The sequence below is a fragment of the Rheinheimera sp. 4Y26 genome, from assembly GCF_025245835.1.
Lineage (GTDB): Bacteria > Pseudomonadota > Gammaproteobacteria > Enterobacterales > Alteromonadaceae > Pararheinheimera.
On record NZ_JAOBWS010000001.1, the window covers coordinates 861,500 to 919,170 of the forward strand.

General features: G+C 48.8%; 48 protein-coding genes (2 of these 48 running past the window's edge). 26 read left to right on the plus strand and 22 right to left on the minus strand.

The annotated features are described in order from the left end of the window. Positions 1-453, minus strand: partial view of a magnesium/cobalt transporter CorA gene (gene corA, locus N3Z11_RS03620; protein ID WP_260655775.1) — the start only. Its footprint begins 492 nt before the window's first position; 453 of the gene's 945 nt are visible here — the first part of the coding sequence; it begins with the start codon at positions 451-453; the stop codon falls past the left edge of the window. A gap of 973 nt (positions 454-1,426) precedes the next feature. On the opposite strand from corA, the gene N3Z11_RS03625 reads away from it, so the two are divergent. Together N3Z11_RS03625 and N3Z11_RS03630 are read left to right on the plus strand one after the other, a co-directional pair. Continuing rightward, a complete protein-coding gene (locus tag N3Z11_RS03625; RefSeq protein ID WP_260655776.1) occupies positions 1,427-2,083 on the plus strand; it encodes a hypothetical protein in 657 nt (218 codons plus the stop codon). Between the two features lie 99 nt (positions 2,084-2,182). Continuing rightward, positions 2,183-3,061 (plus strand): hypothetical protein, encoded by an 879-nt coding sequence (locus N3Z11_RS03630; RefSeq protein ID WP_260655777.1) that lies wholly within the window; start codon positions 2,183-2,185, stop codon positions 3,059-3,061. Positions 3,062-3,666: 605 nt separating this feature from the next. On the opposite strand, the gene N3Z11_RS03635 is transcribed toward N3Z11_RS03630, so the two are convergent. Both N3Z11_RS03635 and N3Z11_RS03640 read right to left on the minus strand, forming a co-directional pair. After that, entirely contained in the window at positions 3,667-6,354 is a 2,688-nt protein-coding gene (locus N3Z11_RS03635; RefSeq protein ID WP_260655778.1) for a TonB-dependent receptor domain-containing protein, read from the minus strand. Positions 6,355-6,529: 175 nt separating this feature from the next. After that, a complete protein-coding gene (locus N3Z11_RS03640) occupies positions 6,530-9,226 on the minus strand; it encodes a hypothetical protein (protein ID WP_260655779.1) in 2,697 nt (898 codons plus the stop codon). A gap of 432 nt (positions 9,227-9,658) precedes the next feature. Here N3Z11_RS03640 and phoB point away from each other — a divergent pair, with 432 nt between their 5' ends. Both phoB and phoR read left to right on the plus strand, forming a co-directional pair. Beyond that, positions 9,659-10,345, plus strand: coding sequence for a phosphate regulon transcriptional regulator PhoB (gene phoB, locus N3Z11_RS03645; protein ID WP_260655780.1), 687 nt, complete (start codon positions 9,659-9,661; stop codon positions 10,343-10,345). Positions 10,346-10,467: 122 nt separating this feature from the next. After that, positions 10,468-11,805 carry a phosphate regulon sensor histidine kinase PhoR gene (gene phoR / locus N3Z11_RS03650; protein WP_260655781.1) on the plus strand — a complete coding sequence of 446 codons (1,338 nt, stop codon included), beginning with the start codon at positions 10,468-10,470 and terminating at the stop codon, positions 11,803-11,805. Positions 11,806-11,852: 47 nt separating this feature from the next. Here the strand turns inward: phoR and N3Z11_RS03655 are convergent, their stop codons facing one another. The 5 genes from N3Z11_RS03655 to N3Z11_RS03675 form a co-directional block, all read right to left on the minus strand. Continuing rightward, positions 11,853-12,623 (minus strand): substrate-binding periplasmic protein, encoded by a 771-nt coding sequence (locus N3Z11_RS03655; protein WP_260655782.1) that lies wholly within the window; start codon positions 12,621-12,623, stop codon positions 11,853-11,855. 345 nt (positions 12,624-12,968) lie between these two features. After that, positions 12,969-14,261 (minus strand): amidohydrolase, encoded by a 1,293-nt coding sequence (locus N3Z11_RS03660; RefSeq protein ID WP_260655783.1) that lies wholly within the window; start codon positions 14,259-14,261, stop codon positions 12,969-12,971. 134 nt (positions 14,262-14,395) lie between these two features. Then, complete coding sequence (gene ppx / locus N3Z11_RS03665) at positions 14,396-15,931, minus strand: exopolyphosphatase (RefSeq protein WP_260655784.1); 1,536 nt, start codon at positions 15,929-15,931, stop codon at positions 14,396-14,398. Beyond that, positions 15,928-18,045 carry a polyphosphate kinase 1 gene (gene ppk1 / locus N3Z11_RS03670; RefSeq protein WP_260655785.1) on the minus strand — a complete coding sequence of 706 codons (2,118 nt, stop codon included), beginning with the start codon at positions 18,043-18,045 and terminating at the stop codon, positions 15,928-15,930. The genes ppx and ppk1 overlap by 4 nt, the downstream gene beginning before the upstream one ends. Before the next feature lie 104 nt (positions 18,046-18,149). Then, positions 18,150-18,656, minus strand: coding sequence for a glycine cleavage system protein R (locus N3Z11_RS03675; RefSeq protein WP_260655786.1), 507 nt, complete (start codon positions 18,654-18,656; stop codon positions 18,150-18,152). Between the two features lie 313 nt (positions 18,657-18,969). Between N3Z11_RS03675 and N3Z11_RS03680 the strand changes: the two genes are divergently transcribed. The 8 genes from N3Z11_RS03680 to N3Z11_RS03715 all read left to right on the plus strand — a co-directional run bounded on the left by N3Z11_RS03680 (position 18,970) and on the right by N3Z11_RS03715 (position 29,065). Continuing rightward, positions 18,970-19,932 carry a PstS family phosphate ABC transporter substrate-binding protein gene (locus N3Z11_RS03680; protein WP_260655838.1) on the plus strand — a complete coding sequence of 321 codons (963 nt, stop codon included), beginning with the start codon at positions 18,970-18,972 and terminating at the stop codon, positions 19,930-19,932. A 238-nt stretch (positions 19,933-20,170) separates the two neighbouring features. After that, positions 20,171-22,459: an ABC transporter permease subunit gene (locus N3Z11_RS03685; RefSeq protein WP_409566848.1), complete on the plus strand. Its 2,289-nt coding sequence runs from the start codon at positions 20,171-20,173 to the stop codon at positions 22,457-22,459. A gap of 15 nt (positions 22,460-22,474) precedes the next feature. Then, positions 22,475-24,136, plus strand: a complete 1,662-nt coding sequence (gene pstA, locus N3Z11_RS03690) for a phosphate ABC transporter permease PstA (RefSeq protein ID WP_260655787.1) — start codon at positions 22,475-22,477, stop codon at positions 24,134-24,136. Positions 24,137-24,231: 95 nt separating this feature from the next. Further along, complete coding sequence (pstB, locus tag N3Z11_RS03695; protein ID WP_409566849.1) at positions 24,232-25,038, plus strand: phosphate ABC transporter ATP-binding protein PstB; 807 nt, start codon at positions 24,232-24,234, stop codon at positions 25,036-25,038. Between the two features lie 30 nt (positions 25,039-25,068). Further along, positions 25,069-25,779, plus strand: coding sequence for a phosphate signaling complex protein PhoU (gene phoU / locus N3Z11_RS03700; protein WP_260655788.1), 711 nt, complete (start codon positions 25,069-25,071; stop codon positions 25,777-25,779). Positions 25,780-25,989: 210 nt separating this feature from the next. Then, a complete protein-coding gene (locus N3Z11_RS03705) occupies positions 25,990-26,664 on the plus strand; it encodes a TIGR00153 family protein (RefSeq protein ID WP_260655789.1) in 675 nt (224 codons plus the stop codon). 19 nt (positions 26,665-26,683) lie between these two features. Further along, positions 26,684-27,955 (plus strand): inorganic phosphate transporter, encoded by a 1,272-nt coding sequence (locus N3Z11_RS03710; protein ID WP_260655790.1) that lies wholly within the window; start codon positions 26,684-26,686, stop codon positions 27,953-27,955. Positions 27,956-28,150: 195 nt separating this feature from the next. Further along, positions 28,151-29,065, plus strand: coding sequence for a hydrogen peroxide-inducible genes activator (locus N3Z11_RS03715; protein ID WP_260655791.1), 915 nt, complete (start codon positions 28,151-28,153; stop codon positions 29,063-29,065). A gap of 77 nt (positions 29,066-29,142) precedes the next feature. Here N3Z11_RS03715 and N3Z11_RS03720 read toward each other — a convergent pair whose 3' ends face one another. Then, positions 29,143-29,367 carry a hypothetical protein gene (locus N3Z11_RS03720; protein WP_260655792.1) on the minus strand — a complete coding sequence of 75 codons (225 nt, stop codon included), beginning with the start codon at positions 29,365-29,367 and terminating at the stop codon, positions 29,143-29,145. 229 nt (positions 29,368-29,596) lie between these two features. Between N3Z11_RS03720 and queA the strand changes: the two genes are divergently transcribed. The 9 genes from queA (at position 29,597) to N3Z11_RS03765 (ending at position 38,081) form a co-directional block, all read left to right on the plus strand. Beyond that, the gene (gene queA, locus N3Z11_RS03725; protein WP_260655793.1) at positions 29,597-30,631 is read left to right on the plus strand and encodes a tRNA preQ1(34) S-adenosylmethionine ribosyltransferase-isomerase QueA; all 1,035 of its coding nucleotides are present in this window, start codon (positions 29,597-29,599) and stop codon (positions 30,629-30,631) included. Positions 30,632-30,764: 133 nt separating this feature from the next. Continuing rightward, positions 30,765-31,913 (plus strand): tRNA guanosine(34) transglycosylase Tgt, encoded by a 1,149-nt coding sequence (gene tgt / locus N3Z11_RS03730; RefSeq protein ID WP_260655794.1) that lies wholly within the window; start codon positions 30,765-30,767, stop codon positions 31,911-31,913. A gap of 32 nt (positions 31,914-31,945) precedes the next feature. After that, entirely contained in the window at positions 31,946-32,284 is a 339-nt protein-coding gene (gene yajC, locus N3Z11_RS03735; RefSeq protein ID WP_260655795.1) for a preprotein translocase subunit YajC, read from the plus strand. Between the two features lie 30 nt (positions 32,285-32,314). Next, entirely contained in the window at positions 32,315-34,165 is a 1,851-nt protein-coding gene (secD, locus tag N3Z11_RS03740; protein WP_260655796.1) for a protein translocase subunit SecD, read from the plus strand. Positions 34,166-34,175: 10 nt separating this feature from the next. Further along, on the plus strand, positions 34,176-35,117 hold the full coding sequence (secF, locus tag N3Z11_RS03745) for a protein translocase subunit SecF (RefSeq protein WP_260655797.1): 942 nt from the start codon (positions 34,176-34,178) through the stop codon (positions 35,115-35,117). Positions 35,118-35,169: 52 nt separating this feature from the next. Beyond that, positions 35,170-35,544: a rhodanese-like domain-containing protein gene (locus N3Z11_RS03750; protein WP_260655798.1), complete on the plus strand. Its 375-nt coding sequence runs from the start codon at positions 35,170-35,172 to the stop codon at positions 35,542-35,544. A gap of 234 nt (positions 35,545-35,778) precedes the next feature. Further along, positions 35,779-36,192: a phosphate ABC transporter substrate-binding protein gene (locus N3Z11_RS03755; protein WP_260655799.1), complete on the plus strand. Its 414-nt coding sequence runs from the start codon at positions 35,779-35,781 to the stop codon at positions 36,190-36,192. 27 nt (positions 36,193-36,219) lie between these two features. Continuing rightward, positions 36,220-37,464 (plus strand): hypothetical protein, encoded by a 1,245-nt coding sequence (locus tag N3Z11_RS03760; RefSeq protein ID WP_260655800.1) that lies wholly within the window; start codon positions 36,220-36,222, stop codon positions 37,462-37,464. Between the two features lie 194 nt (positions 37,465-37,658). Beyond that, a complete protein-coding gene (locus N3Z11_RS03765; protein ID WP_260655801.1) occupies positions 37,659-38,081 on the plus strand; it encodes an Hsp20/alpha crystallin family protein in 423 nt (140 codons plus the stop codon). A 71-nt stretch (positions 38,082-38,152) separates the two neighbouring features. Here N3Z11_RS03765 and suhB read toward each other — a convergent pair whose 3' ends face one another. Next, on the minus strand, positions 38,153-38,956 hold the full coding sequence (gene suhB, locus N3Z11_RS03770) for an inositol-1-monophosphatase (RefSeq protein ID WP_260655802.1): 804 nt from the start codon (positions 38,954-38,956) through the stop codon (positions 38,153-38,155). A gap of 465 nt (positions 38,957-39,421) precedes the next feature. On the opposite strand from suhB, the gene N3Z11_RS03775 reads away from it, so the two are divergent. Further along, entirely contained in the window at positions 39,422-41,167 is a 1,746-nt protein-coding gene (locus N3Z11_RS03775) for a potassium/proton antiporter (RefSeq protein ID WP_260655803.1), read from the plus strand. 17 nt (positions 41,168-41,184) lie between these two features. Here the strand turns inward: N3Z11_RS03775 and N3Z11_RS03780 are convergent, their stop codons facing one another. The 7 genes from N3Z11_RS03780 to prmA all read right to left on the minus strand — a co-directional run bounded on the left by N3Z11_RS03780 (position 41,185) and on the right by prmA (position 48,186). Then, positions 41,185-41,610, minus strand: a complete 426-nt coding sequence (locus N3Z11_RS03780; RefSeq protein ID WP_260655804.1) for a hypothetical protein — start codon at positions 41,608-41,610, stop codon at positions 41,185-41,187. Positions 41,611-41,673: 63 nt separating this feature from the next. Further along, positions 41,674-42,009, minus strand: coding sequence for a DUF4144 domain-containing protein (locus tag N3Z11_RS03785; protein WP_260655805.1), 336 nt, complete (start codon positions 42,007-42,009; stop codon positions 41,674-41,676). A 133-nt stretch (positions 42,010-42,142) separates the two neighbouring features. Further along, positions 42,143-43,729, minus strand: coding sequence for a bifunctional phosphoribosylaminoimidazolecarboxamide formyltransferase/IMP cyclohydrolase (purH, locus tag N3Z11_RS03790; RefSeq protein ID WP_260655806.1), 1,587 nt, complete (start codon positions 43,727-43,729; stop codon positions 42,143-42,145). Positions 43,730-43,958: 229 nt separating this feature from the next. Then, positions 43,959-44,249 (minus strand): DNA-binding transcriptional regulator Fis, encoded by a 291-nt coding sequence (gene fis, locus N3Z11_RS03795; RefSeq protein ID WP_008897208.1) that lies wholly within the window; start codon positions 44,247-44,249, stop codon positions 43,959-43,961. After that, positions 44,242-45,237 (minus strand): tRNA dihydrouridine synthase DusB, encoded by a 996-nt coding sequence (dusB, locus tag N3Z11_RS03800; protein ID WP_260655807.1) that lies wholly within the window; start codon positions 45,235-45,237, stop codon positions 44,242-44,244. Before dusB ends, fis begins: the two co-directional genes overlap by 8 nt. Before the next feature lie 369 nt (positions 45,238-45,606). Beyond that, the gene (locus N3Z11_RS03805) at positions 45,607-46,875 is read right to left on the minus strand and encodes a hypothetical protein (protein WP_260655808.1); all 1,269 of its coding nucleotides are present in this window, start codon (positions 46,873-46,875) and stop codon (positions 45,607-45,609) included. A 426-nt stretch (positions 46,876-47,301) separates the two neighbouring features. After that, entirely contained in the window at positions 47,302-48,186 is an 885-nt protein-coding gene (gene prmA, locus N3Z11_RS03810) for a 50S ribosomal protein L11 methyltransferase (RefSeq protein ID WP_260655809.1), read from the minus strand. A gap of 295 nt (positions 48,187-48,481) precedes the next feature. Here prmA and N3Z11_RS03815 point away from each other — a divergent pair, with 295 nt between their 5' ends. Further along, complete coding sequence (locus N3Z11_RS03815) at positions 48,482-49,513, plus strand: glycosyltransferase (RefSeq protein WP_260655810.1); 1,032 nt, start codon at positions 48,482-48,484, stop codon at positions 49,511-49,513. 143 nt (positions 49,514-49,656) lie between these two features. On the opposite strand, the gene accC is transcribed toward N3Z11_RS03815, so the two are convergent. The 4 genes from accC to N3Z11_RS03835 form a co-directional block, all read right to left on the minus strand. Continuing rightward, on the minus strand, positions 49,657-51,000 hold the full coding sequence (gene accC / locus N3Z11_RS03820) for an acetyl-CoA carboxylase biotin carboxylase subunit (RefSeq protein ID WP_260655811.1): 1,344 nt from the start codon (positions 50,998-51,000) through the stop codon (positions 49,657-49,659). A gap of 16 nt (positions 51,001-51,016) precedes the next feature. Beyond that, positions 51,017-51,469 carry an acetyl-CoA carboxylase biotin carboxyl carrier protein gene (accB, locus tag N3Z11_RS03825; protein WP_260655812.1) on the minus strand — a complete coding sequence of 151 codons (453 nt, stop codon included), beginning with the start codon at positions 51,467-51,469 and terminating at the stop codon, positions 51,017-51,019. Between the two features lie 28 nt (positions 51,470-51,497). Continuing rightward, positions 51,498-51,959: a type II 3-dehydroquinate dehydratase gene (gene aroQ, locus N3Z11_RS03830; protein ID WP_260655813.1), complete on the minus strand. Its 462-nt coding sequence runs from the start codon at positions 51,957-51,959 to the stop codon at positions 51,498-51,500. Positions 51,960-52,223: 264 nt separating this feature from the next. Continuing rightward, positions 52,224-54,047, minus strand: a complete 1,824-nt coding sequence (locus N3Z11_RS03835) for a protein-disulfide reductase DsbD (RefSeq protein ID WP_260655814.1) — start codon at positions 54,045-54,047, stop codon at positions 52,224-52,226. 353 nt (positions 54,048-54,400) lie between these two features. Between N3Z11_RS03835 and N3Z11_RS03840 the strand changes: the two genes are divergently transcribed. The 3 genes from N3Z11_RS03840 (at position 54,401) to N3Z11_RS03850 (ending at position 57,398) form a co-directional block, all read left to right on the plus strand. After that, positions 54,401-54,691 carry a co-chaperone GroES gene (locus N3Z11_RS03840; protein ID WP_260655815.1) on the plus strand — a complete coding sequence of 97 codons (291 nt, stop codon included), beginning with the start codon at positions 54,401-54,403 and terminating at the stop codon, positions 54,689-54,691. A gap of 54 nt (positions 54,692-54,745) precedes the next feature. Beyond that, positions 54,746-56,383 carry a chaperonin GroEL gene (gene groL, locus N3Z11_RS03845; RefSeq protein WP_260655816.1) on the plus strand — a complete coding sequence of 546 codons (1,638 nt, stop codon included), beginning with the start codon at positions 54,746-54,748 and terminating at the stop codon, positions 56,381-56,383. Positions 56,384-56,852: 469 nt separating this feature from the next. Beyond that, entirely contained in the window at positions 56,853-57,398 is a 546-nt protein-coding gene (locus N3Z11_RS03850; protein WP_260655817.1) for a DUF3016 domain-containing protein, read from the plus strand. Between the two features lie 5 nt (positions 57,399-57,403). On the opposite strand, the gene N3Z11_RS03855 is transcribed toward N3Z11_RS03850, so the two are convergent. Continuing rightward, a protein-coding gene (locus tag N3Z11_RS03855; RefSeq protein ID WP_260655818.1) for a hypothetical protein crosses the window boundary here: on the minus strand, positions 57,404-57,671 show its 3' portion. Its footprint extends 50 nt past the window's final position; 268 of the gene's 318 nt are visible here — the last part of the coding sequence; its start codon lies beyond the right edge, outside the window; its stop codon occupies positions 57,404-57,406.

Here is a 57,671-nt window from a genome sequence, read left to right on the forward strand (position 1 = left end):
CAGCGAGATTTCTTCAATAGTATCTGCCAGTTGCTCAATTTTAATTTCAAATAGATCCAGCAGCAGCTCATAAGCATTGCCCACCGACAATAAATGGTTACGCGCGCGCATGCGGTACAGCCGGAACACCGGCAACTCACGTTCACGTAAGGTAAAAAGCCGTCCGTCGCGGATGGTAAAAGCCACAGTAGTAGTGCCTGCTAAAGCTTCCTGATAAAAAAACAAGGAGTGAATATGCAGGCCGTCTTCGTCTTCAAAAAAACGCGCCGACGCTTCAATGTCATCCAGCTCCAGCTTTTCCGCCAGTTGCTGTCCAAACTGGTCGTTGACAAACTGCCGCTCCTGCAAGTCCGGCTCCTGTAAATCCAGCCAGATAGCCTGTGACACGTCGGCATGTTGTTGTAATTCAAGCCGTTGTAAACGCTGTTGTTGCAGGTTAAAAATTCTGAGCATGGCCTTCTCCTGCCAAAGCAGACTCAGCTGGACAAACCCGGTAGTGATTTTGATGTGAGAAGAAAAAAGCTCACGCGCCCCGGTCAGGCCGCGTGATGGCTCGGACAGGAGTCAGTTAAAACCAAAAAATTCGACTGGGTATGTCCAAGGCATGGGTCTCTGAATAAAAAGTTGCGGCGATCATAAGAAGGCGGCTGGTTGCCGTCAAGCTGGAAATACCAGCTGATGGCTGCTTGTAGCAGTTGGCACAGGCTAAGCCTTGATGCATATGGCGGGGGATTTGCCTTCACAGGCCAAAGGTTAGTGCCTGGATAGAGGTGGCACTTTAGTTCAACCACAGAGGTGACACTGCTGTTTAGCGGCACAGGCTGCATACCAGTCGGTTTTGCTGATGCCTGCGGCATGGCACTTATGCCGGGTTTCGCCCCGGCGGGCGAGTCTCTTTCTTTGCTGACAAAGAAAGAGACGCAAAGAAATCACCCCGGTGTGCCTTCGAAAGCCCGCTAAAAATCAAAAGTTTGAGGCGCCGCCTGCTTTTTAAAACCACGGGGCAGCAAGCGCTACCGTCGCTTGCCTCAAACAGTTGGCGTCTTAAAACCTCAAACTTTCAATTTTTATCGGCTCGGCAAAACGGGGAGGAAAAGCACTGAAATTGAGATTGGCTTTATCTGACATATCAAAAGCTAAAAAACGCTACTCCACTGTGCTTCACTCGCCCCAGACTAAAACATCACATAACGACTGAACAAATAGCCAGTTGTTTGTCATGAGTTTTTTCCGCACAACTTGCATACCAAGTGTATGCATTTTGTGAAGTCAGTATTTATCAGATTTAGAAAAATAAGTTGAAAAATAGTAACTTAGGCTTTAGCTTGATATGAGTAAAAATCAGAAAAGAAGGCAGGAAAATGTCCGACTTGCGAGCGCTCCACCTTCTATTAAATTGTTATGCCTCACATTTAAAGAGATCATCATGACTCAAGAACAACTCACAACTATTAGCATAGCTATAGCCTCACTCAGCTTAGCTATATCTTTTGCGACGCTATACTTCTCACAGTTAGCCGGGCCAAATGTTGTCGCAAATATAGGTCCGTATATCAAGGTTTTTAACGGTGATTACGCAAAAGGAATATCAACAGGAATCTATGTCCCTGTTTCATTTTTCAACAAAACAGTCAGATCTTCAGTCGTAAAGAAAACAGCTGTTGAGATATTCCTGAAAAAAAACGATCAGAAGCGATATGTCATTTTTGGAAAACAGTACTCCGAGTTCGACTCATCGTCGAATTCATGGAAAATGCGAGACATTGCATACGCACTTCCGATACTAGGTAAAAGTTCAATCCAGAAAACAATTAGGTACAATTGGGATATGGAAAACCAAGAGAAATTATTGTTCGAAGAGGGGGTTTACACCTTTAACTTCATGTACTGGATTGAAGGAAAAGAAAATCCAGAATCACAGTCACATGAATTGGTGTTCGACTCGGCTGCCATTAAAAAATTAGATGAATTCATTAAAAACAAAAAATCGACGACTGTTGATGTGATGCTTAACAGGCAAATGCCACTAAATAAATTAATGACAAAGCACGAATCAGAAAGAATGATTGGCAATCAGGCATAACAAGGCCTTAAACAAAGCGGCCTTCAGCCGCTGGACTCGCAACAAGTTGCTTGCCGTTTAGGCGGGTCATTATGTGTGTTTTGGAACAATGGTAGCTACATGAATCTAAGTTCGAAGTCCTTGGAAAAATTGCGCGAACTTATCAATGAGGAGACCGAATACCGTTCAGGCCCAAAACTCGTGCAGTTTTTCAATAATTTGGGCTTCCAAGATTCGTATGGCCAAGGATTCCCTTCACGTTGGATGTACACAGACCAGCGCTTAGAAGAAATAAATGGATCGCTCGAACTCGATAAGTGCATTAGGGCTGTTTTTAATCCAGCGAATTTTATCGGGAAATTGGCTAATTTAGACGCGCATATTACCTCTTTCAATCAATTCCTCACCTTTGACAAATGGAAAGTTGTCCGTAATGGTGCGGATATCAATTTCCAAAGACTCGAGAAAGTCGAAATTGACGAACCAACACCAGATGTCAAGGCTGAAACAGAAGACGAATTCCTAAGGCGTGAATTTACCCGCGTATCTGTATCCAAGCTCGGACTAGAAGGCACCGTGAGCGGGGTTCTCGACCAACGGATTAGAGAAATTGAGAAGTGTTTCTTCGGAAAAGCATATTTGGCCGTAATCCTAATGGCCGGAAGCACACTGGAAGGCGCGTTATTGGGCGTGGCTAACAATCACCCAAGATCGTTCAACTTGGCAAAAGCAGCCCCGAAGGACGGGGCGGGCAAGGTCAAGCAATTCCACGAGTGGACGCTCAGCGCTTTCATAGATGTCGCGCATGAACTCCGTATTGTTCAGCACGACACACAAAGATTTAGCCATACGCTCCGAGATTTTCGGAACTATATACACCCATTTCAGCAAATGAGTTCTGGGTTTAGCCCAACTGAACATACGGCGAAACTATGCCTTCAGGTTTTGAAGGCTGCGATTTACGAACTAGGCGAAAATCTTGGAAAAGTACGCACATAACAAGCGGCCGTTGAGGCCACTGAAAAGTGTGGCGGGACGCGCAAAAAGCACGCGCCCCAAGGTCGGGCGTTAATTCCGCAATTCATTTAAACCAGAAAAACTTCAATCACCTCCCACTCTTAACCCCGTCAAGCGAGCCGTTGTTTTGGCCGGTTTTGAGGTTTTAAGCCGACAACTGTTTGAGCGGGGTGACGCTAGCACCCCGCGAGTTTTGGCGGCGCCTCAAAATTGGTCAAAACAGCGGGCTTTCGAGCGATCTCGGGGTGATTTCTTTGCGTCTCTTTCTTTGTCAGCAAAGAAAGAGACTCGCCCGCCGGGGCGAGACCCGGCATTAGCGCCATGCCGCAGGCATCAAATACCCCCATGCCGCAGGCATAAAACAAATCAATAATACCCAGAGGTTAGGTGTAGCTGACACTGCTAGTGCAAGACCCGGCATACGCGCCATGCCGCAGGTATCAAATAAAACAGCCATACCGCAGGCATCATAAAAAACTCAGTCGCTTAGGCAGCATTCAGCGCCCTTTGCGACGACAGCAATAAAAAAGCCCCGGCTTTCGCCAGGGCTTGTTATTCAGTTACTGCCGCTTAATGCTGCAAAAGCATCAAAACCTTTGGCTATAACTTAACCCCACACTGCGCCCTTGCTCGCGGCGTTGTAAAATTTCGCCTTGTTGCAGAATTTCCACGTCTTTATTCAGCAGGTTTTTTGCAGACACTTTAATGGTGCCTTCTGGCAACACATTGTAAGAGTACACAAAATCCAGTGAGTGGAATGGCTGCTCGTAGGCGTCGTCTTTGCCGTCGATGCCGGCAAAAGCAATGCGCTTGCCAAACACGTTGTAGGTTAAAGTGGCAGTATGGGCTTCGTTGTCGGAGTCAAAACCCAGCTGCATATTCACTACATATTTGCTGTGGCCGGTCAGCGGGCGCTTCAGGTTGGTCAGGTTAGTTTCACCGAGCGATTCAATTTCAATTTCGGATTCGCTGTAGGTGAAGTTACTGACCACAAAGAAGTTATCCATCAGCTCGCCAAAACTGCCTTCAAACATATCGAGTTTTTGCAAAGCTTCAGCTTCCACACCGTACACTTCACCGCCCAGTGCATTTCTGAAGGACATCAACAGGTTACCGTCTGAGCCTTTCAGTTCCACCGCTTCAATCGGGTTGGTTAAGTCTTTATAAAATACCCCCAGGCTGTAGTTGCTGCCGCTGTCGAGGTATTGCTCCCAGCGTAAGTCGTAAGCGCTGATGCTGGTGCTTTTTAAGCCGGAAAAACCAATCACTTTAAAGTCGGTAATAGGGTCGATAAAAAGTACAGGCGTCACTTCACGTAAATCCGGCCGCACTACGGTTTCAGAAAAACCAAAACGGTATTGGTTTTCTTCCGACTGCATCCAGGTTACGGCCAGCGAAGGGTAGAGGTCGTCTTCCTGGCGCGGGAAGTCAGTCAGATTGCCTTCAATGGCGCCTGTGGCCGGGTTCAGCGGAATAGACACCTGACGGAAATCCTCGTAGCGCACGCCGGCGTTCACGCGCCAGGTCATGTCGTAAGTGGCTTCCATGCCCACGTAAGCGGCGTCTGTTTGCTGGGCCGCTACATAATCGTCGGCCTGTGCTGTTACATCAGATAATAAAAACTTCTTCGCCGGGTCGTTAATATTGGCGTCGGAGAAAATCTCGTGATAACTCTGGCTCAGCGCTTCGTTGCTAAAACCGCGGGTATCCATTTTAAATCTGTTGGTGCTGGCGTTACGCTGGCGCTCAAAATAGGCATAACCAGTGCTCAGGGTCAGCTCAGTGTCTCCCAAAGTCATGGGATATTTGGCATTCCAGCTGGCGTTTTCGGTGTTATCTTCCAGGCTGCCAAACTGATAAATAGCGGCGTTGTCGCTGCGGCGCATGGTACGGTTTTGCAGCGTGCCGTCGTTGGCCAGCTGGCGTACGTAACGGTATTCCACTTCATTGGGCGCGTCACGTTCGGCTTTGGCGTCTGTGTATTGCCAGTCGAAGGCTAAATCATTGAGGAAAGTCAGGGTATGGCGGCCACGTACTTGATTGGTCAGCATGGTGCGCTCTTCGTATAACACTGAATAATCTTCGTTTTCGCGGTTTTGTTCGTTGATGGTTTCAATCGAATCACCGATTTTTACTTTCAGCTCATCTTTGGTGTCGGCCAGATAAATGCTGGAAGTTTCAAATCTGTGGTTTTCATCCCATTCCAGACCAAAGTTCAGCATGCCCGACATTTTTACCTGATGTTCGGTGCCGCGGATATCGTCGTAGCGGTTCAGTGGCGTTAAATTGCTGCCCGAGCTGATGGAATAATAACGTTCCTGCTCTTTAAAGTTTTCTGCAGATTTGTCGTAGCTGATGCCCGCCATCAGGCCAAATACACTCTGGCCTATGTCAAATCTGTTGCCATAAGACAGGCTGCCGTCATATTCAGGGCCAATGCTTTTTTGTCTGAAGGTCATGTCGCGGTTCAGTTCAAGGCCCAGGCTGCGGTTAATGGCTTCGGCTTTGGCAAGGTTCTGCGGTGTTACACCGCCCAGGCCCTGGGCAATTTTTACCACATCCAGCGAGCCGTATTGGTCCAGTGCCTGTTTCAGGCCTGCTGATAAACTGCGGGTGCCGTCGTCTTTGCCGCGCCAGTCGTCTGAGCCACCGGCGTAATCCAGGCCGTCGTCTGAGCTTAAGCTGTTGTAGCCGGTGCCAATAGAAAAGCTAAAAATTTCTTCGCGCGGAATGCTGACAGTGCGGATATTGACATTACCGCCACCAAAGGCGGCCGGCAGTTCCGGTGAATAGGCTTTTTGTACCACCATACTTTCAATAATACCGGCCGGGAACATATCCAGCGGCACCACGTTGCGGGTTGGATCCGGGCTTGGCACCTGAGCGCCGTTGAGTAAGGTGGACGAATAACGCTCGCCTAAACCACGCACATAAATAAATTTGTCTTTCACCAGAGTAAGGCCTGTGACGCGGCGCAGCGCACTGGCGGCGTTGCTGTCACCGGCACGGGAAATTTGTTCCATACCTAAAAGTTCGGCCACATAAGGTTGCTGGCGGCGCTCTTCAGCGGTAGCGGCGGCTGAACTTAATAAGCGGCCTGACACATTAATACGTTCAACCTGCTCGGCCAGCGGTTGCAGTGCAACCGGCGCGGCTTCGGCCTGGGTTGTTTCGGTAGCAGAGGCGGGCATCAAAACTACGGCAGCGCTGGTGGCTAAAGCCAAAAGCACACCCAGGTTCACGCGACTGTATTGAAAACTATGCTTGCTGCTCATCTTTATTTATTCCTGTGGCATCTTTTGGTGGCCGGGTATCTTGTGCCCGGCCAGCGTTAAATTTGTGCTATTGCTGTCGTATGACTGTCTTATCACTGTCTTGCGTTTGTCTTGCCGCTGTCACAACAGGGCGATAAAAACAAAGCCGCCGGCCATAAAGCCGGCGGCTTGTTCGTTATTGGCCTAAACCAACAGTCCAGCCTTTAGTCCAGTCGCTGCTGGCATCTACAGCACCCACAGTGGCGGATTTGCTGAAGAAGCTGTTTACAGCCGACATATCTTTTGGTGTTGTGGTGTCGATGGTGTAAATACCATTGAGCACTGCTGCCTGATCAGCCGCTGTTTTATTGCCGGTCTGGCCTTCAAACCATTGTTTCACCGTTTGGTTGGCAGATACTGTGCCTTTAAACGGCTCAGGGCAGCCAATCACAGAGTGGGTCATCACCAGGGCACCAGAGGCTGCGAGTGCCTGAGACTGAGCAGTTTCAATTTCCAGACACTCGCCCATACCAGTTGGGCCTGCAATGACAAAGTTATGCAGCTGGGCGTTGGTGCCAGCACGCAGCAGCACACCTTCAGAGTCTTTTTCGGCCGATTTGTAGGTGTTGCCGATAATGGTCATATTGGCGATGGTTGGGTTAGACACCGGCGTGGCATCAAACTTAGACGACTGGTTGTCGGCTTCAATACCGCGGTTGGCTTCAGCATTGTTGGCATCGTGTTTCACCAGGAAGTACTGGCCTTTGCCTGTCCAGCCATCTGCCCAGTCCAGTGAGTCATCACCATTGCTGGTTAAAACCACGTACTTGACGTTGACAGTACCGCCGAAAAACTCCACACCGTCATCCAGGTTCTGGTGCACCTGAATATGGCTGACGGTTGTGCCGGCACCCACGCCTGCGAAGGTAATGCCGTTTAATTCGTTGTCCTGCAGTACTTCATAACCGGCGTGTTTTACCCGCACATATTTCAGTACGCCTGAGTTGTCGTTGACATCAGCACCACCGTAAGGGCCGGCGTTGCCTTCAGCTTCAATTTTACAGGCGGCCAGATTGGCCTGGTCGCACTTGTTGCTTGGTGCTTTACCCAATAACACCATGCCGCCCCATTGACCGGCTGCCGTTGGTGCACCAATCACATCTTGCAGTGAAGTGAAGGTGATAGGGTTTTGCTGGGTGCCTTCGGCATTAATTTTTGAACCGCGGGTGACCACCAGGAAGTCTGCACCTGAGCGGCCATACACTGTGACACCAGGTTGTACTGTTAAAGTGGCAGCTGTGGTGTTGTCCACACCAATGCGTACCCGGCCGTTTAACACATAATCAGCACCGGCTACTAAAGTGACGTTACTGGTGATATCACCTTTAAGTTCACAGTTTAATTTACCTGTTAAAGAAGCCACTTCAGTGGTGCCGGCAGGGCAGGCTGCAATAGCAGTGGAAGCGTGCAGGCCAAAAGTCCAGCCTTTGGTCCAGTCAGATACACCGTCAAAAGCACCGATGTAATCGACATCGTCAAACCAGGCATCAACAAAGTTCGACACGTTGTAACCGTTTTTCAGCGCAGGTGAGGTTGAAGCTGGCATATAACCACCCAGCAGCGCGTCTGTGGTCATATTGCCGCTTTGTGCCATAAACCAGGCTTTCACATCCAGCAGGGTATTGCCTTGGGCATCTTTTGGATTTTTAAAGGGTTCTTTACAGTCGATAATAGAGTTGCGCATTAACAAACCGCCGTTTTGCGCCTGCTGCACTGACTGCTCGGTTTCAATTTCCAGACACTCGCCCATACCGGCCGGGCCTTTGATAATAGTGTTGTAAATTTCACCGGCCGTACCGGCGCGCAGCAAAATACCTTCAGAGTCGGCGTCGGCAGATTTGTAGTTGTTGCCAAGGATGGTCATGTTGGCAATTTTTGGTTTACTGACCGGGCTGGCAGAAAAGTTACCTGACTGGTTGTCGGCTTCAATACCACGGTTGGCTTTAGCGTCGGTTTTGCTGTGCTGAATCAGCACATGTTGCATTTTCCCTGTCCAGCCGTCCGCCCAGTCTAATGAGTCGTCACGGTTGCCGGTTAACACCACATGCTTGGCATTGACAGTACCGCCAAAAAACTCTACACCGTCGTCCAGGTTGTTATGCACCTGAATGTAATCCACTGTGGTGCCTGAACCTACACCGGCAAAGGTAATGCCGTTTAATTCGTTGTCGGTTAATACTTCAAAACCGGCATATTTCACCTGGACAAATTTTAAGATGCCGCTGTTATCTTCCGGCTTGTCACCGCCGTAAGGGCCGGCGTTGCCTTCAGCTTCGATTTTGCAGCCGGCAAGGGCGGCAGCGTCACACTTGTTGCTTGGCGCCCGGCCTAATAACACTAAACCACCCCATTGCGCGGTAGAGTCTTCAGTCACTGAGCCAATCATGTCGTTCACCGAAGTAAAAACGATTGGGCTGGCACTGGTGCCGACAGCGCGGATTTGTGAGCCACGGGCAATCACCAGATAATCGGCACCGGATTTACCAAATACTGTGGTGCCAGGTTCAATGGTTAATACTGCGCTGTTAGCATTGTCGTTACCGACCGCTACTTTGCCGCTTAAGGCCCAGGCAATATTGGCCGTTAACGTAGCGTCTGCGGTTAAAGTGCCGCTGATTTCACAGATAGGTTTAGTCACATCACCCAAAGCCGCGCCTTGTTTGGCAAAGGCCGGACAGACAGAAGCTGGAGGTGGGGTTGGTGTTGTTGGATTGGTTGGGGTGGTCGGGCTGGTGCTGCTGCCGGTATTGACCACAATATCACCACCGCCACAGCCGGCCAGCGCCAGCGCTGAAGCCATAGCGCTTAATTTCAGAATTTTTGCAAAAGCCATCTTCTTCTCCATAGAGCCAGAAACCAAAGTCAGGGATTAAAAAACTGAGCTGAAGGTAAAAGAAGGCTGTGACTGTTTTGTGACAGAAAATCGACACTGTGATGACAGTATGACAAGGTGCAGTAACCACAAGGGCTGGCGCTCTGTTGGCAGAAAAAACTTCATAAAACTGTCATAGTTTGCAGTGGTTGTGCTGGTGAGGTTTTCGGGAAGATACAGTCAACATCAGTGCTGGCAGCCATGCAGAGATGGTGAACAGACTGTGCTGAGGCAGAGCCATCTACAAGCTGACTACTGCGGTTTTGGCTACTTGCCGTGACATTTATTTCACAAAAAACGCGCTTTTGGAAAAAGCCGCGCTTTCTTTCATAAAATTGTCATAATGGCAGCAGATACTAAGTCCAATACAACAGGACAGATGGGTGACAGGTTATGTCGAGAAGAATTTTGATAGTGGAAGATGAAGCACCAATCCGCGATATGCTGTGTTTTGTGCTGGAGCAAAATGGTTATCAGGCCAGCACGGCCGGTGACTTTGATGCTGCAATCAACCAGCTGGTCGAGCCTTATCCGGATTTAGTACTGCTGGACTGGATGTTGCCTGGTGGCAGCGGTATTCAGATCGCTAAAAAGATGAAACAACACGAGTTAACCCGGGCTATTCCGATCATTATGATCACGGCCCGGGGTGAAGAAGAAGACAAGGTGCGGGGTCTGGAAGTAGGCGCCGACGATTATGTCACCAAGCCATTTTCACCCAAAGAGCTGATGGCGCGCATTAAAGCAGTGATCCGCCGGGTGGCGCCTACCAGCCTGGATGAAGTGATTGAAGTGCAGGGGCTGAAGCTGGATCCGGTGTCACACCGCGTGATGGCAGCGGAAAATCCGCTGGAAATGGGCCCAACTGAGTTCCGTTTATTGCACTTTTTTATGACCCATCCGGAGCGGGTCTACAGCCGCGAGCAGCTGCTGGACCATGTCTGGGGCACCAATGTCTATGTGGAAGACAGAACAGTGGACGTGCATATCCGCAGATTACGTAAAGCCATTTCGGTGGCAGGGCATGACAGATTAGTGCAAACAGTTCGTGGCTCTGGCTACCGTTTTTCGGTAAAGTAAGCTCGTTTTGCACTCTGTTTGACTGCTGATGCCGGTTGTCTGATGCTGGCCGGCAACAGCAGATTGAGATACACAGTGCCGGTAAGCCAGCCACAGCTGGCTTTTATCCCAAAGCAGGTGTTATGCGGTTATTACTCTCCAAACGCACAATAGCGCTGCGGCTTGTTGGCCTGGCAGCGCTGGCTTTATTCTTCGGCTGGTTGTTTGAACTTGCCACAGAATTTTTATTATTGCTTTGTATCGGCATTATTGGCTGGCATTACAAGCATTTGTTTTTACTGGACAAGTGGCTTTGGCGTGACAGAAAGCTTTCGCCGCCGGCCGGTGATGGCAGCTGGCAGCAGGTGTTTGACGGCATTTATTATCGTCAGCGAAAATCCCGTAAGAAAAACAAAGAATTACGTGCTTTAGTGCGCAGGTTTCGCGACGGCGCTGAAGCTTTGCCCGACGCTATTGTGGTGCTCAGCAACGACTGGACCATTGTCTGGTGTAACAAACTGGCGCAGCAACTGGCCGGTTTACGCTGGCCGATGGACGAACGCCAGCGCATTGATAACCTGATTCGTAATCCGGAATTTCAGCAGTTTTTAAAGTTGCAGCAGTTTGATAGCGCGCTTGAGCTGGTGTCGCCTTTAACTGAGGATGTGACGCTGGAATACCGCATGCTGCAATATGGCGAAAAACAGCATTTATTGATCATCCGCGACATTACCCAGCTCAAACAGCTGGAGCAAATCCGCAAAGACTTTGTTGCCAATGTGTCGCACGAGCTGCGTACACCGCTGACGGTGCTGCAGGGTTATCTGGAAATGATGGACGCGAGTAGCATGCCGCCTGGCCCGGTCTGGCAAAAAGCCCATGGGGTGATGCTGGATCAGACCAAACGTATGGATGCTTTGGTGCAGCAGCTGCTGACGCTGTCGCGTATTGAAGCGGCCGCCAAAGTGCATTTTGATGAAGTGGTGGATGTGCCTGCTATGCTGGCACTGCTGGAGCAGGAAGCTCATAGCTTAAACCGCGATAAACAACATCAGCTGGTATTTCGGATAGATCCTGACTTAAAAGTGACAGGCATCACCGAAGAGCTGCGTAGTGCTTTTTCCAATTTAATTACCAATGCCATTAAATACACGCCCGATGGCGGCAGCATTGAAGTGGTGTGGCAGCGTGAACACCAAAAAGCACTGTTTCGCGTCACCGACAATGGCGAGGGCATTGCCGCCCATCATGTCAAACGGCTAACAGAAAGGTTTTACCGGGTGGATGAGGCCCGCACCCGTTCCACCGGCGGCACTGGTCTTGGCCTTGCAATTGTGAAGCATGTATTGTCGCGCCATCACTCCAGACTAATGATTTTCAGCGAGCCGAAACACGGCAGCAGTTTTTCTTTTGCCTTGCCGCCTGAGCTGGTGTTGCCGGTGGCAACAGCAACAAAAAGCAACCGTAAATCTTCGGCCTGATGTTTGATTAGTGAGTTTTGGCTGCTGCCGCTGTTTGGGCTTTTCACTCAGCGCTGCCGCCGCAGCAGTTTTTCTACCTGCTCCGGCGCTTTAAGCGCTTGTTGTTCGATATCGCTGATAGCGCCTTGTTGCAGATATTTTTGCAGCAGCGGCTCTACCTCTTGTTGCAGTTTCGGCGCTGAAAATGCCAGCCGGTATTCAACTTGTGGCAATACATCAAAACTGCGTACCAGCGAGGTGGGTTGTTGCAGTTCAGCCAAACGCCGGTAAAAGGTTTTTTTATTCAGCACCAATAGCTCAGTGCGGCCTTTAAGCAGCAGTTGCACCGCCTGAATATGGTCAAACACTTCCCGGTACGACGGCGCTTCGCGGCTGACTTTGGCAAATTCCTGCCCCAGCACATGACTGGCATTTTGAAAACCAACCAGCGGATAGGCTTTTAAATCCTGGATAGTTTTGATAGTGCCGGAAAAGTTCTGCCGGGCGAACACCAGATTATGCACCTGCAAATACACCGGACTGTAATATAAGTTGCTCTGCAACTGACCCGATTGCCGGGTGGCGACATCAATCTGGCGTTGTTGTAACAGGCGGGTCAGTTTGGCATAAGGCGCCACAATAAACTTCACCTGATAACCCAGTTCTGTAAACAAGCGGTAGCACAGCAGCACATCCAGATGATAATTGCTGCCTTTGCGGCTCATATTCACCTGATCGCTAAAACCAATACCTACCACCAGCACAGGTTTGGCCGCCTGGGCAGATGAAAAGCCAAGCGCAGCAAAAAAATACAGACACAAAAGCAGCAGACGCAACATAACAAAAGTCCTTGTTGTAGTGGTACTCACAAGGGGGACTGCGGTGGATAGATCCGCAAATACACCCTGGTGTACAACTCAGCTGGCAAGCCCTGAATTCCAGAGGGCTTTGTCGCTATTGCCGGAACTTTTACAGCATAGCAGAAGCAGTTGAAGCTCAGCTTAACGCTGTGATGTTGTGTAAGTTTGGCTGATAAGGCCGCACCAAAGTGCTGCCGCGACCCGCACTTTTTGTGGGGCAAACCGGCGACAGGCGGCACAAAGTGTATAAAAAAACGCGGCACAGGCCGCGTTGATGCTTGATGAGATACGACTTACCCTGGCGCTGTCACTGAAGCGGCCTTGTTATTTTTTATCAAGAAAATCCACTGCCAAAGCCGTCAGCGCGCGCACGCCGTTTTCCATGGCCGGTTCATGAATTTTAAAAAACGGCGAGTGGTTCGGGGCGGTTTTTTCCACACTGACCCCTGGCTCGTTAATACCTAAAAAGAAAAACACCCCTGGCACCTGCTGCTGATAAAAAGAAAAATCTTCAGATGCAGTAATAGGTTTAATAGGGGCGACACCTGCGTCGCGACCCGCCCACTTTAGGCTTGGCATGGCCCATTGCGTGAGTTTGACATCATTCCAGGTGACAGCAGCAAAACCGCGCTGGCTAAATTCGGCGCTGGCGCCACTGGCCGCAGCGATATGCTCGGCGGTATGTTTCATTTTGCTTAACAGCTGTTCGCGCATGTCCGGGTCGAAGGTGCGGACTGTGCCACCCAGCGTCACCTGATCCGGAATAATATTCCAGCGCACACCACCATTGACCTGACCTATGGAGAGTACCGCCGGTGCTTTGGTGACATCAAGCTGACGCGCCGGTATTTGATGCAGCGCTGTGATCAGCTGACCTGTGACGGCCACAGGGTCAACCCCACGCCAGGGGCTGGAACCATGCACCTGCACGCCTTTGACTTTAATTTCAAAGCTGTCGGCAGCCGCCATAATGCCTTCGTCTTTCACCTGCAGCTGACCGCTTGGCCCCGGCCATACATGCACACCAAAAATGGCATCGGGTTTGAATTTTTTAAATAAACCCTGTTTCAGCATTAAGGCGGCACCACCTTCTTCACCGGCCGGTGGGCCTTCTTCAGCCGGTTGAAATATAAACATGACAGTACCGGCAAGCTCTTTTTGCTGTGATTTCAGCACCGTAGCAGCGCCTAATAACATAGCGACATGGGCGTCGTGACCACAGGCATGCATCACACCCACCTGCTGACCGTTAAATTCAGCTTTGGCTTTGGAAGCAAAAGGAACCTCTACCTGTTCTGTCACCGGCAGGGCGTCCATATCGGCCCGCAGCGCCACCACAGGGCCGGGTTTACCGCCTTTGAGAATACCCACCACGCCGGTATGGGCAATGCCGGTTTGTACTTCCAGCCCGAGTTTTTTCAGCTCTTTGGCCACCAGTTCACTGGTACGGAACTCGCGGTTGGACAACTCAGGATGCTGGTGTAAGTCACGGCGCCAGTTGATGATTTGTGGCATCAGCTGGCTGATCTGTGGCTCCAGCGCAGTTTTTAAATCGGCTGTGGCAGCCTGGGCATAACAAGCGCTTAAGCAAAACAGTGCGGAAAGGCAAATACGCATGATGATTCTCCGGTGCGCCGGGCCCTGGCAGGGGAGGCAGCTGATAACTGAATGACAGAACAAGGTATCGGTTTTTTGCCGGCAAAACAAATGTTGTGCGTTAAGTGCCGGTGTATGGCAATCACAGCCAGCCGTTATTCTTCCAGCAAAGTTTGCCGCAGGCCAGGACACTGCAGTTCAATGCCAAGCACAGCTAAATGTTCTTTTTCTGCTAGTAAATCGGCGGCCAGCACACTTTGTTGTTGATACCACTCAGCGGGGATTTGTAATTCCAGCTGATTGCCTTTGGCCTGTAGTTCAAGGGCCGGCACGACATCGTCGCGGCGTTTTTGATTCAGCAAAATGGCCAGGCGGAATAAAGCTAAAGCCTGACTCACCTGCTGAAACTGGAATAAATAAAAAGGCGGGAATTTATCTGGTTTAATTTTGCGGCGGTGAAAACGCACCAGGCAAGACAACAGCTGTTGTTGCTCCTGGTTAAAACCGGGCAGGCTGGTATTCGACAGAATATAAGCGCTGTGGCGCTGCACGCTGGACGAATTAATTTGCAGGCCAGTTTCATATAAAGTGGCGGCCCAGCCCAGCAGCTGCGGCCATTCATCGCCAAGTGGCCAGTCGGGTTGTACCTTTTCGTGTAACATCAGCGCGGTTTTTTTCACCCGCTCTGCTTGCTCTGTGTCTATGGCATAACGTTTTACCAGGCTTGCCACCGTATGGCTGCGGATATCCTGATGTTGCAGCCGGTCGCTCATTTCGTATAACACCCCTTCACGAAGTGCTGCATCCACGTACAACATCTGGTCAATATCCAGCATGTTAAAAGCGGCAATCAGAATAGCCAAACCAGGGCAGAGCAGTTGTTTTCTGTCTTCAGTCAGGCCGGGTAAATCCAGCTCGTCACAGTTTTCGTGGGCCAGGGCCAGCTGTTTGATTTTTTCCAGATGGGCAAGCTCAATACAATGCGGATGCCAGCCCAGACCGCTGATAATATCTTTGATGGTTTTAATGGTGCCTGAGGTGCCCACCACCTGTTGCCAGCCGGTGGTTTTGTAGTTGTTAACAATATTCTCAAGCTCTTGTTCGGCCTGAATAATAGCGCGCTCAAAACGTTTTTCGCTGATTTTGCCTTTGGCAAAAAACTGTCTGGCGTAACTGACACAACCCATATTGCGGCTGGCCAGGCGCAGCGGCTGAAAATCTAAACCAATGGCAAATTCAGTGCTGCCACCGCCAATGTCCATTACCAGGCGCTGGCCGGCATAATGTTCAAAATGCGCCACACCCTGATAAATAAAACGGGCTTCTTCCTGGCCGGAAATCACTTCAATAGGGTAAGGGAACACCGCCCTGGCTTTGTGCAAAAAGCTGTTGGCATTTTTGGCGCGGCGCAGTGTATAAGTGGCAATCACCCGCACCGAGCCGGACGGCACGCCCTGCAGTGTGTCGGCAAATTGTTTTAACACCACCAGGCCACGGTGCATGGCGTCGTCGCTGAGCATCAGTTGTTCATCCAGGCCATCGGCCAGCTGAACCTTTTGTTTTTCCCGGTGCAAAAGCTGCAAAGCGCCATCCATGATGCGAGCTATCACCAGATGGAAACTGTTGGAGCCTAAGTCAACTGCAGCAATAAGTTCGGCTGCAGCAATTGCACTGGGAGTTAACTGGGTCATGGTTCTGCCTGAATCGTCGGACCAAACTGCTGACTGGCCAGATAGTCATAAATGGCCTGTTGCGAGCGGATATTCTTTTTATTGCCCCGTTTGACGTAGGCATTCTGTTGTAACTGGTCAATGATACGGGCTTTCACGTTGTCGTGCCATTGCAAATCAAGGATCGTCATAATTTGCTGTTTAATGCGCGCATCATAAATAGGTACGCCCACTTCCACCCGCTGGTCGATATTACGGGTCATCCAGTCGGCAGACGACAGGTATAAGTCGATGTCACCGCCGTTATGGAACTGATAGACCCGCGCATGTTCCAGATATTTATCCAGTACGCTAATGACCTTAATATTGTGGCTTTTGCCGGGGATGCCAGGCACTAAAGAGCACATACCACGAATGATCATGCGGATCTTTACCCCGGCCTGACTGGCTTTATAAAGTAAATCCACAATGTCATTGTCGACCAGATTATTAATTTTCAGCAGAATTTCGGCTTTGCGGCCACTGACGGCAAAGTCAATTTCCCGCTGAATAAGGCCGGTTAGTTTAGTGCGGCTCCAGGTGGGGGATACTATTAAGTGATTAAATTTAAATGGTTTATAGCTGTATTCTATAAACTCAAACACCTGATCCACTTCATCACAAATTTCACCATGACAGGTAAATAGGCTCATATCGGTATAAACCCGGGCGGTTTTTTCATTAAAGTTGCCGGTGCCGATATGGGCGTATTTCACAATTTTGCCTTTTTCCTGGCGGCTGATTAAACAAAGTTTGGAGTGAATTTTTAACGTAGTGAGGCCAAACACCACCTGGATGCCAGCCTGCGTCATGCGCCTGGCCCAGTGAATATTGTTTTCTTCATCAAAACGGGCTTTGAGTTCCACCACCACTGTGACTTTTTTGCCGTTACGCACCGCATCCAGCAGTGAATGAATGACCCGCGAGTTTTTCGCCACCCGGTACATGGTCATCTTGATCGAGGTGACTTTCGGGTCAAAGGACGCCTGGCGTACCCATTCGGTAAAATAGGTAAAGTTGTGATAGGGGTAATGCAACAGCACGTCATTGCTGCGAATGGCATCAAAAGTGGTGGTGTGCTGCTCAAAATCCGGGCTTGGCAAAGGCGGCAGCGGCGGATATTCCAAACTGGCGTGGCCAATATTCGGGAAGCTGATAAAGTCTTTAAAGTTGCGGTAGCGCGAGCCCGGAATAAGCGAGTCAAAAGAGCTGGCACCAAGCTGTTTTTTCAGAATTTTCAGCATGTGCTCCGGCATAGTGGCGTCGTATACCAGCCGCACCGGCTCAGATTCCAGTCGCTGGCGAATACCTCTGGACATTTTATCCAGCAGGCTTTGGTCCAGCGTATCACTTAAATTGTATTCGGCGTCTTTGGTCAGTTTGAGCGAAAAAGCCTGAATGTCACAGAATTCAAAAAAACCACGGAATAAGTCGTGCAGGCAATGAATGATCAAATCATCCAGCATCATAAACTGGTGACGGTAACGGCCGCGTTTTTTGGTTTTGTTTAAATAAATCGGCAGTTCAATAAAACGTGACACTTCTTCGGTCGGCACCTGCACTATGGCGTATTCGGCTTTATTGGCGCCTGTCATTTCCACCATCAGATAAGTGGCGTTGTCTTCTAACCGTTTTGACAGTTTTAAATCTTCATTCGACAGCAGAATAGGGGAAATATGCCGCAGCACCCGTTCACGGAAATAAGTGCGTACCCAGGCCGACTGGGATTCATTGAGTTTATGCTGGTCGATAAATTCAATATTGTGTTTACGCAGCTCCAGCAACAGAGTTTGGTAAATGCCATTAAATTTGTCGCCCAACCGCAATACCTGGCGCTGGATATCCAGCATCAGCTGTTCGGCATCTTCTTCATCTGCCTGATATTTTTTCAGTAAAATACGTCTTTTAACGTCTGCAACCCGCACCCGGTAAAACTCATCCATATTATTGGAATAAATACCTAAAAAGCGCAGCCGTTCAATCAGCGGGTTGCGTTCATCTGCTGCTTCCTGCAGCACACGTTCATTAAAGGCTAACCAGCTCAGTTCTTTGGGGAAATAATGCAATTCAGTTACTGTCTGTTGTTGTGCATTCATAAGGTGACCATCATCCGCGGGGGTTGCGGCACTCTATGGCAATTTGATGAAAGATTTATGAACAAGATAGCCGCAGCGGGCTATCTTGTCTGTTTCTTTGTGTATTAATGCAGATTTTCAACATCGACCACCACATCAGAAGCAATAGCTTCCAGCGCGCGGACCACTTCTTCTTTATTTAAGCCTTGTGGTAATTCCACTGTGGCGATAGCGTTAAACAGCGGCACCCCCCAGTTTGGTGCACTTTGTTTTGAGCTTTCAAAGTGAATAATGTTGGTGCCTTTGTGTTTAATCACCGAAGACAGCTCCCGCACTATGCCAGGCCTGTCGTTGCCGGTGATGACAAACTTCAGTTGTTGCTGTGGATTGACTTTAGACTCCATGCCCTGATGGATTTTAACGTCCAGTTCCTGCATGGTTTCCAGCGCTGCAGTTAACGCAGCTGCGTTTTCTTCTGCCACTTCAACCTGTAATATACCGGCAAAATAACCGCCCAGATGGCTTAAGTTACTGGCTGTCCAGTTGCCATGATGGGCATTAATCACAGTTGCCAGCTGTTCAACCAAACCTGCTTTATCTTTACCAATCAGTGTCAGAACCAACTGCTTCATAGCGCAATTCCTTGTTTTTAAGTTGTACATCATTCACAAACTTGTTGTTGTAGTTTTAACTGCTCGGCGCTGGTATGTCCAGCGCGGGCGGCGGCGTTAGTCGCAAACAGCCGCTGAAATTTAGCAAGCCGAAACTATAGACCCTCATCCTGAAAACACCAGAGTGTAAAGTGGTAAAATTTATTGGTAGTCATAATAGTGTCATATTAGCTTCTTAAGATTGTCATATTCGACTCATAACATAACTGTGATTCGAACCACAGGCCAACGCCTGATTTTGCCAACAGAGGACAGCATAGTGAAAGCTTTGAACATGTTAACTACCGCAACTTTGGTTGCCGCTACTTTATCTTTTAGTGTTGCCGCCAGTACCAAAGTGGATCCGGCGCTGCCAGATTATCAAAAGGCTAGCGGTGTGTCGGGCAATATTTCCAGCATTGGTTCAGACACTTTAAACAACCTGATGACGTTATGGGCTGAAGACTACCGTAAGGTATACCCGAACGTGAATATCCAAATTCAGGGCGCAGGTTCTTCTACTGCACCAACGGCCTTAACTGAAGGCACCGCCAACTTTGGCCCTATGAGCCGCGCGATGAAACCTTCTGAAGTGCAGGCTTTTGAAGCCAAATATGGTTACAAACCAACAGCAGTGCCTGTTGCCATTGACTTACTGGCTGTTTATGTCAATAAAGACAACCCAATCAAAGGTTTAACTATTGCTGAGGTTGACGCTATTTTCTCAGCAACCCGCCGTTGTGCTTATAAAGAAGATGTCACACGCTGGGGTCAGCTGGGTTTAACAGGTGCATGGGCCAACCGTGACTTCACCGTTTACAGCCGTAACGCTGTGTCTGGTACCTACGGTTATTTTAAAGAGCACGCTTTATGTAACGGCGACTTTAAAGCCAGCATCAACGAACAACCTGGTTCTGCTTCTGTAGTGCAGGGTGTCAGCGAGTCCATTAACGGTATCGGTTATTCAGGTATCGGTTATATCACTTCGGGTGTTCGTGCTTTACCTCTGGCAAAAAAAGCCGGTGAGCCTTTTGTAGAGCCAACAGCAGACCACGCCTTAGATGGTAAATACCCACTGTCGCGTTTCCTCTACGTTTATGTAAACAAGCATCCAAACAAAGAATTAGCGCCAATGGAGCGTGAATTTGTCAAGATGGTGTTGTCAAAACGCGGTCAGGAAATTGTGGTGCGTGATGGTTATGTACCAGTGCCAAATAAAGTTGCCGCCAAAGTGCTGGCTGAGTTGGGCATTAAATAACCAGGCTATAGCACAACAACTTGCATGCAGAATAACAACGGCGCCATTGGGCGCCGTTGTTTTTTTCGCTGGGTCAGCGCATGGTGATGCAGCTTGCCGCCGGCTCAGAACGCTGATTTTCTCGTGCATTCTGACATTTTTGTGTCAGCTGTGTGACAAAAACGCACAATGTAATATTTCTGACATATTCCTGCTCTATAGTTTGCAGCATCCTAAAGTCAGAAGTGGATGTGCAACAATGCAACCTAACCAAGCCAGTTCAGCCGGTGTGCAGAGCGATATTCAATCGCTGCTACCCAGTGGTGAACGCCGCGCCCGGTTACGCCGTTGGCGTAGTCTGAAAGATCAAATGTCCCGTTATGGCATCGCCTTTGCCGGTATCAGTGTGGTACTGGCCTTTACCACTATTTTTGTTTACCTGTTCTCCGAAGTGGGGCCGATTTTTTCTTCGGCATCTGTTGAGCAGCAGCAGAGTTATCAAAGCCCGGAACAGCAGCCTGTTTTTGCCAATCTGGAACGTTATGGTGAAGTTGGGTTGTTAGCGAATAAAGCGGGTGAGTTACAGTTTTTTAATGCCCAGACCGGTGAGCTGCGGCAAAAACTGCAGCTGGCCTTGCCAGAAGGCGCCAGTATTACCAGTTTTTCCCGTGGTGAGCCACGCTCAGGCATTATTGCTTTTGGTTTATCCAATGGTCAGGTGCTGGTGGTCAAACACGAATACAACTTAAGTTATCCCAATGATAAAAGGTTGATATCGCCGGTCGTCACTTACCCGCTGGGCGAAACACCTTTGCAGCTGGACGCCAAACAACAGGCTATTTTAGCGTTGGCGGTGCAGGAAGGCCCTTCAGGCACAGCTATTACCGCCTTCACTGCAGATGGCCGTTTGTCTTACAACCTGTTTGAAGCTAAAACAGAGTTTTTAACCGGTGAAACAACGCTGGAACGCAGTGAATATCAGCTGCCGGACGCACCAAAAACAGTGTTAAAAATGCTGGTGGATACCACATTGCAAAACCTGTTTGTGGCTGACACCCAGGGCAATATTCATTATTACGACATCCGCGACCCGGCTACAGCCCGTTATGTAGAAGCTATCAGTGCGGTAAAAGCCGGCCAGACACTGACTGCACTGGAGTTTTTAGTGGGCTCAGTGTCGCTGATCGCAGGTGGCAGTGACGGCTCACTCAGCCAGTGGTTTTTAGTGCGCGATGAGCACAACAACTTCCACTTAAAACATATCCGTGACTTTGACCAGCACCCGGCCGCTATTGTGCAGATTGAACCTGAATATTCACGTAAGGGTTTTATGGCCATTGATGCCAAAGGTTATCTGGGCATTCATTACGGTACTTCTGCCCGTACTTTGTTGCTGGAGCCTTTGGGCGAGCAACTGCAGCCCGAGCGTATCGCCATTTCGCCAATTAACCAAAGTTTCCTGGCCCTTGATAAAAACGGCACAGTGCAGCATTTTGCGCTGGAAAATGCCCACCCGGAAGTCAGCTGGAAAGCCATGTGGAATGAGGTCTGGTATGAAGGCCGCGCAGAAAAAGACTATATCTGGCAGGCATCTTCAGGCTCTGATGAGTTTGAAGCCAAAATGAGCCTGGTGCCGTTGGCGTCTGGTACCTTAAAAGCGGCATTTTTTGCCATGTTATTTGCTACACCGCTGGCACTGATGGGCGCTTTGTACACGGCGTATTTTATGGCGCCGGCGTTAAGAGGCAAGGTGAAGCCCACTATTGAAGTGATGGAAGCATTACCCACAGTGATCCTGGGCTTTTTAGCCGGCCTTTGGTTAGCGCCTTTTATTGAATCTTATTTAAGTGCGGTGTTCTCCATTTTACTGCTACTGCCGCTGATGATGATTGCTACCGCTTATCTGTGGCGTTATGCCCCGGAAAAACTGCGCTTTGCGCTCGGCCATGGCTGGGAAGTGGTGGTACTGATTCCGGTGATTATCCTACTGATTTACCTTTGTGTGCAGGCAAGCCCGGTCATTGATCAATGGTTTTTTGCCGGCAATTTACGCCAGTGGCTGACTGACAACGGCATTACTTACGATCAACGTAACGCGTTGGTGGTGGGCATTGCCATGGGTTTTGCCGTGATCCCCAATATCTTTTCAATTGCCGAAGATGCCATTTACAACGTGCCAAAACACCTGACCCAAGGTTCACTGGCGCTGGGTGCAACACCATGGCAAACCATGATGAATGTTGTGCTGCCAACAGCAAGCCCGGGTGTATTTGCAGCCGTGATGGTGGGTTTTGGCCGTGCTGTGGGTGAAACCATGATAGTGCTGATGGCCACAGGTAATAGCCCGATAGTGAACTTTAACCTGTTTGAAGGCATGCGTACTTTGTCGGCCAATATCGCAGTAGAGCTGCCGGAAACTGCTGTGGGCAGCACCCACTTCAGGGTGTTATTCCTGGCTGCGCTGGTGCTGTTGGTGTTTACCTTTATTTTTAATACTGTCGCCGAGTTGATCCGGCAGCGTTTACGTCAACGCTTCAGTAACCTGTAAGTTGGAGTCATAGTGATGAAAGCGTGGTTTAGAACAGGAACGCCGTGGATTTGGTTAAATGCCGGTGCTATTGCCCTGAGTCTGGTGATGGTGCTTGGTGTGTTGGGCCTGATCACTGTGCAGGGCGCCAGTCATTTTTGGCCAGCCGATTTACAGCAGGTCAAACTGACCAAAGCAGATGGCAGTACCCAGGTATTGCTGGCTGAGCTGGTCAGAACTGAAGAAGTCAGTGCCACTGTGCTGAAAGATTCGGGCATTAAACTCGAACAACAAGCAGAGTTTTATCAGCGCCATTTGTTAAAAATGGGCAACCGTGATTTATACGGCCGTGACTTCAGCTGGTATCTTGAGCCGCAATTATCTGACTGGTCACAGCCACAAGATGCCATCGTCATTGAGCGGCGCGAGTGGGGTAACTTCTATGGTTTCCCGCTGCGGTTGTTACAGGAGGGGCAGGTTGTGGCCGAAGGCGACAAACTGTGGCCTGAATTGCAGCAGCGTATTGCCCGTGCCAATGAAATTTACCAGCAAATTGCCTTGATTGAAAAAGGTGATATCGGCCGTATCAACAAAAAGCTGGAAGCGTTACGACTGGCTGAAAAAAAGCTGCAGCTGGCAGCAGCTGATGACGCTACAATGCAGGCACACAAGGCCGAAGCTGCTGTGGAAAAAGCGGCTCTGGATACTGAATACGCTGCCCTGCAACAACAGTTAGAGCAGCTGTATGCCGCCACCAAACGTGATGTATTACTGGTGCGCAGTGCCGAAGGCAAAGAGCTGGAAATTAGCCTTGGTAATATAGTGCATGCGCATTTCCCCAATGCCATGAGCACGACAGACAAATTGCTGCATTATGTTGCTGCCATCTGGAATTTCCTTAGTGATGAGCCACGGGAAGCCAACACTGAAGGCGGTATTTTCCCGGCAATTTTCGGCACCGTCACCATGGTGATTCTGATGTCGATTATCGTCACGCCTTTTGGCGTGCTGGCGGCAATTTATCTGCGCGAATATGCCAAAGATGGTCCGCTACTGCGGGTAATCCGGATTTCGGTGTACAACCTGGCCGGTGTTCCTTCAATCGTATACGGCGTTTTTGGTCTGGGCTTTTTTGTCTACATTATGGGCGGCAGTATTGATGCGCTGTTTTATCCGGAATCTTTACCTGCACCAACCTTTGGTACTCCGGGTTTATTCTGGGCATCACTGACACTGGCGTTATTAACTTTGCCGGTGGTTATTGTGTCCACCGAAGAAGGTTTGTCTCGTATTCCAAGCACTATCCGCATGGGCAGCCTGGCTTTGGGCGCCACCAAATCTGAAACCTTATGGAAAGTGGTGGTTCCGCTGGCAACACCCGCCATGATGACAGGGTTGATCCTGGCCATTGCCCGCGCTGCCGGTGAAGTGGCACCGCTGATGCTGGTGGGGGTGGTGAAACTGGCGCCGACTTTACCTGTGGACGGCAATTTCCCCTTTGTGCATTTAGACCAAAAAATCATGCACTTAGGTTTTCATGTTTATGATGTGGGTTTCCAGAGTCCGAACGTTGAAGCGTCACGGCCGCTGCTTTATGCCACAGCATTGGTGTTGGTGATCCTGATTATGGTGCTGAACCTGGCTGCCATTCAGTTGCGCAACAGGCTGCGGGAAAAATACCGCAGTGAATCAGACTAAACAAAACACAGAACAAGGGCAAAACGCTGGTTTTGCCGGCAAAAGGCAGGCCTGCTGCCTGCCAGAACAAATTTTGCAGTAATGAGAGAAGAATCATGACCCAACAACAAATGATATTAAATGACGCCGAACTGAACCTGGCTAATGAAAAAATTAAATTAGAAGTCAACGATTTACGCTTGTACTACGGTGATTCACTGGCGCTGAAAAACATCAACCTGCGCATTCCGGAGAAGCGCGTCACTGCTTTTATCGGCCCTTCAGGTTGTGGTAAATCAACTTTGCTGCGCTGCTTTAACCGGATGAATGACCTGGTGGATATTTGCCGCATCGAAGGCAAAATTCTGATGGATGGCCAGAATATTTATGACAAAAAAGTGGATGTGGCTGAGCTGCGCCGCCAGGTGGGTATGGTGTTTCAAAAACCAAACCCATTCCCAAAAACCATTTATGAAAACGTGGCTTATGGCCTGCGTTTGCAAGGGGTGAAAGACCGCCGTGTGCTGGATGAAGTGGTAGAAACTTCTTTAAAAGGCGCCGCACTCTGGAACGAAGTGAAAGACCGTCTGCATGACAACGCCTTTGGTTTGTCCGGTGGTCAGCAGCAGCGTCTGGTGATTGCCCGTGCTATTGCCATCGAGCCTGAAGTGTTATTGCTCGACGAGCCGGCTTCTGCACTGGACCCGATTTCAACGTTAAAAATTGAAGAGCTGATTTATGAGCTCAAAGACAAGTACACCATAGTGATAGTCACCCACAACATGCAGCAGGCAGCCCGTGTGTCTGACTATACTGCCTTTATGTATATGGGCGATTTAATTGAGTTTGACGCCACCAACAAGATGTTTACCAATCCATCGCAACAGCAGACTGAAGATTACATCACAGGTCGTTTTGGTTAAGCGTTTAGGGCTTTAATAGAGGAATTGATGATGGATAAGCTGAATCTGACAAAACACATTTCCAGCCAGTTTAACGAAGAAATTGAACAAATCCGCAACCATGTGATGGCGATGGGTGGTTTGATTGAACAGCAACTGTCGGATGCGTTAACCGCTATTGCGCAAAACAACGCTGAGCTGGCGCAACAGGTGATTGCCACAGATTTAAAAGTCAATGAGTGGGAAATCCGCATTGACGGTGAATGTACCCGTATTATTGCTAAGCGCCAGCCGGCTGCCAGTGATTTGCGGCTCATTATGGCGATTATCAAAGCCATTTCTGACTTAGAGCGCATTGGTGATGAAGCTGAGCGTATTGCCAAAGTGGCGCTGGAGTCATTTTCCAGTGCGCAGCAGGATTTGCTGGTCAATCTGGAAAATATGGGCCGTCATGTTGCCCAGATGTTACACGACGTGCTGGATGCTTTTGCCCGGATGGACGTGGAAGCTGCGTTGGCTGTGTATAAAGAAGATAAAAAAGTCGACCGCGAATATGAAGCTATCACCCGGCAGCTGATGACTTATATGATGGAAGACCCGCGCTCTATTCCAAAAATTATGAACGTGCTCTGGTCGGCCCGAGCGCTGGAGCGTATTGGTGACCGCTGTAAAAACGTGGCTGAATACGTGATTTCTTTTGTCAAAGGCAAAGATGTGCGGCACAGCGACGAAGACAGCCTGGAGCAAAATGCCCGCAGCTGATCGCTTGCTTTGCCCGTCATTCAAGCGTTTAGAAAACAAAAAGAAAGAGCCTTGTAGCTCAATCAGAAAAATAACCGGCAATGCAGCCAGTTCTGACTAAAATTCAGGCTGGCTTTTGTATTTTCAGTGCAGAATTCGTTTTTATTCAGCACCTGATGCAGTACAATGCGCGCCGACTTTCGTCCATTTAAAAAACCAAGAGGCACACTTATGCCAAGTGCATTTTTAGCTGTTTTTGCTAAATCACCGATCAAACCGATCGAGGAGCATATTCGCAAAGTATTAACAGCCAGCGAGCAGTTATTACCATTTTTCGCTGCTGTATATAACAAAGACTGGGATAAAGCAGCGGAAGTCAGGAAGACGATAGTGGCGCTGGAAAAAGACGCCGACAAATTAAAACGGGATATCCGGATTCACTTACCCCGTGGTTTGTTTTTACCTGTGGATCGCACCGATATTCTGGAGCTGGTGTCGCAACAAGACAAAATTGCTAACAAAGCCAAAGACATCACTGGCCGGGTGTTAGGCCGTGAGCTGGAAATTCCGGCACCAATCCAGGCTGAATTCCATGCTTATCTGCAACGTTGTGTTGATGCTGTGGCGCTGGCTTGTGATGCTATCAATGAGTTAGACGAGTTGCTGGAAACAGGTTTCCGTGGCCGTGAAGTGGACTTAGTGATCAAAATGGTCGAAAAAATCGACGAAATTGAACACGACACCGATCAAATGCAGGTGAGCCTGCGCAAGTTTGTCCGCAAAGCAGAAACTGAGTTAAACCCGGTTGATGTGATGTTCCTGTACCGCACGCTGGAGTGGGTAGGCGACTTAGCCGACACTGCACTGCGCGTGGGTTCGCGTCTTGAAATCATGTTAGCTCGTTAATTCTCAGGGTAGTCAAATCATGGAATTATTGTCTCAATACGGCTTTTATTTGCTGGTTGCCGCCGCTTTGTTCGGCTTTTTTATGGCTTATGGTGTGGGTGCAAATGATGTTGCCAACGCTATGGGCACTTCAGTAGGTTCTAAAGCCTTAACCTTAAAACAAGCATTAATTGTTGCTGCAGTATTTGAAGCAGCAGGTGCCTGGTTGGCTGGTGGGGAAGTAACATCCACCATCCGCAGTGGTATTGTCGACGCAGCTGCTTTTGCGCCTGTGCCTGAACTTCTGGTGTACGGCATGATAGCTTCGTTATTGGCTGCCGGCACCTGGTTATTAGTTGCTTCTTATTTTGGCTGGCCGGTTTCGACCACACATTCTATTGTTGGCGCCATTATTGGTTTTGCCTCAGTGGGTGTAGGCATGGAATACGTGCACTGGGATGAAGTCGGCGGTATCGTTGGCAGCTGGGTGGTGACCCCAGTGCTGTCAGGTATTCTCGCTTATTTAATTTTTATGAGCGCGCAGAAGCTGATTTTTGATACTGAAAACCCATTGGCCAACGCCAAAAAATATGTGCCTTTTTACATGTTTTTTGCCGCTTTTATTATGGCTTATGTGACAGTTTCAAAAGGTCTGAAACACGTGGGTCTTAAATTCAGCACTGCTGAGGGGATCTGGTTATGTTTGGCCATAGCTGTGACTGTGGCTGTGATTGGTAAAATTGCCATTAGCCGGCTTAAGATTGACCCGGATGCTGATAAAGAAATGCACTTTACCAACGTGGAAAAAATCTTCGGTATTCTGATGATTTTCACCGCTTGTTGTATGGCTTTTGCGCATGGCTCAAACGACGTTGCCAACGCTATCGGTCCTCTGGCTGCTGTGGTGGGTATTATCCAGTCTGGCGGTCAAATCCTGGATAAAGTGGCACTGGATTGGTGGATTTTACCTTTAGGTGCTGTGGGTATTGTGATTGGTCTGGCGACTCTGGGAGCCAAAGTGATTCAGACCATTGGTGAAAATATTACCCACTTAACGCCAAGCCGTGGTTTTGCTGCAGAAATTGCTGCGGCAAGTACTGTGGTGATTTCGTCTGGTTTAGGTTTGCCTATTTCAACCACTCAGACCCTGGTGGGTGCTGTATTAGGTGTAGGTTTAGCCCGTGGTATTGCTGCATTAAATTTAGGTGTGATCCGTAACATCTTTATTTCATGGGTCGTCACTTTGCCAGTTGGTGCTTTCCTGTCCATCGTATTTTTCTTTATTATCAAAGGTATTATGGCTTCGCTCTAAGCTTTTGAAAAAAACAATAAAAAACCCGCTTCGGCGGGTTTTTTATTGACCAGAACCTTAGCTGCGAAGTTTAAGAGCTTTAGTTGCACCTGATTTAGCAAAACCTGAACTTTCACTTGCTGCCACTGCGCTTATCCACTAGCATCAATTCATCGTAATTACAGGTAAAAATCTTTCTTTTTAACGGATTTAATGATGAAACGATTACCCAGTATTAAACAACTGCAATACCTGCTGGCTTTACATGAACATCAGCATTTTGGTCGTGCTGCCGACGCCTGTTATATCGGGCAATCTACCTTAAGTGCGGCCATTGCCAATCTGGAAGAGACCATGAATGCGCAGTTGCTGGAGCGCGACCATAAAACCTTTATTTTTACCCCTTTGGGTGAAGATGTGGTGCGCCAGGCGCGTTATATCATTGAGCAGTGTGAAGAGCTGACTGATTTTGCCCGTCACCAGGGCAAGCCGATGACAGGCCCGTTCCGTTTGGGTTGTATCCCAACCATTGCGCCTTTTGTATTAAGTGAAGTGATGGCCTTGTGCCGTGAGCGTTATCCGGAATTACAGCTGCTACTGCGTGAAGACACCTCAGATAATTCGCTGCATGCTCTGGCTGAAGGCCGGCTGGATATGGTGCTGTTGGCGTTGCCTTATGAAACCGGCGCCTTGCACACCGAAGTGCTGGCACAGGATGCATTTAAGCTGGTGCTGCACAAAGACTGGCTGGACAGAGGTTTTCAGAACGATATCAGCCAATGGCCGGATGAAAGTATTTTTTTACTGGAACGGGAACATTGCCTGACCAATCATGCGGTGAAAGCCTGTGAGCTGGAAGACTCACGCAAAGTGAATCCATTTTTTGCCACCAGCCTGCATACCTTAACCCAGATGGTAAACAACAAACTGGGCGTGACCTTTATGCCACAAATGGCCATTAACAGCGGTTTGCTGGACGGTACCGAACTGGTCAGTCAAAGCCCGGCAACAGCTGGCGCTTACCGTGATATTGGCGTGGCCTGGCGGCCAACGTCCACCAAGGCACGCAGTTACCGCATGATGGCGGAGCTTATTGCAGAAGTACTGCAAAAAAAATGTGCTGTGCGTTAAATCAGGCGACTGAAACTCTGTCTATAACAACAAAAACCAGCACAATGATGCTGGTTTTTGCTTAAAAGGGCAGAGCTTCAGGGGCGTTGCCGGTGTTTACTAAAGTACACCTGATGCAGATGGGCGTTTTTGTCAGGCAGCAAATACAACAATAACAATGAAAAAAAGTTCAGCAGCGGGACCAGGCCAAGTAAGGCAAAGAGCCAGGGCGGGTAACCTTTTTCCAGTGCCAGCTGATGGCAATACCAGCTTAAAATTAACAAACTGCAGCCAAATAACCACAGCGTAAACCAAAGTTCCATTTATGCTCCTTATTTCGGCGTCCTGCCGGATTTTTCACTGCCGCAATTATAGTCAGGCTTTATCTGTGCGAAAAATAAAAATAACAAAAATTAATCATTTAGCTATTTATCTTGATGTTGCACCTGATTTTGCAACAGCTTGTTGTGGTACTGCTGGTTTGAGTTCAGCGGCAAAGCTCAGTACAATGGCGCCCCTTTTTTTAGTTTGTCAGTAAAGCGGACTAACCCCATGTTAAGAACAGATTTTAGTTTTGAGCTGCCCGAGCAGCTAATCGCCCGTTTCCCGCAACCTGAACGTTCGGCCAGCCGGCTGCTGCGTTTAAACAGACAGAGCGGAGAATTATCCCACCATAAATTCAGCGATATCCTTGATGCCATTGCGCCTGGTGATTTGCTGGTGTTTAACAACACCAGAGTGATCCCGGCGCGGCTGTTTGGCCAGAAAGCTTCAGGCGGTAAAGTGGAAGTGCTGGTAGAGCGACTGCTGGACGAACAGCGTTTTTTAGCCCATGTCCGTGCCAGTAAAGCGCCAAAACCCGGCACTATGTTGCTGCTGGAAAATGATGCCGAAGTGGAAATGCTGCAGCGTCAGGGCGAGTTGTTTGAGCTCAGAGTCACAGGCAGTGAGCCTGTACTTGCCATGCTGGAGCGGCTGGGCCATATGCCACTGCCACCTTATATCGACAGACCGGACAGCGCCGCCGACCGTGAGCGTTATCAGACGGTGTATAACCAAAAGCCGGGAGCTGTTGCTGCACCCACTGCAGGGCTGCATTTTGATGAGCCGTTGTTAGCTGCACTCAAGGCTAAAGGTGTTGAGTTTGCTTTTGTCACGCTGCACGTTGGCGCTGGCACCTTTCAGCCGGTGCGGGTGGACAATGTGCTTGAACATCAGATGCATGCTGAATATATCGAAGTACCGGACGAGGTGGTTGCTGCAGTGAAAGCCTGTAAAGCGCGGGGCAATAAAGTGATTGCTGTTGGCACTACTTCAGTGCGGTCGCTGGAGTCGGCGGCACAAATTGCCAAAAATAACGGCAAAGAGCTGGAAGCCTACAGTGGTGATACCCGGATCTTTATTTACCCTGGTTATCAGTTTGCCGTGGTGGATGGCTTGATCACCAATTTCCACTTGCCAGAATCTACGCTCATTATGCTGGTATCTGCGTTCAGCTCCCGCGAATTTGTGATGAATGCCTATCAAACAGCGATTAAAGAGCAGTATCGTTTTTATTCTTATGGCGATGCCATGCTCATTCTCTGAATCCTGCTGCTGACTCTGCTTTTGCTGCGGCGCAAAAGGCCGTGACAAGGGTAGGGTTCGGCATTTCTTTCTGCTACAATCGGGCGGTTTTTTGACAAGCGCTGGACTGTTTTTCCGGCCAAACGAGGTTATTGTGAAATTTGAATTATTAACCACCGACGGCAAAGCCCGTCGTGGCCGTATGGTATTTGACCGCGGCGTTGTGGAAACCCCGGCCTTTATGCCGGTGGGAACTTACGGCACTGTGAAGGGCATGACGCCGGAAGAGCTCGAAGCAACAGGCGCGCAAATTTGTTTGGGCAATACTTTCCACCTGATGCTGCGCCCTGGCACTGAAATTATTAAAAAACACGGTGACCTGCATGATTTTATGCAGTGGCAAAAACCTATTCTGACCGACTCCGGTGGTTTTCAGGTGTTTAGCCTGGGTGAACTGCGCAAAATTAAAGAAGAGGGCGTGACTTTCCGCTCTCCGCTCAACGGTGAAAAAATCTTTTTAACACCGGAAAAATCCATGGAAGTGCAGGCTGCCCTTGGCTCTGACATAGTCATGATTTTTGACGAGTGTACGCCTTATCCAGCCACTGAAAAACAAGCGAAAAAGTCGATGGAAATGAGCCTGCGCTGGGCCAAACGTTCCAAAGAAGCCCATGGTGACAATCCCTCAGCACTCTTTGGCATTATTCAGGGTGGTATGTATCCGAATCTGCGTGATGTGTCGTTGCAGGGACTGGAAGAGATTGGTTTTGACGGTTATGCCATTGGCGGTTTGTCGGTGGGTGAACCTAAACATGAAATGATCAAAATTCTCAATCACACCACAGACCAAATGCCGGCGCATAAACCGCGTTACCTGATGGGCGTGGGTAAACCTGAAGACTTAGTCGAAGGTGTGCGCCGTGGTATTGATATGTTTGACTGTGTGATGCCAACCCGTAATGCCCGCAACGGTCATTTGTTTGTGCAAACTGGTGTAGTGAAAATCCGCAACGCCAAATACAAAGACGATGTAACGCCACTGGACGCAGAATGTGACTGTTACACTTGTAAAAATTACACTCGGTCATATTTACATCATCTGGATCGTTGCAACGAAATCCTCGGTGCACGGCTCAATACCATCCACAACCTGCGGCATTACCAAATTCTGATGCAAGGTTTACGGGATGCAATAGCTGCAGGTAAGCTGGATGCCTTTGTGGCCGACTTTTACCAAAAGCGCGGGCAGGATGTACCGGCACTTGATGTGCTGCCACCTTTGCCAGCAACAGTACAAGCATAAAAATCTGAGTTTTTTAAATTAAGGGGACAACCATGAGTTTATTTATTTCTAACGCTTACGCCCAAACTGCACCGGCAGGCCAGCCAGGTGGCGGTTTAGACATGATCATTATGCTGGTGGCATTTGGTTTAATTTTTTATTTCCTGATTTACCGTCCGCAAGCCAAGCGTTTAAAAGAGCACAAAAACCTGATGGCTGCGCTGGCCAAAGGGGACGAAGTGCTGACCGGTGGTGGTTTAGTGGGCCGCATCAGCAAAATTGCTGACGACAAAGATTTTGTCATTATCGCCCTGAACGACACCACTGAAGTGACTGTACAAAAAGGCGCTATTTCTGCGGTGTTGCCAAAAGGCACGCTGAAGTCGCTGTAACAGCTGCTCTTTTTTCACAAGGAATTACCCGTGTTAAACCAGAATTCTATCTGGCGGTATCTGACGGTTGTGGTTGTGCTGGCGGTCGCTTTGATCTACGCACTTCCGAATATTTACCCGAATGATCCGTCGTTACAAATCAGCGGTACCCGCGGCGCCGAAGTGAGCGCAGAAAAAGTGGCTGTGCTTGAACAGGCGCTGACAAAAGAAAACATCAGTTTTAAAAGTGTGGTGTTAAATAAAGGCCAGATTTTAGCCCGTTTTAACAATACCGAAGACCAGCTGAAAGCCCGTGAAGTTGTTGCGGCTGCATTGGGTGACGAAGTGGTGAGCGCACTGAATATGGCGCCGGCCACACCAGCCTGGCTGGATGCCATAGGGGCAGCCCCGATGAAACTGGGTCTGGACTTACGCGGTGGTGTGCACTTTCTGATGGAAGTGGATATGAAAACGGCGATGGATAAAAACGTCAACGATTTAGTGCAGATTTACCGCACCGACTTGCGTGAAGCCAAAGTGCGTTACCGTTCAGTGACCCCTGATCTGCTGAATCAGCGGGTGGTGCTGGCGTTCAGAACTGCTGAAGATGTGGCGGCAGCCAAAGCTGTGTTGTCGAAAAAAGATGCTGACATGGTATACACCGAAGCAGATGACAACAGTCTGGTGGTGACATTCAGCGAAGCACGTCTCAAAGCCTTACGCGAAGACGCAGTTGCACAGAACATCACTATTATCCGCAACAGGGTCAATGCAATTGGTGTTGCTGAGCCTTTGGTGCAGCGTCAGGGCGCTGAACGTATTGTGGTACAGTTGCCTGGTATTCAGGACACTGCACGCGCCAAAGAAATTTTAGGGGCAACAGCCACACTGGAATTCCGTCTGGTCGATGAAACTGCCGATGTGCAAAGTGCACTGGCAGGTCGGGTACCGCCTAGCTCACAGTTATTTAATGACCGAAATGGCAACCCTGTGGTGCTGCAAAAACGCATCATGCTGACCGGTAACCATATCGTGGGTGCCAACACTAGTTTTGACGAAAATGGCCGGCCTCAGGTGAATATCGACCTGGATGCCAAAGGTGGTTCGACTTTCTCTAATCTGACCAAAGATGCCATTGGCAAGGCGATGGCCACTGTTTTTATCGAGTACAAACCAACAGATAAAAAAGATTCCAACGGCAAAACCATTATGGAGAAAAAAGAAGAAGTGGTGAGTGTGGCCACTATTCAGGCGCGCCTCGGCCGCAGTTTCCGTATTACTGGTTTGGATGCACCGGGTGAAGCTCAAAACCTGGCGGTGTTATTGCGCGCCGGTGCTTTGATTGCCCCTATTCTGATTGTGGAAGAACGCACCGTAGGTCCAAGCTTAGGTCAGGAAAACATTGACTTAGGTATGAATGCCATTATTTGGGGCATGCTGTCTGTGTTGTTCTTTATGGTAATTTATTACAAGTGGTTTGGTCTGGTTGCCAATATTGCGTTAACCGCCAACTTAGTGTTGCTGATCGGTGTAATGTCGATGATCCCGGGCGCCACTTTAACCTTGCCTGGTATGGCCGGTATTGTACTCACCGTTGGTATGGCTGTTGACGCCAACGTACTTATTTTTGAGCGGATCCGCGAAGAGTTAGCCGAAGGCCGTTCAGCAGCACATGCCATTCATGAAGGTTATAACCGTGCTTTTGCCACTATTGCCGACTCCAACATCACCACTTTACTGGTGGCCTTGATCCTGTTTGGTATTGGTACTGGTCCGGTGAAAGGTTTTGCCGTAACTCTGGCACTGGGTATTATCACCTCAATTTTCACTGCTGTAGTGGTGAGCCGGTTAATTGTCAATATGATCTGGGGCCAGCGTCGCGGCACCAGTCTGCCGGTTTAAGGAGTCAGCGATGAGACTATTTAATTTTAAAACCGCGCTGAACTTTATGAAGTTAAAGTGGCCTGCGTTAGTGTTTTCAACCTTTCTGGTGCTTGGCTCTTTAGTGAGCTTGTTCACCCAAGGCTTAAACCTGGGGTTGGACTTTACCGGTGGTACTGTGATTGAAGTAAAGTTTGATCAGGCCGCCGATTTAAATAAAGTGCGTACCGCGCTTGGCACCAGTGGTTTTGCTGATGCCCAGGTGCAGTATTTTGGTACCAGTCAGGAAGTGATGATCCGCATTGCACCGCGTGAAGGCGTGGAGCAAAAGGCCATTGGTGAGCAAATTCTGACCGCTATTAATACAGTTGCTGAAACACCGGTGACAGTGCGTAAAGTGGATATCGTTGGCTCTTCAGTCGGTGACGAACTGAAAGAGGACGGTTTTCTGGCTATTCTGGCCGCGCTGGTGGGCATTCTGATTTATGTAGCGGCGCGTTTTGAATGGCGTTATTCAGTGGGTGCTGTTGCGTCTTTACTGCATGACGTGATCATTACCCTGGGCCTGTTTTCCGTATTCCAGCTGGAATTCGACCTGACGGTACTGGCGGCGATTCTGGCGCTGATTGGTTATTCCATTAACGATACCATCGTTGTGTTTGACCGAATTCGCGAAATGTTTCGAAAATTACGCGATGCCACTGTAGAAGAAACAGTGAACGAAGCTATTACGTCCACTTTAAGCCGTACCACCATGACCTCTTTCACCACGGCATTAACGCTGATTGTGCTGTTTTTTATGGGGGGCGCCATGATCCACGGTTTTGCCACGGCTTTGCTGTTTGGTATTGCCATTGGTACCTACTCGTCAGTTTATATCGCCAGCGCAGTTGCTGTAATTTTAGGCGCAAGCCGTGAAGACTTGCTGCCGACAGTGATTGAAAAAGAAGGTGAAGGCACCTCTGCGTTATAACAAAATAAGCCAGTCATTTGACTGGCTTTTTTTATGCTAAAAGGAATATGCGATGAGCAAACAACATAGTCCTGGTTTTCTGGCGTTGGTGAACGCCGCCAAAAGCCGTGTTCAGGAAATTACCATTGAAGAATTTTTGCAACACCAGAAGCCCTGTGTGCTGATCGATGTGCGCGAAGACCGCGAGTGGCAGGCCGGGCATTTGCCACAGGCCATGCATCTTGGCAAAGGTATTATCGAACGTGATATCGAGCAGGTAGTGCAGGACAAACAGCAAACCATGGTGCTGTATTGTGGTGGCGGTTACCGCTCTGCTTTGGCCGCAGATGCACTGCTGCAAATGGGATATCAGCATGTGCTGAGCCTGGCCGGCGGATACAGTGCCTGGGTGGCTCAGGGTTTAACACTGGAAAAACCCGCCAATTAATGCCCCCTGGTCAGCGGCCTGCTGACCTTGCGTTTTTGCTATCTCTGACAAGGCACAGGTTGGGCTCAGACCTGGCTTGTGTTTTGTTGGCCATCATTTTTCTACACTGGTCGTTCGGTAACACCGGGCGGAGCGGCAGTATTCTGGTAATTCAGCCGATAGCGGCTAGACTTGGCTTTATCAAAGGAATGAATCACTCTCGAAGGATGTTTTAATCCAGGTTCAGAGGTTCATATGCAGAAAAAAGCCTTATGTTTTATGTTGTTGTTTCCTTTTATTTCTGCCCATGCGCTGGCAGATATAGCTCTGATCGTTCACCCCAGTAACGCCGCGACAGTGACAGACTCGGATATCAAAGCGCTGTTTCTTGGCAAACAACGTAGTTTTAGCGACGGTAAACAAGCTATTCCGCTGGTGGTGGTTGAATCCGAAGCCAGCAGATCTGAATTTAACACTAAAGTGCTGAGTAAAACCGATGCTCAGCTCAAAGCCTATTGGTCAAAACTGACCTTTACCGGCAAAGGTACGCCACCCCGTGAAGTCAGCAGCGACGAAATGATTCAGCTGGTGTCTGATAATCCCGCCACTATAGGTTTTGTCGACGCCAGCAAAGTTACTGCTGCAGTCAAAGTTGTTGCTACCTATTAGTTGCTACTTACTTAGCGAGGAACTGTTATGAAAACATGGCTTGGTGCTGTGCTGGTGCTGCTTTGCACCACGGGAGCTGCAGTTGCTGATATTCAGTGGAGCGGTTATGGCTCGCTGGTTGTTGGCAAAACCATAGGAGGCGACCCGGATCCAACAGGTGAAGTCGAATTCCCGGTGGATTTTTATGATTATGCCTTTTACCAGAACGAATGGTCGATGGAACCTGAGTCGATGATAGCGCTGCAAGCGCGCATGGATGTGATGGAAAATCTGACTTTTACCGCCCAACTGGTGGCTAAAGGGGCTGATGATTTTTCACCGGACATCGACTGGCTTTATGCGACCTACCGTTTTTCCGATGATTTATACCTGATGCTCGGCCGGCGTAATTTACCGATGTATTATTTTTCCGAGTATATGGAAGTGGGCTTTGCTTACCCCTGGGTGCGTCCACCAGCCAATTTATACTGGTGGGAAATTACCCAGTTTAACGGTGCCACGCTGGTGAAAGACTTTATGGTACAAGACTGGAATTTCAGCCTGAGCGGTTTTGTTGGCCATGAAACCCAGAAAAACATCAAATCCCATGATTTCTGGCGCAACAGGGGCGGTTATTATTTTCCGCCTGAAGGCACCTATATTGCCGGTACCGCTGATGTGACCTGGAGTAAAATTATGGGCGCCAATCTGGCAGCCAGTAATGACTGGATCGATTTGCGTTTATCCTATTTCCGTACCTTTTACGAAACCTTCGCCGACGTGATGTTCTTTGACGAACTTGATCTTGATGGTGACGGTGTTACTGATCAGGTTGTGGAAAGGCGCACAAATCCGGATGGCACGCCAATCCGTTCAGGAGCATCGCCGTTAACTGAGTTTGACCTCGACTTTTTTGGCGCCAGCGGTTCCTTTAACTTTACTCATGTCACGCTGTTGTTTGATTATAACTACGTGATGTATGACGACGGTTATGGCTCGCGTTTTCCAACTTACCTGCTGACGGCCATTTACAACCATGATGTGTGGCAACCTTATATTGGCATGTCACAGGCGCTGTTAAAAATCACTGAGGATTATCAGGGCTTTGGTACAGGAGAGGCGGAGGAGCATCGGATGGTTACAGTCGGGCTTAAATATAACTTCCACCCCAATGCCAGTTTAAAAGTGCAGTACGACGACTTCCAGGACAATGGCGACCGTCTGCCCTGGTACGACTTTAGTTATCACAATGACGCCAGGCTGTTTAGTGTCGCCCTGGATTTTGTGTTCTGATAAAAGCGGTTGCCGGCACTTTGCTGCCGGCAACTTTATGACCCGCCGCTGTGAACTGCTCTGCATCCTGCTTAAACATCTGACTAAAAAACAACCAAAAATTTGATCTGCATTAAAGCTGCGGTTTTTCGCTTGGCTACACTTTTTTTGTTGTAAGTCACCATGCTGAAATTCAGTTGAAAAAGGAGCAACTTATGAGCCTGATCCCGCGTAATTTTCACGATCTTGATTCGCTGTTTGATAACTTTTTCGCGCCAACGGCCTGGAAATCTGAGCAAAATCAGTTCTTTGCGCCCAAGGTAGATATTAAGGACAACAAAGACCATTACCTGATCAGCGCTGAGCTGCCGGGTGTAAAAAAAGAAGATATTCATATCAGCCTGCAGCAGGGCGTGCTGACGCTAGAAGCAGAAGTAAAGCAGGAAGATAAAGAAGAAAAAGATGGCAAAATTATCCGGCAGGAGCGCCGTTATGGCCGTATTCAGCGCAGTTTTACTGTGGGCAATACGGTGCATGAGTCAGATATCAGCGCCAGTTTTACCGACGGTATTTTGTCGATTAAAGCACCGAAAAAAGCTGAGCCCGAGCAGCAAAGCCGCAAGATCCAGATCAGTTAAAACTTGCAACCAGCAAAGAGCTGCAACAAAAAGCCCCGCAACAGCGGGGCTTTTGTTTTAAAAACAGACTGTTATTTCATTAAAGAATCAGTCAGATGCGGGCGCATGCCTTTGAGCATAGCGGCCAGTACCTTGGGGTTACCTGCAACAATGTTGCCGCTTTTCATCTGGTTATTGCCACCAACAAAATCGCTGACCAGACCACCGGCTTCACGCACCAGTAATTCGCCTGCAGCTGTGTCCCATGGTTTTAACCCAATTTCCCAGAAACCGTCTAAACGACCCGCAGCCACATAAGCTAAATCCAGAGCGGCTGAGCCGGTACGACGTACGTCTGCTGCTGTGGTAAAAAAGGTTTTAAAGGTTTCGGTATAAGCGTCTAAATGATGTTTATGTTTAAACGGAAAACCAGTGGCCAGAATAGTGCCGCCTAAATCAGTGGCATTGCTGACACGGATCCGACGACCATTGAGCTGAGCACCGGCACCACGGCTGGCGGTAAATACTTCACCGCGCAACGGGTCGAAAATAACGGCCTGTTCCAGTTTGCCGCGGTAACGCAAAGCAATGGAAACAGCAAAATGTGGGATGCCTTTGATAAAGTTGGCGGTACCATCGAGCGGGTCGATGATCCATTGGTAATCACTATTGTTGTTGCTGTATTCACCACCTTCTTCCGCGATGATATCGTGGTCAGGGTAGGATTTACGCAAAATCTGCACTATGGCCTGTTCGGCTTCTTTATCTACGTTGGTGACAAAGTCATTGGTACCTTTTTGGGTGGTCTGAACCATGTCCAGTTGACCACAGGCCCGGGCGATAATATTGCCTGCGCTACGCGCAGCACGAACAGCGATGTTTAACATCGGGTGCATAGGATTACCTTATTGTATAAAGAACAGTCAAAAGAGCGGCGCGTATTATATCGGCTCAGATGTAAAAGTACAGCTGAATTTTGTCTGTTCAGTGTCTGGTTCCTGAGTTTCGTTTGCTGTTTTTTGTGTTGTAGTCATCAGCGGCAAATGCAGACAATTACTGCGGTACAGCAGTGGTCACAGCTGACTGTTCTTTGGCAATTTTCTGCAATCGAAACAGTTAATTGAGGAATATTGGAAATTGGTGCAAATAAGCACTGTAAAGCCAGATTCACTTTAGATTAAGTTGATTTTTGTATGATGTTTTTATTAATTCTTTCATATCTTGCATTTTCTAAAGTGTTGTTTTTAAATGTAAATATTAATTTTATTTGCTATTTAATGGTTTTTAATTGAATTTGACGTTATTCGTTATTATTTTAGTGCTAAAGCTAGATTCACCCTGTTTGTGGCCGGAGGTTTGTATTGGATGCAGTTACCATCAATCAGATGTTGCTGATTGGCGCAATTCTGGTCGCGGCCAGTATTATGGTGAGTTCGGTGGCCAGCAAAATTGGCGTGCCTATTCTGGTGATTTTTTTATCGGTGGGCATGATAGCCGGTGTCGACGGCCCTGGCGGCATTAAATTTGATGATTACAGCCTGGCCTATCTGGTGAGTAACCTGGCGTTGGCGGTGATTTTGCTTGACGGTGGTATGCGGACCAATGCGCGCAGTTTCCGGGTGGCGCTTTGGCCATCTTTGTCGCTGGCAACCGTTGGGGTGGTGCTCACCGCAGGATTAACAGGTATTGCCGCGGCCTGGTTATTTAATTTAGAACTGCTCGAGGGACTGCTGATTGGAGCCATCGTCGGTTCTACCGACGCTGCCGTGGTATTTAACCTGTTAAACGGCAAAGGTCTAAACGAACGGGTTGGTGCAACTCTTGAAATTGAATCGGGCAGTAATGACCCGATGGCGATGTTTTTAACTGTGACGCTGATTGCGATGCTGGTCAGCGGTCAAACCAGCTTTGAATGGACAGTGCTGGTGAGTCTGGTACAGCAGTTTGGCCTTGGTATTTTATTGGGGCTGGCCGGTGGCTGGTTGTTGTTAAATCTGATTAACCGCATGCATATAGCCGATGGGTTATATCCGCTTTTAGCCGTTAGCGGCGGTATTATTTTGTATGCCTTATCCGGTGCCATTGGCGGCAGCGGTATTCTTACTGTGTATGTCTGTGGTTTGGTGCTTGGCAATAAACCTATCCGCAACAGGCACGGAATTCTGCATATGTTCGACGGTTTGGCCTGGCTTAGTCAGATTGGTATGTTCCTGGTACTGGGTTTATTGCTGACACCCAGTGAGTTATTGCCTATTGCAGTGCCTGCTTTGCTGTTGTCGCTTTGGATGATTTTATTCGCCAGACCACTCTCGGTGTTTATCGGTTTATTACCGTTTCGCGGTTTTAGCTTTAAAGAACGTAGTTTTATTTCCTGGGTTGGTTTGCGGGGGGCGGTACCGGTGATCTTAGCGGTATTTCCGCTGATGGCAGGTTTGCCCAACGCCCAGCTGTTTTTTAATGTGGCATTTTTTATTGTGTTAGTGTCGTTATTGCTGCAGGGCACAACATTGGGTTTTGCTGCGCGCAAAGCCAAAGTGGTGGTACCGGCTATGCCAACACCGATTTACCGTGCCGGTATCGAAATTGAGCTGGCCAGTCAGTGGGAGTTGTTTGTGTATCAACTGAATGCGGAAAAATGGTGTATCGGCCATGAGCTGCGCAGTTTAAATATGCCGGACAACACCCGTATTGTGGCGTTGTTTCGTGACAATGTGCTGTTGCACCCGTCGGGCAGCTCAAAACTGATGGCCGGTGATGTGCTTTGTATTATTGGGCATGATGCCGATTTAGCTGTGCTTGGGCGTATGTTCAGTGAAACACCACAACGCAACTTTGACTTTGAGTTTTTTGGCGACTTTATGCTGGATGGTTCGGCCAGGCTGGAAGATTTAGCCATGTTCTACAGCCTGGATTTGAGTGAGTGTGGTGACTGTGTGCTGCTCAACGAATTTATCGCCCGCAAACACGGCGGTAAGCTGGTGGTCGGTGATACTGTGAACTGGTCTGGTATGCTCTGGACAGTGGCTGAGTTGCAGGGGGCTGAGATCAGTCGGATTGGTGTTAAAGCACTGCCTGAACCTGCAAATAAACAGCTCACTGTGGCCTGAGCGTCACAGCCTTCTGTTTAATTTTTGCCATAAAGCTGCTGGCGTTTGACCATTACCCAGCAGCAAAAAGGTGGCAATAACACAAATTTTGCCGTGTCTAATACACCTGACCACCATAAACCGGACTGCAGATAGTCTGGCTGCCAGAAGGGCGGGGTCATAAAAAGCAGCGGCAGCAAGGTTGCACAAAAACTTAAACTGAGCCAATGTGGCCGGAAAAAACGCTGAATAAACCAGGCAGTCATCAGAGCTGCCAATAACACACCAAAGCCCTGAGCCAGATGCATCCAGACCAATAAACCGTCGGTTGAGGCAAAAATACCCACGGGCCACCAATCTGGTCTTTTGGCTGCAACTGTATGACCCACAGTGAACATCAGCAGCAACTGATAAAAAGTTGTAAGGCCAAGTACAATCAGCAGATAGCATAACTTTTGTTTCATGATGTTCCCTTATCAAACAGGCCTGGTTTGTTGCCATCAGAGGGTAAGACGGTGTTGTTCAGGTCAATGCTCCCGGGCCAGCAACAGCAAGGCTGAGCGAATATCCGGTGCCTGTATTTTTACCACACAACTTTGCGCCAACGCGAAAAAATGTTGTTGGATCAAACTGATAACCTCTGGTAACTCAAGTCGCTCGGCACTGGCATAAAGCTGATGCGCTGCATCCAGCCGGTACACCTGGCCCAAACAATCAATCAAACGATCTGCATGAGGTAACAGATGGTGGCCTTGTTGCAGCAGCTGCTCCAGCATTTGCGGGTTGATAATCAGTTCAGCTTCCTGTTGCCCCTGATAACTCAGTAGCAGTGGAAACTCTGGCTTTAAGCCTGATTGTGACATCTTTTGCTCCTGAGTTTATGGTTGTAACTGGGCGCATCACAGCGTTTTGGCCAGCCACCAGCCTTGCATTGTAACCACAGAACAAGGCAAAAAAAACGGCAGCCAGAGCTGCCGTTTTGTCGTCATTCAGCGATTAATGACGGAAATGACGTACGCCGGTAAACACCATGGCAATATCATGCTCGTCAGCAGCGGCAATCACTTCAGCGTCGCGCATAGAACCACCAGGCTGAATCACGGCTTTAATGCCGGCAGCAGCGGCTGCGTCTATACCGTCGCGGAACGGGAAAAACGCATCAGAAGCCATCACTGAACCTTTCACTTCCAGGTTTTCGTCGGCGGCTTTAATACCGGCGATTTTCGCGCTGTACACGCGGCTCATCTGGCCGGCGCCCACACCAATGGTCATCGAATCTTTGGCATACACAATAGCGTTGGATTTAACGTACTTGGCTACTTTCCAGCAGAACAATAAATCACGCAGTTCATCGGCTGTTGGCTGACGCTTGGATACGACTTTTAAGTCGTCCAAAGTCACCATTTTCTGGTCACGGTCTTGTACCAGCACGCCACCATTGACCCGTTTAATATCAAAACCTGTAGTTTTAGCAGACCACTCACCGCATACCAATAAACGCACATTTGGTTTTTTCGAAATGACTTCAGCAGCTTCACTGGTTGCTGTTGGCGCAATAATGACTTCAACAAACTGACGGCTGACAATAGCTTCAGCGGTCACTGCATCTAACTCACGGTTAAAGGCAATAATACCGCCAAAGGCTGAGGTTGGGTCTGTCTGGTAAGCGCGGTTGTAAGCGGCCAGGATGTTATCGCCAATAGCCACACCACAAGGGTTGGCGTGTTTAACAATAACACAGGCAGGTTCAGCGAATTCTTTGACACACTCAAGGGCAGCGTCTGTGTCCGCGATATTGTTGTACGACAGCTCTTTGCCTTGCAGCTGCGTGGCGCTGGCAACAGATGCTTCCAGAATATTGTGCTCTACATAAAAAGCCGCTTGCTGATGGCTGTTTTCGCCATAACGTAAGTCCTGCTTTTTGACAAACTGGCTGTTAAAAGTACGAGGGAATTTGCTTGGTTGAGCATCTACCGTTTCATAGGCCGGCAGCATGGCGCCAAAATAGTTGGCAATCATACCGTCGTACTGCGCTGTGTGTTCAAAAGCGCTAATCGCCAGGCTAAAACGGGTAGCGTGAGTGGTGGCGCCATTATTGGCCGCCATTTCAGCGAGCACTTTATCGTAGTCCGCTGCGTTTACCACAATAGTCACATCAGCATGGTTTTTGGCCGCGGCACGCACCATAGTCGGGCCGCCGATGTCGATATTTTCTACCGCGTCTTCCAGGGCGCAACCTGCTTTGGCTACAGTGCTGGCAAATGGATACAGATTTACCACCACCAAATCAATGGCGTTGATATTGTTGGCCGCCATCACAGCTTCGTCCTGGCCGCGACGCGCTAAGATACCGCCATGCACTTTAGGGTGCAGGGTTTTGACACGGCCATCCATAATTTCCGGATGACCTGTGTAGTCAGAGACTTCAATTACAGGAATGTTTTGTTCGGCCAGTAATTTGGCAGTACCACCGGTAGATAACAGTTCCACACCTTGCGCCGCTAAAGCGCGGGCAAATTCAACAATGCCAGTTTTGTCAGAAACACTCAGAAGTGCACGACGGATTGGACGAGCTGAGGTCATATCGGTTCTCTCTTTAGTATCTTCGCTAAACAAGGGATAAAAAATTCTGCTCTGTGAGCTGTTCTGACTTTTCTGATTTTCGAAATGCTTTATTGGCAACAAGCATAACCGGAAAATCAAGCCATAAGGTCAGAACCTTGTTTGTGGGGCCGGTGCAGCAATTTGCCGGGCGCCAGAAACAAAAAAGCACCCGAAGGTGCTTTCTGGCGGGACTCCTCCCGCGGGGGCATTAACTCATGCCGTATTGTTTCAGCTTCTTGCGCAGCGTGCCGCGGTTGATGCCCATCAGATTGGCGGCGCGGGTCTGATTACCGCGGGTATATTTCATTACTTCTTCCAGTAATGGTTTTTCCAGTTCCGACAACACCAGTTCGTACAGGTCGTTGACGTCCTGACCGTTTAACTGTTGCAGGTAGTTCGCCACCGCTTTTTGTACCGCATTACTTAAAGGCTGCGGTTTTTCCTGAGTCTGTACATGGGCGTTGGTGATAAATGGCGAAGTCACGTTTTGATTAAACATTACCAGGTCTCTTTACGTTAGTTGCTGCTAGTTGTTCGAAATAGGTCCACAGAGCATCAAGCTGCGGTTGTTGCTGCTCGATGCCATTAAATTCACTGCGAAACGCGCCCTCGGCATCATGTTCAGCCAGATACCACCCCACATGTTTGCGGGCGATACGCGGGCCAAGCACTTCACCATACAGCTGGTGTAAGCCTTTGACGTGTTCCAGCATAATATCCCTGACTTGCTGCAAGTCGGGCGCTGCCAACAATTCCCCTGTGGTCAGGTAATGAACCACTTCCCGAAAAATCCAGGGCCGGCCCTGTGCTGCCCGCCCAATCATGATGGCGTCAGCACCGGTGTAATCCAGCACAAACCTGGCTTTTTGCGGCGAGGTGATGTCACCATTGGCGATCACCGGGATCGACACTGCCTGTTTAATAGCGCGGATGGTGTCGTACTCCGCTTCTCCTTTATACATACAGGCTTTGGTTCGGCCATGAACCGCCAGACATTGAATGCCGTTATCTTCCGCTATCCGTGCGATATGCACGCCATTGCGGTTATCGGTGTCCCAGCCTGTTCTGATTTTCAGCGTGACCGGAACTGATACAGCCTTGACCACGGCCTGAACAATTTTTTCAACCAGATCCGGGTACTGTAACAGTGCCGAACCCGCCAGTTTTTTGTTCACTTTTTTCGCCGGACATCCCATATTGATGTCGATGATTTGGGCGCCGTGCTCAACATTAAACACTGCAGCTTCTGCCATCTGATCCGGATCACTACCGGCAATTTGTACTGAACGAATGCCAGACTCATCACCATGTGTCATCCGATTTAGCGATTTTTCGCTTTGCCACACCAAAGGATTGCTCGACATCATTTCTGATACAGCTAAACCTGCACCAAAACGACGGCAAAGCTCACGAAAAGTGTAATCCGTGACTCCGGCCATCGGAGCACAAATAACATTGTTCGATAATTGGTATGGACCGATGCGCACCGCTATATCCCTAGGCTCTACCCCGAAGGGGCGCTAAGTTTACGGATTTTTGCCAACAAAGCAAAGGCTATTATTTAAACAAAAATGCAAATTTATTGGCCTTTGGCGGGTTGACAATCGCTAAACGGCTGAAAATTAGACTCAACAAAATCAGGAACACAGCAAAACTGGCCTTAATAAAATCAGATAATTGTATTGCTGTTGTTTTTTGCAGCAGTGATTTTACCTTTGCATTTGCACAGTGCGGCGCTTGGCTGCCACAGCTTGTTAAAAAGGAGCACCTGCAAGCAGGTGCTCAAGTCATCTCCCAGGAACATGAGTGATGAAAATGGTGCGCCCTGCTGCTGTGTCGGGCAGGGCAACCTGGTGTTAAGGGGCAGGGTGACGGATGCCAAGCCAGGTCATTTTGGCCGGGGTTACCTCAAGCGGGTGTTTGCTGACTGCCAGACTGGTTAAATCAAGCTGCAACAGCTGTTTATTGACCGGATCAGTAATAAAAATATCGTCATTCTGCCCATTGACGGCAATCACCGGCGGGTTGCTGCTGTCGATATTACCCAGCAATGCCAGTTTGGCCTTGACGCTATAACCTGTGGCTACTTGCTGAATAGTGATAGCACCACTGTTGTCGAGCTGTACAAAATAGTCGCCGTCGGACGACATGGCGTAACTGACCCTGGTTTGGCTGCCACCCTGGCGCCAGTCCAGTTTTTGCATGGTGAGGCTCACCGGATCGATCAGATACATGTCCTGTCCGGCAAAACCAATCACCTGTGTCAGATTTTTATGACCGGTCAGGGTACCGATGCGACCTGTCATGCCTGCAGGATTGGCCAGTTTTACCGCACTGAGTTCATCGGCTTTTTGTTGCACAACCAGCACTCCGTCGATACAACCAAACAGGCTGTAGTCTTTTACCGAATAACTGCCATGCAGTCCGGGGCATTGTTCGCTAAACCGTTCTTTGAGCTTAAAACTGCTGCCTTCCTGCTGATACCATTCCACCTGGGTCGGTAAGGTATTGGCTGCGTCGGCTGGCCGGTAAGTGGTTAACAAATGCGAACCCCTTGGTTCAGCGGTGCCATGCATATTCAGTGGCAGTGTCAGACTGGCACTGGTTTTAGCAGCTGTAATGTCAGCATCGGTCAGAATAGTGACGCCGGCAGCTTGCATAGGGGCTGCGGCACCATCAAAAAAGATGGCGGCCTGATTACCATGCACTTCATAGTGGGTGGGGGCTACGCCTTTGAGCACAAAGCTGCTTAACGCCGGGGCTTGCTGATAATCGTGCAGATGGTCGCCGTGATCTTCCTGATATAAACCACTGTCGATAAAGCTGATCTGATGGTCGTTCCGCTGTAGCAACAGGGCATAACGCTGGTTCGGGCTGGCATAAATGCTGTGCACCGGTTTTTTGCTGTCAAAGGAAGTCAGCATTTTTTTATGGTTAATATCATAAACATAAACCAGGTTGTTGCCGCTGCTACTAAGCACCAACAGCCCCTGACTATCTATTTTATGTTTTGGATGTTCGGATTGTACTTTACCTTCATTGCTGTGGGTTGAAGAGTCACAACCGAAAAGGCCAAGCAGCATCACAGTGGCAAGGGTTGCAGGCTGAAAAATAACTTTGGACACAATTCATCTCCCTGATTAAAGAGATGTTATATTATAACATTATTGCGTTGCTGAATATTGTTTTAAAAGCAAAAATGCGCAGCTGGGCGCAAATCAACCTCGACCGCTTTTGTTTTGGTTGTTGTTTTCGTTGTCTTGCTGCTTGGTAATAGTGGAATTGACACTGTCTGATACAACGGCAATTCAAGCTAAAGATTGGTTGTGTAGTCTGTGCTGGCTTGCTCTGACACAGTAAGAGTGACGCTGATGTATCAAAGTGGAGTTGTTGTGGCTAAAGAGCGATGTCTGATAAATCAACTGGAAGCATACACAACAGCGGCGTGGACTCTGATAATAGCCGCCAATAATCTGAACAGTGACGCAGTTGTGTAGTAGAGAAGGAGGCGTCACACCTCCTTTTAGCGGATAACTGGTTAAAGTGTTTTGTTAAGCCAGCTTTTTACGTGCACTTAACCGCACCCATTCTTCTTTGACGGCCACAGGGTCAAAATCAAATTCTGCGGCATAAGCATCCATCACACTTTGCGCCTGGCTTTCCAGAATGCCGGACAATGCCAATAAACCACCGGGCTTCACATAAGCGCTGATAATGCCGGACAGCTCAGCCAAAGGGCCTGCCAGAATGTTGGCCACCACCACATCCACTTCAAGTTTGGGCTGATCTTTGGGTAAATAGAGTTCAATCTGGCCGGCTACATTATTACGGGCGGCGTTTGCGGCGCTGGCTTCAATGGCCTGCGGGTCAATATCGACACCCACCACACGTTTGGCGCCAAGTTTGAGTGCGGCAATACCCAGAATGCCGGAGCCACAGCCAAAATCCACCACAGTTGCTTCAGTGAGATCCTGTGCGTCTAACCACTCCATACAAAGTGCGGTGGTGGGGTGGGTACCGGTACCAAAAGCAAGGCCAGGGTCTAGCATCACGTTCACAGCTGTCGGGTCTGGGATATCACGCCAGCTTGGACACACCCACAAGCGTTTGCCAAATTGAATGGGGTGGAAGTTGTCCATCCATTCGCGTTCCCAGTCTTTGTCTTCGAGCTGTTCAAGTTTGTACTGCACGCCGTTTTTAAACAGGCTGACCTGCTCTAACTGTTTGATCACTTTATCCATTTTGTGTTCGGCATCAAACAGGCCCACCACCACAGTATTGGCCCAATAAATCACTTCACCAGGCAGTGGCTCGTAAATCGGGGTGTCTTTGGCATCGACAAAACTAACGGCCTGAGCGCCCCAGCTCATCAGCATATCGCTGACAGTTTCGGCGTGTTTTTCAGTGGTATTTACCCGCAGTTGGATCCAGGGCATGGTGATTTCCGTTTGGTGCTGAATATAAAAGAGCGGCAGTTTAGCAGTTTTCTCTGCGCAAGGCAGCGTTTGAGCGGCCTTTGCCTGATTTTTGCCTTTAGCCACAGCAAAAAAAGGCGGGGGGGATCGCGGTAAAATAAAGTGCAGCAGCAAAAGTGAAGTGTGGATAGCTGACAAAACCCCGGGTGAAAACGACTGATTTTTTGGCGATTTTGCAAAACAGCAGACGGCATCTGCAACAGATTTTGTTAGACTGCCGCCACAGTATTGTTGCCTTGGTTTTTACAGGTTATTTATGAAAATTGTTCACATTATTCTGACGCATAGTTTTGCCGGCAGTGAACGTTATGCCGTTGAGCTTGCCAATACCCAGGCAGAGCAACAGCATCAGGTCACGGTGATTTTGCATAAAAGGGGTTGTGAACAAAGAGCCAATACCATCCGGCACCGGCTCAGTGACAAAGTGCAGGTTAAGGTGGTCGACGGTTGGAAATTTTTTGCCATCTGGCAAGCACGTAAAATTATCCGCGCGTTAAAACCCGATGTAGCCCATGCTCATTTAAGTGCAGGTTGCCGTGTATTACAAGGGCTCAAAGGCTTATGCCTGAGGGTGGCAACCTTACATATTTGCTATAAAAAACAGCAGCATGCCAAACTTGATGCCTTAATTGCCATAGCACCATGGCAGCTGGACGCTATCCCAGAGCCGCTTAAGGAACACAGCATTCAGCTGGATAACTGGACCAATACCAATCTCAAAGCGCCGGGCAGCAAAGCAGAATTACGTCAAAAACTGGGGCTTTCGGAAAACGAGCTTATTTTTGGCACTTTAGGCCGGGTGGAACGAACCAAAGGCCATGACGTGCTGGTGCAGGCATTTTTAAAAGCCAATATTCCTAATGCCCGTTTAGTGATAGTGGGGGATGGCAAAGCCATGCCGGAGCTGAAAAAACTGGTCGATGACGAGCATGCCAATAACAAAGTGCTGCTGCCTGGTTTTTCCACCACGCCACAACAATGGCTCTATAGTTTTGACGTTTTTGTCAGCAGTGCCAGATACGAGCCTTTTGGTCTGGTGTTTTTAGAAGCCATGCAGGCTGGTTTGCCCGTGCTGGCAACTCAATCACAAGGCGCACAATATTTGCAGCCATTATTTGGCCGTGATTTAGTGCCGGTAGATGATGCGGATGCATTGGCAAACGCCATGCTTAAACTTTGCGGTGAACTGCCGCAGCACATCAGTTACCCAATGCAGCGTTTTGATATTCAGGCGCGGGTGCAGGATGTGGTTGATTTTTATCAGCAGGAGCTGTTGAAGTTAAATTAGCGGTGTTGTGGTGGCTGGTGCCAGTAAACAAAGGCAGTTATAACTTTGCTGAGCCTTCATGGTTCTAATATTCAGCGCCACAGACCACAACTAAAAACAAAAAAGGCTCCCGCAGGAGCCTTTTGCATCTAACAGCAGTGCTGTTATTTCATACCCAGTTTATGTTCCAGGTAATGAATATTGGTGCCGCCTTTATTAAAGTTGGCGTCCGACATAATTTCTTTATGCAGGTCGATATTGGTTTTAATACCACCTACTAACAGCTCAGACAGCGCGTTACGCATCCGGGCAATAGCAATGTCACGGCTTTCACCATAAGTGATCAGTTTGCCAACCATTGAATCGTAGTTTGGCGGTACTGTGTAATCGGCATAAATATGCGAATCCCAACGCACACCATTACCACCTGGCGGGTGGAAACGGGTGATGGTGCCTGGCGACGGAATAAAGGTTTTTGGATCTTCAGCGTTAATACGGCATTCCACGGCATGGCCACGAATGACGATATCAGACTGCTTAATGGACAGCGGCATACCAGATGCAATACGCAGCTGCTCTTTAATTAAATCCACACCTGTGATCATTTCAGTCACCGGGTGTTCTACCTGAATACGGGTGTTCATTTCGATAAAAAAGAATTCGCCGTTTTCAAACAGGAATTCAAAAGTACCGGCACCACGGTAGTTCAGATCGATACAAGCCTGTACACAACGGCCACCGATAAAGTCGCGTTGTTCCTGGGTAATGCCAGGTGCCGGCGCTTCTTCCACTACTTTCTGGTGACGACGTTGCATAGAACAGTCGCGCTCACCTAAGTGAATGGCTTTGCCCTGACCATCGGCCAATACCTGAATTTCGATATGACGTGGGTTTTCCAGGAATTTCTCCATGTAAACCATGTCATTACCAAAAGCGGCTTTGGCTTCGGCTTTGGTCATTTCAATAGAAGACACCAGCTCGTCTTCGCTACGCACCACACGCATACCACGACCACCACCACCACCGGCGGCTTTCACAATAATTGGGTAGCCAATACGTTTGGCAATGGCTTTGTTGGTATCAGCGTCGTCGCCCACTGCGCCGTCAGAGCCTGGTACACAAGGTACACCGGCTTTTTTCATCGCTTCAATGGCGGAAACTTTATCACCCATCAGGCTGATAGATTCAGGACGTGGGCCGATAAATACCAAGCCACTTTCTTCCACTTGCTGCGCAAAATCAGCACGTTCAGCTAAAAAGCCGTAACCCGGGTGAATGGCCTGGGCATTGGTGACTTCAGCAGCGGCAATCAGCGCCGGAATATTTAAATAACTTTGTGGAGATGGCGCCGGACCAATACAAATGGTCTCGTCGGCCAACAGCACATGTTTGAGGTTCCGATCGACGGTGGAATGCACCGCCACGGTTTTAATACCGAGTTCTTTGCAGGCGCGTAAAATACGCAGCGCAATTTCTCCCCGGTTGGCAATCAGCACTTTTTCTAACATGGGTCGGCCTTTTGAATTATTCGATCACAAATAAAGGCTGGTCGAATTCAACCGGCTCGCCGTTTTCCACCAGAATAGCGGTGATGGTGCCTGCTTTGTCAGACTGGATTTGGTTCATCATTTTCATCGCTTCAACGATACACAGGGTATCGCCAACTTTGACAGTCTGACCCACTTCAGCAAAAGCTTTAGAAGTTGGCGAAGCGGCGCGGTAGAAAGTGCCGACCATAGGCGAGCGCATTTGATGACCTGTGATGGCAGGTGCAGCTGCAGCGGCCGGCGCTGCGGCAGCAGCAGGTGCTGCAGCTGGCGCTTGCATTGGCGCTGCCTGATATTGCATTGGAGCATAATGCTGAACCGGACCACCGCGGCTGATGCGCACTGATTCTTCGCCTTCGGTGATTTCCAGTTCGTTAATACCTGACTCTTCCAGAAGCTCAATCAGTTTTTTAATTTTTCTAATATCCATGACGATGTTGCCTGACTCTTAGTTGATATTATGGGTTGATGTTCGTGGTGGTTAAGCTCGACACTGCAGCCTCTAAGGCATAACGGTAACCGTTGGCACCAAGGCCACAGATCACCCCTTTTGCAATGTCGGATAAATAGGAGTGCCGGCGAAATGCCTCGCGGGCATGTACGTTCGACAGATGAATTTCAATAAAGGGAATGGCCACAGCCAATAAAGCGTCGCGAATCGCCACGCTGGTGTGGGTAAAAGCGCCTGGATTGATCAGAATAAAATCCTGCTTGCCAAGGCTTTGCTGAATAGCCGTCACCAGTTCATGTTCTGCGTTGGATTGCAGATGGCTCAGTTGCACATTCAGGCTGCTGGCATGGCTCGTCAGCTCGGCCACAATTTGCTCTAAAGTGGCGGCACCATAAATATGGGGTTCGCGTTGTCCCAGCATATTCAGGTTGGGGCCATTCAGAAGCAAAATACGTAAAACTGATGCCATTTGTCGCCTATTCCGTTGAAGATTCATCATCTGCTTTCATCTTGCCAAAGCTAGTCTGAAAAAGCATCTTTTTCAGCAAAAACCGGCGGGGCTGTGCAGAGTTGCCGCTTATTATAGAGAAATCGCAGCAAATGGCAGCAAAATACTGGTCTTATCAGCGGAGGGGAACTTTTTGTGATGGTGTTTGGTGCTGTTGGCAACAAGCAGGGCTCAAAGCGCGCTCTGTAGTGTTCTGGCGCTCTGTAGCCCTGTTTTTGTGCAGAATTAACCCGGATTCAGTTGTTTTAAATGGGCGGCAAATTCAGCCGGTGGCATAAAACCTGTGACCCTGGATCTGGTCAGTTCGCTGCCATTTGGCGCAAAAAACAATAAAGTCGGCAGGCCAAGCACACTAAATTTGTCCATCAGCTCCACGTCCTGCTCTGTGGCTTTGGTCACATCAATCCGCAATAAACGGATTTTGGCCATTTCTGCTTTCACGGTAGCGTCGGCAAAAGTAATGTGTTCAAACTCTTTACAGGCAACACACCATTCGGCAAATAAATCCAGCATCACATATTGGTTTTGGGCTTCGGCTTTTTTAAGTTCAGCTTCTAAATCAGCCAGAGTTTTAATATCAATAAACTGACCTGCGGCGATGTCGGCGTTATTGCTGGTAACTGCCGCAACCGGCGCTGGTGAGGGTAGCCAGAAACGCAGGTTCCACTGCGCTGTTGCCACCACCAATAAGGTTGCCAGTAGCCAGCAAAGTGCTTTACCCAGCGGTTTTTGCAGTTGTTGCTGAACTGTGTGTAAAAACAAGGCGGCGCCAATCGAGAGTAACGAAGCCAGTAAAATTAACACCGAATCCGGCAAAATACGTTCCAGTAACACCAGCGGCACTGACAATAACAGGAAACCAAAACCTGCTTTGACCACATCCATCCAGGCGCCAGGTTTAGGCAGCCATTTACCACCACTGCTGCCGATTAATAACAGCGGTAAGCCCATCCCCAGGCTCAGCACATAAAGCACCAAAGCGCCGTAGGCCATATCACCACTTTGCGCTATATAAAGCAGCACACCGGTGAGTGGTGCCGTGGTGCAGGGGGAGGCCACTAAACCAGACAGCGCGCCCATGGTTAAGGCACCTTTTAAACTGCCCCCTTGTTGTTTATTACTCAAAGCACCCACTTTTTCCTGCCAGCTGCCCGGCAGTTGCAACGTCAGCACACCAAACATCGCAAGGGCCAGCAGCACAAATAAAATGCTGATGCCAATGAGAACCGCAGGATGCTGGAAATACGCCTGAAACTTCACACCGGCACTGGCCACCACTAAACCCAGCAGCGAATAGGTAATGGCCATACCCTGCACATAAGCCATCGACAACTGAAAAGCACGGCCAGTGCTGAGCTGCTGGCCTTGTCCGGCAATAATGCTGGTGAGAATTGGGTACATAGGGAACACACAGGGTGTAAAAGCCAGGCCTAAACCAAGCAGGAAAAACAGCCCTAAAGTCCAGAGGCTGCGATCATCGTTCAGTCGTTCGGCCAGTTCCACCTGCGATGATTTGGGGGCAGATTCGGTTTCGCTTGCGGTGGTTGCTGTTTTGTTTTCTGTTTCAGTAGAGGTTGCACCTATGTCATTTAAAACTGCGGCGCTGTTATTGGCCGCTTGTGGCTGAAACAGTGGAATTTCGCGGGTTTGTACCGGATAGCATAAACCGGCTTTGGCGCAGCCCTGGTAACGCACTTTTAATACCGCGTCTTTATCGATATTCGACAAAGGCACCGACAACACCACCTGATGCAGATAAATTTCGGTTTTGCCAAAATATTCATCTTCATAAGGCATACCGGGCGGATAAGTAGGGTGAGAAAAATTCACCGCCACACCGGCCAGCTTAAACTTGTCTTTATACAGGTAATAACCATCAGCAATTTGCCAGCTGATTTTCAGCGTGTTGTCTTGCTGCACAAAATCCAGCACAAAAGCCTGGTCGACAGGTAAAAACTGGTTACCCTGTAATTTGCTTAATAAATCATTGGCTTGCAGCGAAAAACTTGCCAGGAATACCCAGAGCAAAATACCTAATTGTTTTAACATCAGTACCACATTCCTTTTTGATTGCAGGCGCCTTGGTGATAGCGGCTGATTATACGCAGCTTGTTGGCATCTGGTCTTTTTACTGCGGCTACTTGTGGCAAAAAGACCTGGCCTTAGTTTTCAAGACCGGACAAGAGCGAACTTTGTTGCAATAAGCTGAAGAAAAACTTAAGTAACTGATTGATAGCACGAATAACTTCTATCTGAAAAGCCCGGCAGACTTGCCTTTACAAAGAAATTTTTAGCAAAGCCCTTGGTTTTTTTAAGGCCTTACCCCATATCCCAGTCACTTCAAAAATTCAGCAATTTGACGGCAACGTTAAAACCCAAAAACGCTTTAGGAGAAATTAAGCATGAATATTCGTCCATTACATGACCGCGTGATCATCAAACGCCTGGAAGCAGAAAGCAAATCGGCCGGTGGTATTGTTCTGACCGGCGCTTCTGCTGAAAAATCGACCCGGGGCGAAGTGGTGGCGGTAGGCAACGGCCGGATCCTGGAAAACGGTAATGTACGTCCATTAGAAGTGAAAGTGGGCGACAAAGTGATCTTCGGTGCTTACGTAGAGCGCACAGAAAAAATTGACGGTCAGGAATATGTCATCACCAAAGAAGACAATATTCTTGGCATTATCACTGAATAATCTCTGGTTTTTATCGAATCATTCTGATTTAACGAATTTTCAAGGAATTTAAAAATGGCAGCAAAAGACGTACGTTTTGGCGATGAAGCCCGTAACAAGATGCTCAAAGGCGTCAATATTTTAGCAAACGCAGTGCGCGTAACCTTAGGCCCGAAAGGTCGCAACGTGATTCTGGATAAGTCATTTGGTGCACCATTAATCACTAAAGACGGTGTATCTGTGGCCAAAGAAATCGAGCTGGAAGACAAGTTCGAAAACATGGGCGCGCAGATGGTGAAAGAAGTTGCTTCTAAAGCCAATGACGAAGCCGGCGACGGTACTACTACGGCGACAGTTCTGGCGCAAAACATTATCAACGAAGGTGTAAAAGCTGTTGCTGCCGGTATGAATCCAATGGATTTAAAACGTGGTATCGACAAAGCGGTGATTGCTGCTGTTGAAGAATTAAAAGCTTTATCTCAGCCATGTGCCGACAGCAAAGCTATTGCTCAGGTAGGTACTATCTCTGCAAACTCTGACGATGAGATTGGCCAGATCATTGCCAATGCCATGGACAAAGTGGGCAAAGAAGGTGTGATCACTGTAGAAGAGGGCCAGGGCTTAGCCAACGAGCTGGCTGTGGTTGAAGGTATGCAGTTTGACCGTGGTTACTTGTCTCCGTACTTCATCAACAACGCTGAAGCCGGCCAGGTTGAACTGGACAACCCGTTTATCCTGACCGTGGATAAAAAAATCAGCAACATCCGTGAATTACTGCCGGTATTAGAAGGCGTGGCCAAGTCAGGCAAACCACTGTTAATCATCGCTGAAGATTTAGAAGGCGAAGCTTTAGCTACGCTGGTGGTGAACAACATGCGCGGCATCGTCAAAGTGTCTGCGGTGAAAGCCCCAGGTTTTGGTGACCGTCGTAAAGCTATGCTGCAAGACATCGCTGTATTAACTGGCGGTGTGGTGATTTCTGAAGAAATCGGCCTGGAGTTGGAAAAAGCCACGCTGGAAGATTTAGGTACTGCTAAACGTGTGGTGATCACCAAAGACAACACTACGATCATCGATGGTGCTGGCGAGCAGGACGCTATTGACGGTCGCGTGAAGCAAATCCGTCAGCAAGTGGAAGACGCCACTTCAGATTACGACAAAGAAAAACTGCAAGAACGTCTGGCGAAGTTAGCCGGTGGTGTTGCAGTGATTAAAGTGGGCGCTGCCACTGAAATCGAAATGAAAGAGAAAAAACACCGCGTAGAAGACGCGCTGCACGCAACCCGTGCTGCCGTTGAAGAAGGCGTAGTACCTGGCGGTGGTGTGGCTTTAGTACGTGTAGCGGCCAAGCTGGCTGATCTGCGTGGCATCAATGAAGATCAAAACCACGGTATCAAAATTGCGCTGCGTGCGATGGAAGCACCGCTACGTCAAATCGTTGATAACGCCGGTGAAGAGCCATCAGTGGTGGTGAATCAGGTGAAATCTGGCGCCGGTAACTACGGTTATAACGCTGCAACAGGTGTATACGGCGATATGCTGGAAATGGGTATTCTGGACCCAACCAAAGTGACCCGTTCAGCGCTGCAATTTGCTGCTTCTGTAGGTTCTCTGATGATCACCACAGAAGCAATGGTGACAGAGCTGCCGAAGAAAGACGCACCGGCAATGCCAGATATGGGCGGCATGGGTGGTATGGGCGGCATGATGTGATGCCCATTGCAGCGCCTGCAAAGGCTCTGTAATTCTTCAGGTCTGACGCCTGATATCAGCAGCACAATTTTAGTTGTGCTCAAAACAAACCCGGCATGTGCCGGGTTTGTTTTTTTGTCTGATATAAATCAGGCACTTGTATTCACTTTGCTTAGAACTTACTGACTCGCCTGTAGTTATATTCTGGTTGCTGTGTTTTGAGAGCGAAAAGTGAGAGCACCGTCAGCGGGGAGCACCTTGTTGCAGTTGCTGAATAACAAAGTGGCTTGCCAGGTTGTTTATGAGCTTGCGAACTGCCGGCATGGCGTTTTATGCCGTCGGGTAGATGGATGTAAGTTGCATCTCTTTGCATTTATTCACGTCTTGCAACGTTATTTTTCGCAAAAAACGATTATATTAGGTCTGATTATATAAGGCGTGTGAGCAAAGTCGGACTCGCCCGCGCAGACAGATAAACAAGGGGGCATCTATGCGTAATACACTACTGATGTTCAGCACCGCAATGCTGATCAGCGTTTCAGCTTCAGCGGCAACAGGACCGGCAGAAGTGAAACTGACGTGGCAAAATCCGGAAAAATATACCGATATTCGTCCTGGCACTGGCACCAAAAAAGCTTATCAGCAGAGGGTGATCAAGGCATTTGACAAGATCTGGGCTGAGTTTGCTGAAAAACTGCCAGCTGGTTATAAATTTGAGGTGGTGATTACCGACCTGGATTTAGCGGGTGACGTAGAGCCAATGTACAGCGGGCCCGGTGTCGGCAGAACCATGAATGATATCAGGGTGGTGAAGGATATTTATTTTCCGAAGATGAATATCGATTATGTGCTGTATGACGCCAATAACGTTGAAGTCGCCAAAGGCACAGCTGTGAAAATAAAAGATATGGGGTTTATGCAATCCGGTTCGATCAATCATGGCAGCCGCGAATTTGGTTACGAACAACATATGCTGGAAAAATGGTTTGAAAAAGAGGTGCTGCCTAAAGTGCAGACAACAGCGGCAAAATCATAAAATCATTACAACAGCGTGGCGATTTTCTGATAAATCGCCACGGCTTCTTCTCTGCTTAGTTGACCGCTGCTGGCGGCACGCCCGATAGTACTGCTTACTTTTACCGAATCATTCTTTTCAACATCTGCTTGCTCAGTGGTTTTTGCCGTGCCGACTTGCGATAACAGCTGGGCAGAATTATCGATATTGAAGTTTGCAACAGTTTTTTTGCCAAGTTCAGTGGGGCTTTCAGCTTTGTCTTTGGCCGGGAAACGCAATTCCTGTTGCTGAGTA

Excerpts from the sequence above, each read along its gene's own strand:
- N3Z11_RS03625 (WP_260655776.1), top strand. The coding sequence starts at position 1,427 with ATGACTCAAGAACAACTCACAACTATTAGCATAGCTATAGCCTCACTC.
- N3Z11_RS03630 (WP_260655777.1), top strand. The coding sequence starts at position 2,183 with ATGAATCTAAGTTCGAAGTCCTTGGAAAAATTGCGCGAACTTATCAAT.
- N3Z11_RS03635 (WP_260655778.1), bottom strand. The coding sequence starts at position 6,354 with ATGAGCAGCAAGCATAGTTTTCAATACAGTCGCGTGAACCTGGGTGTG.
- N3Z11_RS03640 (WP_260655779.1), bottom strand. The coding sequence starts at position 9,226 with ATGGCTTTTGCAAAAATTCTGAAATTAAGCGCTATGGCTTCAGCGCTG.
- phoB (WP_260655780.1), top strand. The coding sequence starts at position 9,659 with ATGTCGAGAAGAATTTTGATAGTGGAAGATGAAGCACCAATCCGCGAT.
- phoR (WP_260655781.1), top strand. The coding sequence starts at position 10,468 with ATGCGGTTATTACTCTCCAAACGCACAATAGCGCTGCGGCTTGTTGGC.
- N3Z11_RS03655 (WP_260655782.1), bottom strand. The coding sequence starts at position 12,623 with ATGTTGCGTCTGCTGCTTTTGTGTCTGTATTTTTTTGCTGCGCTTGGC.
- N3Z11_RS03660 (WP_260655783.1), bottom strand. The coding sequence starts at position 14,261 with ATGCGTATTTGCCTTTCCGCACTGTTTTGCTTAAGCGCTTGTTATGCC.
- ppx (WP_260655784.1), bottom strand. The coding sequence starts at position 15,931 with ATGACCCAGTTAACTCCCAGTGCAATTGCTGCAGCCGAACTTATTGCT.
- ppk1 (WP_260655785.1), bottom strand. The coding sequence starts at position 18,045 with ATGAATGCACAACAACAGACAGTAACTGAATTGCATTATTTCCCCAAA.
- N3Z11_RS03675 (WP_260655786.1), bottom strand. The coding sequence starts at position 18,656 with ATGAAGCAGTTGGTTCTGACACTGATTGGTAAAGATAAAGCAGGTTTG.
- N3Z11_RS03680 (WP_260655838.1), top strand. The coding sequence starts at position 18,970 with ATGTTAACTACCGCAACTTTGGTTGCCGCTACTTTATCTTTTAGTGTT.
- N3Z11_RS03685 (WP_409566848.1), top strand. The coding sequence starts at position 20,171 with ATGCAACCTAACCAAGCCAGTTCAGCCGGTGTGCAGAGCGATATTCAA.
- pstA (WP_260655787.1), top strand. The coding sequence starts at position 22,475 with ATGAAAGCGTGGTTTAGAACAGGAACGCCGTGGATTTGGTTAAATGCC.
- pstB (WP_409566849.1), top strand. The coding sequence starts at position 24,232 with ATGACCCAACAACAAATGATATTAAATGACGCCGAACTGAACCTGGCT.
- phoU (WP_260655788.1), top strand. The coding sequence starts at position 25,069 with ATGGATAAGCTGAATCTGACAAAACACATTTCCAGCCAGTTTAACGAA.
- N3Z11_RS03705 (WP_260655789.1), top strand. The coding sequence starts at position 25,990 with ATGCCAAGTGCATTTTTAGCTGTTTTTGCTAAATCACCGATCAAACCG.
- N3Z11_RS03710 (WP_260655790.1), top strand. The coding sequence starts at position 26,684 with ATGGAATTATTGTCTCAATACGGCTTTTATTTGCTGGTTGCCGCCGCT.
- N3Z11_RS03715 (WP_260655791.1), top strand. The coding sequence starts at position 28,151 with ATGAAACGATTACCCAGTATTAAACAACTGCAATACCTGCTGGCTTTA.
- N3Z11_RS03720 (WP_260655792.1), bottom strand. The coding sequence starts at position 29,367 with ATGGAACTTTGGTTTACGCTGTGGTTATTTGGCTGCAGTTTGTTAATT.
- queA (WP_260655793.1), top strand. The coding sequence starts at position 29,597 with ATGTTAAGAACAGATTTTAGTTTTGAGCTGCCCGAGCAGCTAATCGCC.
- yajC (WP_260655795.1), top strand. The coding sequence starts at position 31,946 with ATGAGTTTATTTATTTCTAACGCTTACGCCCAAACTGCACCGGCAGGC.
- secF (WP_260655797.1), top strand. The coding sequence starts at position 34,176 with ATGAGACTATTTAATTTTAAAACCGCGCTGAACTTTATGAAGTTAAAG.
- N3Z11_RS03750 (WP_260655798.1), top strand. The coding sequence starts at position 35,170 with ATGAGCAAACAACATAGTCCTGGTTTTCTGGCGTTGGTGAACGCCGCC.
- N3Z11_RS03755 (WP_260655799.1), top strand. The coding sequence starts at position 35,779 with ATGCAGAAAAAAGCCTTATGTTTTATGTTGTTGTTTCCTTTTATTTCT.
- N3Z11_RS03760 (WP_260655800.1), top strand. The coding sequence starts at position 36,220 with ATGAAAACATGGCTTGGTGCTGTGCTGGTGCTGCTTTGCACCACGGGA.
- N3Z11_RS03765 (WP_260655801.1), top strand. The coding sequence starts at position 37,659 with ATGAGCCTGATCCCGCGTAATTTTCACGATCTTGATTCGCTGTTTGAT.
- suhB (WP_260655802.1), bottom strand. The coding sequence starts at position 38,956 with ATGCACCCGATGTTAAACATCGCTGTTCGTGCTGCGCGTAGCGCAGGC.
- N3Z11_RS03780 (WP_260655804.1), bottom strand. The coding sequence starts at position 41,610 with ATGAAACAAAAGTTATGCTATCTGCTGATTGTACTTGGCCTTACAACT.
- N3Z11_RS03785 (WP_260655805.1), bottom strand. The coding sequence starts at position 42,009 with ATGTCACAATCAGGCTTAAAGCCAGAGTTTCCACTGCTACTGAGTTAT.
- purH (WP_260655806.1), bottom strand. The coding sequence starts at position 43,729 with ATGACCTCAGCTCGTCCAATCCGTCGTGCACTTCTGAGTGTTTCTGAC.
- fis (WP_008897208.1), bottom strand. The coding sequence starts at position 44,249 with ATGTTTAATCAAAACGTGACTTCGCCATTTATCACCAACGCCCATGTA.
- prmA (WP_260655809.1), bottom strand. The coding sequence starts at position 48,186 with ATGCCCTGGATCCAACTGCGGGTAAATACCACTGAAAAACACGCCGAA.
- N3Z11_RS03815 (WP_260655810.1), top strand. The coding sequence starts at position 48,482 with ATGAAAATTGTTCACATTATTCTGACGCATAGTTTTGCCGGCAGTGAA.
- accC (WP_260655811.1), bottom strand. The coding sequence starts at position 51,000 with ATGTTAGAAAAAGTGCTGATTGCCAACCGGGGAGAAATTGCGCTGCGT.
- accB (WP_260655812.1), bottom strand. The coding sequence starts at position 51,469 with ATGGATATTAGAAAAATTAAAAAACTGATTGAGCTTCTGGAAGAGTCA.
- aroQ (WP_260655813.1), bottom strand. The coding sequence starts at position 51,959 with ATGGCATCAGTTTTACGTATTTTGCTTCTGAATGGCCCCAACCTGAAT.
- N3Z11_RS03835 (WP_260655814.1), bottom strand. The coding sequence starts at position 54,047 with ATGTTAAAACAATTAGGTATTTTGCTCTGGGTATTCCTGGCAAGTTTT.
- N3Z11_RS03840 (WP_260655815.1), top strand. The coding sequence starts at position 54,401 with ATGAATATTCGTCCATTACATGACCGCGTGATCATCAAACGCCTGGAA.
- groL (WP_260655816.1), top strand. The coding sequence starts at position 54,746 with ATGGCAGCAAAAGACGTACGTTTTGGCGATGAAGCCCGTAACAAGATG.
- N3Z11_RS03850 (WP_260655817.1), top strand. The coding sequence starts at position 56,853 with ATGCGTAATACACTACTGATGTTCAGCACCGCAATGCTGATCAGCGTT.